51 protein-coding genes and 1 tRNA gene (2 of these 52 running past the window's edge) are annotated in these 57,671 nt (G+C 72.1%); 35 read left to right on the forward strand and 17 right to left on the reverse strand.

The window, feature by feature from the left end:
• The 3 genes in view from ACIPJY_RS09635 to ACIPJY_RS09645 are tightly spaced (each overlapping or abutting the next) and all read right to left on the reverse strand, a layout consistent with a single transcriptional unit that may run on beyond the window.
• Window positions 1-387 carry the start of a hypothetical protein gene (locus ACIPJY_RS09635; protein WP_400467231.1) on the reverse strand. The gene continues 1,218 nt to the left of window position 1, outside the view, so only the first 387 of its 1,605 coding nucleotides appear in the window; the start codon lies at window positions 385-387; its stop codon lies beyond the left edge, outside the window.
• Window positions 384-2,099 (reverse strand): DUF2142 domain-containing protein, encoded by a 1,716-nt coding sequence (locus tag ACIPJY_RS09640; RefSeq protein ID WP_400467228.1) that lies wholly within the window; start codon window positions 2,097-2,099, stop codon window positions 384-386. The genes ACIPJY_RS09635 and ACIPJY_RS09640 overlap by 4 nt, the downstream gene beginning before the upstream one ends.
• Window positions 2,089-3,030, reverse strand: coding sequence for a glycosyltransferase family 2 protein (locus tag ACIPJY_RS09645; protein ID WP_400467225.1), 942 nt, complete (start codon window positions 3,028-3,030; stop codon window positions 2,089-2,091). Before ACIPJY_RS09645 ends, ACIPJY_RS09640 begins: the two co-directional genes overlap by 11 nt.
• 154 nt (window positions 3,031-3,184) lie before the next feature.
• Between ACIPJY_RS09645 and ACIPJY_RS09650 the strand changes: the two genes are divergently transcribed.
• Genes ACIPJY_RS09650 through ACIPJY_RS09670 form a run of 5 tightly spaced genes read left to right on the forward strand, consistent with a single transcriptional unit; the run spans window position 3,185 to window position 9,235 of the window.
• Window positions 3,185-4,684: a glycosyltransferase family 39 protein gene (locus ACIPJY_RS09650; protein WP_400467222.1), complete on the forward strand. Its 1,500-nt coding sequence runs from the start codon at window positions 3,185-3,187 to the stop codon at window positions 4,682-4,684.
• A complete protein-coding gene (locus tag ACIPJY_RS09655) occupies window positions 4,681-5,772 on the forward strand; it encodes a glycosyltransferase (RefSeq protein ID WP_400467220.1) in 1,092 nt (363 codons plus the stop codon). Before ACIPJY_RS09650 ends, ACIPJY_RS09655 begins: the two co-directional genes overlap by 4 nt.
• A 28-nt stretch (window positions 5,773-5,800) precedes the next feature.
• Window positions 5,801-6,409, forward strand: coding sequence for a dTDP-4-dehydrorhamnose 3,5-epimerase family protein (locus tag ACIPJY_RS09660; protein ID WP_400467217.1), 609 nt, complete (start codon window positions 5,801-5,803; stop codon window positions 6,407-6,409).
• Between the two features lie 13 nt (window positions 6,410-6,422).
• Window positions 6,423-7,286, forward strand: coding sequence for a glucose-1-phosphate thymidylyltransferase RfbA (gene rfbA / locus ACIPJY_RS09665; RefSeq protein WP_400467214.1), 864 nt, complete (start codon window positions 6,423-6,425; stop codon window positions 7,284-7,286).
• Between the two features lie 2 nt (window positions 7,287-7,288).
• Entirely contained in the window at window positions 7,289-9,235 is a 1,947-nt protein-coding gene (locus ACIPJY_RS09670; protein ID WP_400467211.1) for a glycosyltransferase, read from the forward strand.
• 126 nt (window positions 9,236-9,361) lie between these two features.
• On the opposite strand, the gene ACIPJY_RS09675 is transcribed toward ACIPJY_RS09670, so the two are convergent.
• The 6 genes from ACIPJY_RS09675 to ACIPJY_RS09700 all read right to left on the reverse strand — a co-directional run bounded on the left by ACIPJY_RS09675 (window position 9,362) and on the right by ACIPJY_RS09700 (window position 17,338).
• Window positions 9,362-10,507, reverse strand: a complete 1,146-nt coding sequence (locus ACIPJY_RS09675) for a glycosyltransferase family 2 protein (protein WP_400467208.1) — start codon at window positions 10,505-10,507, stop codon at window positions 9,362-9,364.
• A 49-nt stretch (window positions 10,508-10,556) separates the two neighbouring features.
• On the reverse strand, window positions 10,557-11,417 hold the full coding sequence (locus ACIPJY_RS09680; RefSeq protein WP_400467205.1) for a glycosyltransferase family 2 protein: 861 nt from the start codon (window positions 11,415-11,417) through the stop codon (window positions 10,557-10,559).
• On the reverse strand, window positions 11,414-12,556 hold the full coding sequence (locus ACIPJY_RS09685) for a glycosyltransferase family 4 protein (protein WP_400467202.1): 1,143 nt from the start codon (window positions 12,554-12,556) through the stop codon (window positions 11,414-11,416). Before ACIPJY_RS09685 ends, ACIPJY_RS09680 begins: the two co-directional genes overlap by 4 nt.
• A 2-nt stretch (window positions 12,557-12,558) precedes the next feature.
• Window positions 12,559-13,800, reverse strand: a complete 1,242-nt coding sequence (locus tag ACIPJY_RS09690; protein WP_400467199.1) for an ABC transporter ATP-binding protein — start codon at window positions 13,798-13,800, stop codon at window positions 12,559-12,561.
• Window positions 13,801-13,804: 4 nt separating this feature from the next.
• Window positions 13,805-14,701 (reverse strand): ABC transporter permease, encoded by an 897-nt coding sequence (locus ACIPJY_RS09695; RefSeq protein ID WP_400467196.1) that lies wholly within the window; start codon window positions 14,699-14,701, stop codon window positions 13,805-13,807.
• 69 nt (window positions 14,702-14,770) lie between these two features.
• Window positions 14,771-17,338 (reverse strand): glycosyltransferase, encoded by a 2,568-nt coding sequence (locus ACIPJY_RS09700; protein WP_400467193.1) that lies wholly within the window; start codon window positions 17,336-17,338, stop codon window positions 14,771-14,773.
• A 98-nt stretch (window positions 17,339-17,436) separates the two neighbouring features.
• Here ACIPJY_RS09700 and ACIPJY_RS09705 point away from each other — a divergent pair, with 98 nt between their 5' ends.
• The 3 genes from ACIPJY_RS09705 to ACIPJY_RS09715 all read left to right on the forward strand — a co-directional run bounded on the left by ACIPJY_RS09705 (window position 17,437) and on the right by ACIPJY_RS09715 (window position 21,710).
• Window positions 17,437-18,468: a glycosyltransferase family 2 protein gene (locus ACIPJY_RS09705; RefSeq protein ID WP_400467191.1), complete on the forward strand. Its 1,032-nt coding sequence runs from the start codon at window positions 17,437-17,439 to the stop codon at window positions 18,466-18,468.
• Window positions 18,469-18,702: 234 nt separating this feature from the next.
• The gene (locus ACIPJY_RS09710; RefSeq protein WP_400467188.1) at window positions 18,703-20,778 is read left to right on the forward strand and encodes a hypothetical protein; all 2,076 of its coding nucleotides are present in this window, start codon (window positions 18,703-18,705) and stop codon (window positions 20,776-20,778) included.
• 149 nt (window positions 20,779-20,927) lie between these two features.
• Window positions 20,928-21,710, forward strand: a complete 783-nt coding sequence (locus tag ACIPJY_RS09715) for a polyprenol monophosphomannose synthase (RefSeq protein ID WP_400467185.1) — start codon at window positions 20,928-20,930, stop codon at window positions 21,708-21,710.
• Here the strand turns inward: ACIPJY_RS09715 and ACIPJY_RS09720 are convergent.
• Together ACIPJY_RS09720 and ACIPJY_RS09725 are read right to left on the reverse strand one after the other, a co-directional pair.
• Window positions 21,616-23,025, reverse strand: coding sequence for a hypothetical protein (locus tag ACIPJY_RS09720; RefSeq protein ID WP_400467182.1), 1,410 nt, complete (start codon window positions 23,023-23,025; stop codon window positions 21,616-21,618). The two genes, ACIPJY_RS09715 and ACIPJY_RS09720, sit on opposite strands and share 95 nt — an antisense overlap.
• A gap of 17 nt (window positions 23,026-23,042) precedes the next feature.
• Entirely contained in the window at window positions 23,043-24,356 is a 1,314-nt protein-coding gene (locus ACIPJY_RS09725) for an exopolysaccharide production protein (RefSeq protein WP_400467179.1), read from the reverse strand.
• A gap of 82 nt (window positions 24,357-24,438) precedes the next feature.
• Between ACIPJY_RS09725 and ACIPJY_RS09730 the strand changes: the two genes are divergently transcribed.
• The gene (locus ACIPJY_RS09730) at window positions 24,439-25,782 is read left to right on the forward strand and encodes a hypothetical protein (RefSeq protein ID WP_400467176.1); all 1,344 of its coding nucleotides are present in this window, start codon (window positions 24,439-24,441) and stop codon (window positions 25,780-25,782) included.
• On the opposite strand, the gene ACIPJY_RS09735 is transcribed toward ACIPJY_RS09730, so the two are convergent.
• Window positions 25,783-27,162, reverse strand: coding sequence for an O-antigen ligase family protein (locus ACIPJY_RS09735; RefSeq protein WP_400467173.1), 1,380 nt, complete (start codon window positions 27,160-27,162; stop codon window positions 25,783-25,785).
• A gap of 44 nt (window positions 27,163-27,206) precedes the next feature.
• Between ACIPJY_RS09735 and manA the strand changes: the two genes are divergently transcribed.
• From manA to ACIPJY_RS09760, 5 genes are all read left to right on the forward strand, one after another.
• Entirely contained in the window at window positions 27,207-28,445 is a 1,239-nt protein-coding gene (gene manA, locus ACIPJY_RS09740; RefSeq protein WP_400467170.1) for a mannose-6-phosphate isomerase, class I, read from the forward strand.
• Window positions 28,446-28,544: 99 nt separating this feature from the next.
• On the forward strand, window positions 28,545-29,507 hold the full coding sequence (gene galE / locus ACIPJY_RS09745; protein WP_400467167.1) for a UDP-glucose 4-epimerase GalE: 963 nt from the start codon (window positions 28,545-28,547) through the stop codon (window positions 29,505-29,507).
• A 191-nt stretch (window positions 29,508-29,698) separates the two neighbouring features.
• Window positions 29,699-30,031 carry a WhiB family transcriptional regulator gene (locus ACIPJY_RS09750; protein WP_400467165.1) on the forward strand — a complete coding sequence of 111 codons (333 nt, stop codon included), beginning with the start codon at window positions 29,699-29,701 and terminating at the stop codon, window positions 30,029-30,031.
• A 149-nt stretch (window positions 30,032-30,180) separates the two neighbouring features.
• Complete coding sequence (locus ACIPJY_RS09755; RefSeq protein ID WP_400467162.1) at window positions 30,181-33,033, forward strand: glycosyltransferase; 2,853 nt, start codon at window positions 30,181-30,183, stop codon at window positions 33,031-33,033.
• On the forward strand, window positions 33,030-34,424 hold the full coding sequence (locus tag ACIPJY_RS09760) for a DUF5719 family protein (protein WP_400467159.1): 1,395 nt from the start codon (window positions 33,030-33,032) through the stop codon (window positions 34,422-34,424). Before ACIPJY_RS09755 ends, ACIPJY_RS09760 begins: the two co-directional genes overlap by 4 nt.
• A gap of 169 nt (window positions 34,425-34,593) precedes the next feature.
• Here ACIPJY_RS09760 and ACIPJY_RS09765 read toward each other — a convergent pair whose 3' ends face one another.
• Complete coding sequence (locus ACIPJY_RS09765; protein WP_400467156.1) at window positions 34,594-35,034, reverse strand: metallopeptidase family protein; 441 nt, start codon at window positions 35,032-35,034, stop codon at window positions 34,594-34,596.
• A gap of 57 nt (window positions 35,035-35,091) precedes the next feature.
• On the opposite strand from ACIPJY_RS09765, the gene ACIPJY_RS09770 reads away from it, so the two are divergent.
• From ACIPJY_RS09770 to secA, 8 genes are all read left to right on the forward strand, one after another.
• On the forward strand, window positions 35,092-35,313 hold the full coding sequence (locus ACIPJY_RS09770) for a DUF3499 family protein (RefSeq protein ID WP_400467153.1): 222 nt from the start codon (window positions 35,092-35,094) through the stop codon (window positions 35,311-35,313).
• 252 nt (window positions 35,314-35,565) lie between these two features.
• Window positions 35,566-37,044: an adenosylhomocysteinase gene (gene ahcY, locus ACIPJY_RS09775; RefSeq protein ID WP_400467150.1), complete on the forward strand. Its 1,479-nt coding sequence runs from the start codon at window positions 35,566-35,568 to the stop codon at window positions 37,042-37,044.
• A gap of 102 nt (window positions 37,045-37,146) precedes the next feature.
• Window positions 37,147-37,821 carry an MtrAB system response regulator MtrA gene (mtrA, locus tag ACIPJY_RS09780; RefSeq protein ID WP_400467147.1) on the forward strand — a complete coding sequence of 225 codons (675 nt, stop codon included), beginning with the start codon at window positions 37,147-37,149 and terminating at the stop codon, window positions 37,819-37,821.
• A gap of 5 nt (window positions 37,822-37,826) precedes the next feature.
• Window positions 37,827-39,488, forward strand: a complete 1,662-nt coding sequence (gene mtrB, locus ACIPJY_RS09785; RefSeq protein ID WP_400467143.1) for an MtrAB system histidine kinase MtrB — start codon at window positions 37,827-37,829, stop codon at window positions 39,486-39,488.
• The gene (locus tag ACIPJY_RS09790; protein ID WP_400467140.1) at window positions 39,485-41,233 is read left to right on the forward strand and encodes an LpqB family beta-propeller domain-containing protein; all 1,749 of its coding nucleotides are present in this window, start codon (window positions 39,485-39,487) and stop codon (window positions 41,231-41,233) included. Before mtrB ends, ACIPJY_RS09790 begins: the two co-directional genes overlap by 4 nt.
• 106 nt (window positions 41,234-41,339) lie before the next feature.
• Window positions 41,340-41,987 carry a ComF family protein gene (locus ACIPJY_RS09795; protein ID WP_400467138.1) on the forward strand — a complete coding sequence of 216 codons (648 nt, stop codon included), beginning with the start codon at window positions 41,340-41,342 and terminating at the stop codon, window positions 41,985-41,987.
• Between the two features lie 221 nt (window positions 41,988-42,208).
• On the forward strand, window positions 42,209-42,907 hold the full coding sequence (hpf, locus tag ACIPJY_RS09800) for a ribosome hibernation-promoting factor, HPF/YfiA family (protein ID WP_400467135.1): 699 nt from the start codon (window positions 42,209-42,211) through the stop codon (window positions 42,905-42,907).
• A 159-nt stretch (window positions 42,908-43,066) separates the two neighbouring features.
• Window positions 43,067-45,847, forward strand: coding sequence for a preprotein translocase subunit SecA (gene secA, locus ACIPJY_RS09805; RefSeq protein WP_400467132.1), 2,781 nt, complete (start codon window positions 43,067-43,069; stop codon window positions 45,845-45,847).
• Between the two features lie 715 nt (window positions 45,848-46,562).
• On the opposite strand, the gene ACIPJY_RS09810 is transcribed toward secA, so the two are convergent.
• Window positions 46,563-47,138 (reverse strand): Rv3235 family protein, encoded by a 576-nt coding sequence (locus tag ACIPJY_RS09810; protein WP_400468172.1) that lies wholly within the window; start codon window positions 47,136-47,138, stop codon window positions 46,563-46,565.
• A 13-nt stretch (window positions 47,139-47,151) separates the two neighbouring features.
• Between ACIPJY_RS09810 and ACIPJY_RS09815 the strand changes: the two genes are divergently transcribed.
• The gene (locus ACIPJY_RS09815; protein WP_132050290.1) at window positions 47,152-48,651 is read left to right on the forward strand and encodes a sensor histidine kinase; all 1,500 of its coding nucleotides are present in this window, start codon (window positions 47,152-47,154) and stop codon (window positions 48,649-48,651) included.
• A 251-nt stretch (window positions 48,652-48,902) separates the two neighbouring features.
• Here ACIPJY_RS09815 and ACIPJY_RS09820 read toward each other — a convergent pair whose 3' ends face one another.
• Window positions 48,903-49,151: a WhiB family transcriptional regulator gene (locus tag ACIPJY_RS09820; RefSeq protein ID WP_017888820.1), complete on the reverse strand. Its 249-nt coding sequence runs from the start codon at window positions 49,149-49,151 to the stop codon at window positions 48,903-48,905.
• A gap of 265 nt (window positions 49,152-49,416) precedes the next feature.
• Between ACIPJY_RS09820 and ACIPJY_RS09825 the strand changes: the two genes are divergently transcribed.
• The gene (locus tag ACIPJY_RS09825; RefSeq protein ID WP_400467126.1) at window positions 49,417-49,839 is read left to right on the forward strand and encodes a hypothetical protein; all 423 of its coding nucleotides are present in this window, start codon (window positions 49,417-49,419) and stop codon (window positions 49,837-49,839) included.
• Window positions 49,840-49,857: 18 nt separating this feature from the next.
• Here the strand turns inward: ACIPJY_RS09825 and bcp are convergent, their stop codons facing one another.
• Complete coding sequence (gene bcp / locus ACIPJY_RS09830) at window positions 49,858-50,328, reverse strand: thioredoxin-dependent thiol peroxidase (RefSeq protein ID WP_400467123.1); 471 nt, start codon at window positions 50,326-50,328, stop codon at window positions 49,858-49,860.
• 113 nt (window positions 50,329-50,441) lie between these two features.
• Here bcp and ACIPJY_RS09835 point away from each other — a divergent pair.
• The 10 genes from ACIPJY_RS09835 (at window position 50,442) to ACIPJY_RS09880 (ending at window position 56,419) form a co-directional block, all read left to right on the forward strand.
• Window positions 50,442-50,517: transfer RNA gene (locus tag ACIPJY_RS09835), tRNA-Lys, on the forward strand.
• 58 nt (window positions 50,518-50,575) lie between these two features.
• A complete protein-coding gene (locus ACIPJY_RS09840; RefSeq protein WP_400467120.1) occupies window positions 50,576-51,016 on the forward strand; it encodes a hypothetical protein in 441 nt (146 codons plus the stop codon).
• Window positions 51,013-51,489, forward strand: coding sequence for an ImmA/IrrE family metallo-endopeptidase (locus ACIPJY_RS09845; RefSeq protein ID WP_400467118.1), 477 nt, complete (start codon window positions 51,013-51,015; stop codon window positions 51,487-51,489). Before ACIPJY_RS09840 ends, ACIPJY_RS09845 begins: the two co-directional genes overlap by 4 nt.
• Complete coding sequence (locus tag ACIPJY_RS09850) at window positions 51,486-52,418, forward strand: hypothetical protein (RefSeq protein ID WP_400467115.1); 933 nt, start codon at window positions 51,486-51,488, stop codon at window positions 52,416-52,418. Before ACIPJY_RS09845 ends, ACIPJY_RS09850 begins: the two co-directional genes overlap by 4 nt.
• Window positions 52,419-52,537: 119 nt before the next feature.
• A complete protein-coding gene (locus ACIPJY_RS09855; RefSeq protein ID WP_132050298.1) occupies window positions 52,538-52,750 on the forward strand; it encodes an SCO4848 family membrane protein in 213 nt (70 codons plus the stop codon).
• Window positions 52,751-52,800: 50 nt separating this feature from the next.
• Window positions 52,801-53,478 (forward strand): response regulator transcription factor, encoded by a 678-nt coding sequence (locus ACIPJY_RS09860; protein ID WP_400467112.1) that lies wholly within the window; start codon window positions 52,801-52,803, stop codon window positions 53,476-53,478.
• Window positions 53,471-54,844: a sensor histidine kinase gene (locus ACIPJY_RS09865; RefSeq protein WP_400467109.1), complete on the forward strand. Its 1,374-nt coding sequence runs from the start codon at window positions 53,471-53,473 to the stop codon at window positions 54,842-54,844. Before ACIPJY_RS09860 ends, ACIPJY_RS09865 begins: the two co-directional genes overlap by 8 nt.
• 48 nt (window positions 54,845-54,892) lie before the next feature.
• Complete coding sequence (locus tag ACIPJY_RS09870; protein ID WP_400467106.1) at window positions 54,893-55,504, forward strand: PepSY domain-containing protein; 612 nt, start codon at window positions 54,893-54,895, stop codon at window positions 55,502-55,504.
• Between the two features lie 77 nt (window positions 55,505-55,581).
• The gene (locus ACIPJY_RS09875) at window positions 55,582-56,136 is read left to right on the forward strand and encodes a VOC family protein (RefSeq protein WP_400467104.1); all 555 of its coding nucleotides are present in this window, start codon (window positions 55,582-55,584) and stop codon (window positions 56,134-56,136) included.
• Entirely contained in the window at window positions 56,081-56,419 is a 339-nt protein-coding gene (locus ACIPJY_RS09880; RefSeq protein ID WP_400467101.1) for a VOC family protein, read from the forward strand. The genes ACIPJY_RS09875 and ACIPJY_RS09880 overlap by 56 nt, the downstream gene beginning before the upstream one ends.
• Here the strand turns inward: ACIPJY_RS09880 and ACIPJY_RS09885 are convergent.
• The gene (locus ACIPJY_RS09885; protein ID WP_400467098.1) at window positions 56,416-56,991 is read right to left on the reverse strand and encodes a TetR/AcrR family transcriptional regulator; all 576 of its coding nucleotides are present in this window, start codon (window positions 56,989-56,991) and stop codon (window positions 56,416-56,418) included. The two genes, ACIPJY_RS09880 and ACIPJY_RS09885, sit on opposite strands and share 4 nt — an antisense overlap.
• A 73-nt stretch (window positions 56,992-57,064) precedes the next feature.
• Between ACIPJY_RS09885 and ACIPJY_RS09890 the strand changes: the two genes are divergently transcribed.
• On the forward strand, window positions 57,065-57,671 hold the 5' portion of the coding sequence (locus tag ACIPJY_RS09890; RefSeq protein ID WP_400467095.1) for an aldo/keto reductase. The gene runs 329 nt beyond the window's last position; 607 of the gene's 936 nt are visible here — the first part of the coding sequence; its start codon is at window positions 57,065-57,067; its stop codon lies off the right edge, out of view.

Raw genomic sequence — 57,671 nt, forward strand, 5'->3', positions numbered from 1 at the left:
GAAGTAGGTCGGCGGGTGCTGGGACATCGGGTTGACGAGGGCGTTCTCGCTGCCGTCGCCGACGATCGCCGCGAACGAACCGCGGTCCGCCGCCGGCGGCAGGTGCGCCGGGACGTTCTGGGCGAGCAGACCCTGGATGTAGTGCAGCTCGCCGGCGGCGGGCCACGACCCACCCATGGCGAGGTGCACCGCGGCGTCGACGTTGGCGAGTTCGTCCGGGCCGTGCAGCGCGGGGTTCACGTACGCCCAGGTGGCCAGGAGCAGCACGAACACGGCCGTCACGCCGATGACGGCGATCACCTCACCGCGGCCGACCGGAGGCCGCGCGGTTCCGACGTCAGCGCGGCTCCGGGCGCCGAGACGCGGGCGGGTGTCGGCGCGGGTCATGCGGGGAACGCTCCTCGATCGTGGGACAGCTCGGAGTGCGGTTCGGGCTCGGCGGTGCCGTCGAGCCGCGGGTCGGGCTCGGCCCCGCCGTCGGTCCGCGGGGCGGGCTCCGCCCCGCCGTCGCGCCGGGGTTCGTGCTCGTGCTCGTGCCCGTGCTCGGGTCCGGGGGCCGGCTCCGGGGCCGTCGTGACGACCGGGGCGGGCGCGGCACTGGGCACGCGGCGCGACAGGACGACGGCGACGGCGAGCAGGACGCACGCCACGACCCAGCCGGTCACGAGGGACCAGACCGGTGCCGGGGTCGAGCCGGCGAGGAGGTCGAGTCCGCGGGGGGTCACGCGGATGCGGGAGTGCTCGGCGATGCTGCCGTACGTGAAGAGCAGCGCGTACACGGCGAGGCCGGCCGCGAGCGCGGAGACCACGGTCGAGAACCGGCGGTGCCCCGCCATAGTCCCGAGCGCGCGGCGCCAGGCGATGGCGCTCAGCGCGATGAAGGCGAGCATCGCGGGGAAGTAGTAGCGCCCCTGCGTCGCGCCGATGAACGTGGTCGAGGTGTAGCTGCCCCAGGCGTTCGACGTCTGCATCACGAAGATCGTCAGCGGGAGCACGGCGAGCGTGATCGCGACCCGGAGCCCCGGCGCCCGCCGGAAGCCCCAGATCAGGACCGCACCGAGTGCCAGGACCGTCGCGGTCTCGAACACGACCGGCGACAGGATCCACTGCGCCCGCCCACCGAAGCTGCCCCAGAACGTCCGCGCGATCGTGCTCCACGAGACGTCGGCGAACGCCGCCGGGTCCGGGCCGGTGCCCGTCGGGAAGGGCTTCGGGGGCCGCAACGACGAGAAGCCGTTCGGCTGCAGGGTGTGGAAGACGAGCAGGTTGCGCAGCCACCACCAGGCGCCGATCACCGCGGCCACGACGAGCACCCACAGCGTGCGGAGCAAGCGTGGTCCCACCCCGGCCCGCGGGACGGCCCCGACGAGCAGCGCGACCGCGACGAACGGGATCAGCGGGAGGGCCGTCCCCTTCCAGAGGATCGCGACGCCGAGGGACACGGCCAGTGCGACGGCGGTCCTGGTCCGGGCGTCACCGGTGAGGACCCGCACCGCGAGCCAGACCGTCGTGGCGGCGAACAGGATCACCGGGGAGTCGTTGGAGACGCTCGCCCCGATCGAGGCGAGCTCCGGCACGGCCAGCACGGCGAACGCACCCACGACCCCGGCACGTGCGGAGCGGGTGACCCGACGCACGGTGGCCCAGGCGAGGAACGGCAGCGGCAGGACGAACAGCGCCCCGAGCAACCGGACGGCCAGGACCGCGGCGTCCGGCGTGAGGGACTCGAAGTGCACGGCGTGCAGCACCCCGGCGGCGACCAGGTAGTAGGTCGGCGGGTGCTGCGTCATCTGGTCGACGGTGTCCGTCTCGGCAGCGCCCGTCGACGCGAGCAGGTCGCCCATGGTGGGCAGTGCGTCGCGGTCGGTCGCGGCCGACGCGTCCTCCACGGCCTGCAGCGTCCGCAGATCGCCGGGGTCCGGCCACCCGTCGCCGATCGCGACGTGCACGGCGGCGTCGAAGTGCGCGCGCTCGTCCGGCGCCTGGAACGCCGGGACGAGGGCCGCCCAGAGGAGCAGGACGATCGCGAAGGCCGCCGTGACCGCGCCGACGACCACCCATTCGGTGGGTCGGGGGCGCGGCACGACCTCAGTCGCCATACCGGGCGAGCTTCTGCAGGTCGAGCTGTTCCTCGGCCAACGTCCGGTTCAACCGGGTCAGGTCGGCGACGACCCCGATCGTGATCGACAGCACCGCGGTGATGATGAGGATCAGGCCGAGGAGGAGCGACTGCAGGTGGTTGCCGCCGGAGTCCGCCCACATCAGCACCAGGTACCGGACGAACGGGATCAGCCCGCACACGGCGAGCACGGCGCTGACCGAGGCGAAGAGCGCCATCGGACGGTACATCAGGTAGACGCGGGCGATCGCGGAACCGGACTCGAACATGTGCTGCCAGATGTTGCTGAACAGCCGGGACTCGCGGGTCTTCGCGTTCGTGGTGATCGGGACGCTCGCGATCGCGATCCGCTTGTAGCCGGCCTGCACGATCGTCTCCATGCAGTAGCTGAACCGCGTGACGATGTTGAGCCGGATGAGCGAGTACTTCGAGTACGCGCGGAAGCCGCTCGCCGCGTCGGGCAGGTCGAGCCCGGCCGCACGGCTGGCGACCCACGAGCCGAAGCGCTGCATGAGCTTCTTGAAGCCGGAGAAGTGCTCGATCGTCCGGGTCTGGCGGTCGCCGATGACGATCTCGGCTTCCTTCCGGAGGATCGGCTGCACCAGGTCGGCGATCTGCGCCTGCGGGTACTGGTTGTCACCGTCGGTGTTGACCACGATGTCCGCGCCGTGCAGCAGCGCGTAGTCGACCCCGTCGCGGAAGGACCGGGCGAGGCCCATGTTCGTGGTGTGGCGGACGAAGTGGGTGACACCGTGTGCGCGGGCGACCTCGACGGTGCGATCGGTCGAGCCGTCGTCGATGACGAGGATCTCGATCTCGTCGATCCCCGGGATCGACGTCGGGATCGTCTCGAGGACGGAGGGGAGCGTCTGCTCCTCGTTGAGGCACGGGATCTGGATGAAGAGCTTCACTGCGTTCGGGCGTCTCGATCTGTCGGTGGCGCGCGCGACGTCGCTCGTCGTGCGCGGTGGCCCTGCCGAGCCGCGTTCACCCTATGCGAAAATCTCCGACCGGCGCGGAGCGGCCCGCCCCGGCGAGGGAGCGTCTGTGTGAGAATCTCACATCGTGCGCCGCTTCATCCCGTCCCTCCACACCGGTGTCGTCATCGCGGCGGCCTTCTTCGCGGTGGTCGCGTCCATCGCGATCGGCTTCAGTGCCCCGCCCTTCAACTCCGGGGACGAGGCAGCGCACTTCGACTACGCGGTGACCGTGTGGCACGGGCACCTGCCCGTCTTCGAGGACGGGCTCTCGATCAAGTCGCCCTTCGGCATCCTGCCGCCGGTGCAGTGGGTCTCGCAGCACCCGCCGCTGTTCTACGCGATCCTGGCACCGGTCGTCGGGCCGCTCTGGGACAGCGGGCAGCTGTACACCGCCGTGCTCGCCGGTCGTGCGATCAACGCGGTCCTCGCCGGGCTCACCGTGCTCGCGAGCTGGTGGGCCGCCCGCCGCGTCCTGCCGGGTCGTCCGGCTGCCGCGAGCGTCGCCGCGGTCGTCGTCTCGCTGACATCGATGTTCCTGCTCGTCGGCGGCGCGGTCTACAACGACCTGCCGAACGTCGCGTTCGGCGCCCTGGCCATCGGCGTCGGCGCATCGGCCATCCGCCGGGGGCTCTCCACCCGGCTCGTCGTGCTCGGCGCCCTGGTCACCGCCGGTGGCATGCTCAGCCGGCTGTCGTTCGTGGTCTTCGTCGCTGCGGTCCTGGTCGCGTTCGTCTTCGCACGCGGTGGCGGCTGGTGGAACCGCGCGGTCGGCAAGGTCGTCGCCGTCGTCATCGCCGGCGCGGCACCCGCACTCGCCGCCGGGTGGTTCTACCTGCGCAACCGGCAGCTCACCGGGAACGTCGCGGGCAGCCACCCCGAGTGGGCGGCCGAGCACCTGCACCGGCAGCACTTCGGGTTCGTGGAGACCGTGACGAGCGACGGCTTCTGGACCGGCGTCTTCTCGGTGTTCCGCGGCCACTTCCAGGGCGACTGGCAGTGGACCTGGCTGATCCTCCTCGTGCCGATGGCGCTCGCCGTGGTCGTGGCGGTCGTCCCCGGGCTCCGCCGCAGCGGCCTCGTGACCACCCCGGGCACCGACGACGCCGTCGGCTCCGTTCGTCGCCGTGACCGGGTCCGCCAGGACGGGTGGTTCACCAACGCACTCGTGGCCGCGATGCTCGTCGCGGTGTTCGCCCTCATCGTCTTCCTGCAGATCCGCTTCACCATGCAGGGCGGCGCTTCCCAGGCGCGCTACGGCCTGCCCGTGGTGCCGGTGCTCGCCATCGCGATGGCCTTCGGTCTCACCGGGTTCGGCCGGTTCGTCTCGCCCGTCCTGGTGACTGCGTGGGTCGCTGTGGCCGGCTGGGACTGGTTCGCCATCGTCGACCTGTCGAAGCCCGCGTTCACCTCGGCCGACACCCTGACGATCACCCGCATCGCCGTCGTGCTCGCCGTCCTCGCGCTCGTGGCCGTCGTGGTCGGGGTCTGGGCGGCTGCGTTCCGCCGGGTCACCCCGGTCGTCGCCGAGGACCGCTGGCGGGACACCCCGGAGGTCCCCGCGGAGACCTCCGCAGAGGCCTCGTGACCTCGCTGCGCTCCCGCGTCGGGCGGCTCCTGCACCGTCGACCCGACGAGTCCCCGGCCGCCGCGGCCCCGGAGCCACCACTCGTCGGCTTCGTCGTGCACGGCGCCGGCGGGGTGCACCCCGCGTCGGCGCACATCCGGGTGACCGGCCGGATGTCGGTGCTCGCCGCCTCGGGTGCCGCCCGGGTCGCCCAGGTGGACCCCGTCCGCTGGGCCGACGGCAGCGACACCGCGCACCTCGACGTCGTGCTCGTGCAGCGCGACGCGTTCCCGGTCGAGCACCTCGAGGCGGCGTTCGCCCGCGCGCACCGCGAGGGCACCCGCATCGTCGCCGAGGTCGACGACGACTTCTTCACCGCTGCCGCGCGGGAGCGCCTGGCCCGCGCCGAGTACGCCCCCGAGCGGCTCGCAGCGGTGCAGGCCCTGGTCCGCGGTGCCGACGCCGTGATCACCTCGACCGAGCCGCTCCGTGCGGTGCTCGCGGCCGAGGGCATCGACGCCGTGGTGGTGCCGAACGCGGTGCAGCCCGGACTCTGGGGGAGCGCACCGGTCGCACCGGACCCGGATGGGCCGCGTCGGGTCCTCTACATGGGGTCGGCGACGCACGGCGGCGACCTGGACCTGCTGCGCGCCGCGTTCGACGGGTTCACCGACGACGACGGCCGCGAGGTCCGGATCGAGGTCGTCGGGGTCACCGACACCGACGACGCCTGGTACGACCGACTCCCGCTGCCCGACGGCGGCACCCACTACCCGGACTTCGTGGCGTTCCTCCGGGCGAACGCGCACCGCTGGTCCGCCGGCGTCGCGCCCCTCACCGCGGATCCGTTCAACGACGCGAAGAGCGACCTCAAGTTCCTCGAGTACTCGATGCTCGGGCTGCCGTTCGTCGGCTCGGACCGGCCGTCGTACGCGGGCGTCGACGAGCACGGCGGTCTGCTGGTCCCCGACGACGCCGCGGCCTGGCGCGCGGCGCTCCTGACGGCGTTCCGCGAGGCGGACGACCGGGTCGCGCGCGCGCAGGCGCACGTCCTGGCCGAGCGGTCGATCACGGCCGACGGCGCGTGGACGGGCGCGCTCGGCCTGTGAAGCGGGGGCCTCTTGCTAGGCTGCTCCGGTGCAGATCCGCGAACTGAAGATCCCCGGCGCGTGGGAGTTCACGCCCGTCCAGCACGGCGACGCACGGGGAGCCTTCCTCGAGGCGTACCGTGCCGACGTGCTCGAGGAGACCATCGGCCACCCGCTCGACCTCCGTCAGGTGAACATGTCGATCTCGTCGCGCGGCGTCGCGCGCGGGATCCACTACGCCCTCGTCGCGCCCAGCCAGGCGAAGTACGTCACCGCCGTGCGCGGGTCGTTCATCGACTACATCATCGACATCCGCGTCGGCTCGCCGACGTTCGGCCAGTGGGACTCCGTCCTGATCGACGACGTCGACCGCCGGGCCGTCTACCTGTCCGAGGGCCTGGGCCACGCGATCGTCGCCCTGGAGGACCAGAGCACGGTGAACTACCTGGTCAGCGCCCACTACGACCCCGAGCGCGAGAAGGGGATCAGCATCCTCGACCCGACCGTCGGTCTGACGCTGCCCGAGGGCATCGGCGAGCCGGTGCTCTCCGAGAAGGACACCAGCGCCCCGACGCTCCTGCAGGCCGCCGAGCAGGGCCTCCTGCCGACCTACGACGAGTGCGTCGCGTACACCGAATCCCTCCGGACGAAGAAGTAAGGACCAGGACCCGATGAAGGGCATCATCCTCGCCGGTGGTTCCGGCACCCGCCTCTGGCCGATCACCAAGGGCATCAGCAAGCAGCTCATGCCGATCTACGACAAGCCGATGGTCTACTACCCGCTGTCGACCCTGATGATGGCCGGCATCCGCGAGGTGCTCGTCATCACCACCCCCGAGTACAACGACCAGTTCCGGGCACTGCTCGGCGACGGCTCGTCCCTCGGCATGGACATCCAGTACGCGGTCCAGCCGAGCCCCGACGGCCTCGCGCAGGCGTTCGTCATCGGTGAGGACTTCATCGGGGACGACAGCGTCGCGCTGGTCCTCGGCGACAACATCTTCCACGGCACCGGCCTCGGCACGAGCCTCACGAAGAACACCGAGGTGCAGGGCGCCACGATCTTCGCCTACCACGTGGCCGACCCGAAGGCGTACGGCGTCGTCGAGTTCGACGCGGACTTCACCGCCGTCTCCATCGAGGAGAAGCCGGCCGAGCCGAAGTCGAACTACGCCGTCCCCGGCCTGTACTTCTACGACAACGACGTGGTCGAGATCGCGAAGACCATCGAGCCGAGCGCGCGTGGCGAGCTCGAGATCTCGACGGTCAACGAGCGCTACCTCGAGGCGGGCACCCTCGGCGTCGAGGTCCTCGACCGCGGGACCGCCTGGCTCGACACCGGCACGTTCGAGTCGATGATGCAGGCGTCCGAGTACGTCAAGGTCATCGAGGACCGCCAGGGTCACAAGATCGGCTGCATCGAGGAGATCGCCTGGCGCAACGGCTGGATCGACGACGCCGCGCTGGCGGACCTCGCCGCACCGCTCGCGAAGAGCGGCTACGGGGTCTACCTGCAGAACCTCCTGCGCGGCTGACGATGGCCCGGACGGGCCTGCGGCGACTGCTCGGCGGGTCCGCGGCGCCGGAGCCGACCGCTCCGGGGCCGCAGGAGCCCGCCGGGGCCGAGCCGGGCCTCCCGGTCGACACGTCGCTCGTGACGGCGGCGCCGCACCCCGGCGACGACGGCTTCGACGTCGTCGTGACGGTGCGGGAGTCCGCCCTGCGGCAGGACGCGCACCTGGCGGCGGTCGCCGCCGCCCACGCGGCCGGCGCGCGGAGCGTCGTCGTCTCGGCGTACGACCCGCACGCCGGTCCGGCGAGCACGTACCCACCGGTCGTCGCCGGCGCCCACCACGTGGTCGCCAGGGCGACCGTCGCGGCCACCTGGGGCGGCGCGGTCGCCGCCGCACGGCCGCTCCTCACCAGCGTGGCCGTCGTCGTTCAGGACGCGTCGATCACCCTGCCGGAGACCGCGTACGGCGCGCTCGTCGGGGCACTCGGGCCGGAGGCCGGGGTCGCCCTGGCCGTCGTCCGCACCGGTGACGACGTGGTCGCGAGCGCCGGCGCCGCCCTGGTCCGCGGGACGGCTCCCGTCGCGTCGGTCCTGCGGGGGCACCCCGCGGAGGACGCGGACCTGCTGGCGGGCGCGCTGGTCTTCGCGGCGGACGAACCCTGCTTCGCGGCACGGACCGCGGACCTCGCGCTGCCCGTGCGCACCGTCGACACCCGCACGGCCGTCGCGCGCCTGACCCGCGACACGGCGGACGCCGGCGGTGGCGACTGCGTCGTCGTGCCGCTCGGACGCGTGTACCGCACCGGCGTGGTCCGCGAGCACCGCTACGACACCGACGCGGCCGACGCCCTCGCGGTGTGGCGCGACCGGCAGGACGACTCCGCCACGCGTGCGCTGGCGATGGCCGGGCTCGTCCCGGGGACGCCCGCCGCGGACGTCGTCGGCGCGCCCGTCGCACTCCGCGAACCGGTCCTGCGGGCGGAACGCGGGGCCGAGCGCCTCGCCCTGCGGGACCGCGGTGAACGGCTCCGGTGGTCGATCCGGATCGCGGCGCACCCGGGGCCCCGCGGCGACGACTGGGGCGACACGTTCTTCGCGCGCGACCTGGCGGCGGCGCTGCGCTCCCTCGGACAAGAGGTCGTGGTCGACCACCGCGAGTCGCACGTCCGCCCGCGCTCCGAGCACCTCGACGACGTCGCCCTGACGCTTCGCGGGCTCGACGACACCCCGGTGCACCCCGCGGCCACCAACGTGCTCTGGGTCATCTCGCACCCGGACCTCGTGACGGCGTCCGAGCTGGCCCGGTACGACCTCCGGTTCGCCGCCGGGCCCGTCTGGGCGTCCCGGGTGACCGCGGAGACCGGACTCGCGGTGTCGCCGCTCCTGCAGGCGACCGATCCGGGGCGCTTCCACCCCGAGGCCGGCGGGGATGCCGGGAGCGCCGGTGCTGCCGGTGCCGCTGGCGATGCCGGGGCCGCTGGGCTCGACACCGTGTTCGTCGGGAAGACCCGCGCCGTGTTCCGGCCCGTGGTCCGCGACGCGCTCGGCGCCGGGGCGGACCTGGCGGTCTGGGGCGAGGGCTGGGAGGGTCTGCTGCCCGACGGCGTGCACCGCGGCGTGTTCGTGCCGAACGACGAGCTGCCGGCGCTGTACCGGAGCGCACGGGTCGTCCTCAACGACCACTGGGCGGACATGGCCCGCGACGGGTTCTTCTCCAACCGGCTGTTCGACGCCGCCGCGTCCGGGGCGCTCGTCGTCACCGACCCGGTGCCGGGCGTCGAGGAACTGTTCCACGGTGCGGTCCGGACCTACGACTCGGTCGACACGCTCGGAGCCCTGGTGCGGCTGGGGGAGTCGGCGAGCGGAGCGGAGCGTGCGGCACGCGGCGAGCGGATCGGTGCCGAGCACTCGTTCGTGCGGCGGGCCGAGGTGCTGCTCGACGCGGTGCGGACGGCGCGCGCCGCGCGCTGACCGGGCCGGGCGCGCACGGGCGGGTCAGCGTGGGCCGAGCCGGACGGGCGCGCACGGGCGGGTCAGCGCAGGCTGAGCCGGACCGGCCGTGCCCGGGCGGGTCGGCCGGTCGCGGTCCCTGCCGCGTCAGCCGCGGATGCGCCGGGCGACCGCTCCGGCACGGTCCGCCAGGCGGACCACACGCCGAGCACGCATCGCCGCCAGCTCGGCATCGCGCGCTGCCGTCTCGCGGATCGCCGCCTCGGCACGGTCCCGCTCGAACTGCACCGTCGACCGGAGCGTGTTCGCCGTCTCGTCAGCGGCGCGGACCGCGTCCTCGAGGTCCTCGATCCGCCGGTCCCGCCAGGTGATCGCACGGCCGAGCGTCCGGAGCCGTTCGAGCTGCTCCGTCGGCACGACCGGGTCCGGAGCGCCGTCGCCGACGGCCGGCGACCCGCTGCGCCGGAGCACCTCGGCGACGCCGTCGTCGCGGGTGAACGGCCCGTCGGCGGCTTCCTCGTCGGTCACGAACCGGAGCGCGAAGGTCGACTCCAGCACGCCCTCGTGCAGGCGCCGGTAGTCCCGCATGCCGTGGTGGCGCGGGCTCGGGCTGAGGTCCGGGTTGGCGTCGTACGCGCGACCGCTGACGTCGACGCGGTGCTGGTACTGCTTCCAGGACCGCCACGGCAGGTGCAGGACCTCGAGTTCGAGCTCCGGCGGCACGGGTGCACCGTTCGCCACGCTGACCTGGTGGTTGCCCTGCACCACGGTGACCGTGGGGTCGCCGACGTGGATCGCGTTCGTGGTCGGCGGGCCGACGAGCCCGGCCGCACGGAGTTCGTCGACCGAGCGCTCGTCGCGCCAGTGCAGCCGCTCGACGCCGCCGCCGGACTCCGCCATCGCTCCCGTCAGGTTGACGACGGGGACGGTGAACGCGCCGACGACCGGGTCGAGCTGCTCGAACACCTGCCGGACGGTGCGCGACCGGTCCCTGGGGATGAGGAACTCGTCGGCGTCCGCGTTCACCACCCAGTCGGCGTGGTGCACGGTCGCGGCGTCCCTGGCCATGCCGGTGACGACGGTGCCCTGCTGCTTGCGGTGCACCGGGTCCTGACGGAGGTCGACGGTGACGTCGTCGCGCTCGGCGAACGCCGTCAGGAGCTCGGTCGTGCCGTCCACGGAGCCGTTGTCGGTGATGACGAAGACGTCGAAGCCCTGCGCGACGTGGAAGTCGAGCCAGGCGGGCAGCACGTCCGCTTCGTCGCGGACCATCAGCGTGACGGCGAGGATCATGTGCGGTGGCTTTCCGGTTTCGGGAGACGGGTCGGTCGACGGTACCGTCTCAGCGGGTGTGGGTCGCGCGGGCGCGCACGGCGAGTGCGGTCCGGAGCGCGACGCGCAGCGGCCAGAGCCACCAGGCCGCGTACTTGCGGGCCAGGAAGCGGTACGCACTCTCATGGTGGGCCCGCCGCATCCGCTCCGACGACCCCTGCGTCGCGGTGCCGCCGATGTGGGTCGCGACCGCCGCCGGCTCGTACACGTTGCGGAGCCCGGCGCGGCCGATGCGCCAGCCCAGGTCGACGTCCTCGAAGTACATGAAGTACCCCTCGTCGAACCCGCCGAGCCGGTCGAACACGTCGCGGCGGACGAGCACGCACGCGCCGGAGAGCCACCCCGCGTCGCGACGCCCGTCGTGCTCACCGTCCTGCCGGTAGCGCTTCGTCCAGGGGTTCCCCTTCCAGACGTTGGCGAAGACGGCGTGCCCGAGGCCGGTGCGGAGCGAGGGGACGAGCCGGGCGGAGGGGTAGACCTCGCCGGTGGGCTCGAGCAGGCGCGGACCGACGGCGCCGATCGTGGGGTCCTCCGACGCGGTGGCGATCATCCGGTCGAGCGCGAGCGGCTCGAGGACGACGTCCGGGTTCGAGACCAGGATCCAGCGGACGTCCGGGTCGAGCGTCGCGACGGCGCGGTTCACGGCGGTGCCGTACCCGCGGTTCTGCCCGACGGCGAAGAACCGGGCACCGGCGGTCTCGGTGATGGTCCGGAGCGTCGCGGCCTCGGCGGAGTCGTTGTCCGCGACGACGACCTCCACCCGGTGCGCGCTGGCAGCGGTCGTCGACGCGAGGAACGGGGGCAGAACGTCGACCGAGTCGTACGAGACGGTGACGATCGCGGCCCGGTCGGCGCTGTCCGCGGGGGTCACCGGTGCACCTCGAGCCGGTACACCTCGAGGTGCGCCCGTGCGCACGCGGTCCAGGTGAACCCGTCGGCCCGCGCACCGGCCCGCTCGATCCGGGCGGCCCGGACGGCGTCGCCGTCGCCGAGCAGCCGCTCGAGGGACGCGCGGATCGCGTCGGCGTCCGGCTCGGTGTACGTCACGGTGTCGCCGCCGATCTCCGGGATCGCGAGCCGGTCCGTCGTCAGCACGTCGGCGCGGGACGCCATCGCCTCGAGCACGGGCAGTCCGAAGCCCTCGGCGATGCTCGGGTACGCCACCACGCGGGAGCCGCCGAGGAAGGCGCGGAGCTCCTCGATCGGCAGGTACCCGAGGTACCGCACGGGTGCGCCGACGTGGTCGCCGGCGGCCTCGAGCTCGCGTTTGGCGTCGTCGTCCCAGCCCAGGCCGCCGGCGACCAGGAGCGCTGGCACGGTCCCACCGACGGCGGTGAGCGCACGGTGTGCGGCGATCAGCTCCGGCACGCGCTTCCGGGGCTCGACGGTGCCGAGGAACGCGATCCACTCGGTGTCGTCCGCGATGCCGTGCGCCGCTCGGAACGCCGCGACCTCGGCCGGCGTGGGCGCGTGGAACGTCCCGGCGTCGACCCCGAGGTGCGCGACAACGGTGGCGTGCCGGGCGCGCCCGGCGAGCCGGTCCAGTTCGCTGACGGTGGCGGCGCTCGGGGCGACGGTCGCGCGGGCCCAGCGGCGCGCCAGACGCGTCCAGGTCCGGAAGAACAGGACCTTGAGGCGCGAGTGCGCGGCCGGGTCGCTGAAGAAGGTCGCGTCGTGCAGGGTGACGACCGTCCTGGAGGCCGTGGTCACCGGGAACGTGTAGTGCGGGCTGTGCAGGGTGCTGGCTCCCACCCGCCGCAGCAGCGCCGGCAGGCCGACCTGCTCCCAGAGCAGGCGCAGGGGACGTGAGGCGGTCCAGCCCGGCGCCGCGTGGTACCGGTGGCTCGGCGCGAGGCTGCGGAACCACGCGAGGTCCCCGGCCTTCGCCACCACGTCGACGCGCAGGCCGAGGTCGGCGAGCCCGACGAGGAGCCCGGAGATGTACCGAGCCACCCCGCCGCGGTTCGGCGGGACCGACGTGGCGTCGACCAGGACCGGGAGTCCCTCCAACGTCAGCCCTCGACCTGGCGTTCGGTGGTCGCGGTCCAGGCGATGCCGGACTGCGTGTCCTCGTCGACGACGACGAAGCGGGCGGCTTCGCGCTCGATGACGATGTGCTCGCCGTTCGGCTTCGCGAGGAAGACGTGCACGAAGTACTGACCGCCGCCGAGCCGCAGGTCGTTCAGCCGCCACTCGACGGTCGCGGTCCCGCGCAGCGGGTCGTGCCGCGCCTGGGTCTGGCGGCTGTCGATCCCGAAGGCGGGGTGGCCGAGGTGGTTCTCGATCTTGATGCCGGCGCGCCACTCGGGCAGGACGTCCTTGTGCGAGAACGTCGCGCGGATCACGAGGTCGTCGCCGTGGTGGTGCTCGGCACCGGGAGCGCGGCCCGGGATCTCGAGCTCGACGTGCTCGACCTTGCCGGGGTTCGCGTCCGCTTCGGGGTGCGCGGCCTCGGCTTCGGCGATGCGTCGGCCCTCGAGGATCTCGCGGAAGTTCTTCACCGCGAGCCGGGCGGACCCCTGGAACTTCACCTCGCCGTGGTGCAGCACCACGGCGGAGTCGCAGAGTTCCTGGACCTGTCCGAGCGAGTGCGACACGAGGATGATCGTGCGGCCCTGCTCCTGGAACTCGCGGATCTTGTCGAGGCACTTCTTCTGGAACTGCTCGTCGCCGACCGCCAGGACCTCGTCGACGAGGAGCACGTCCGGGTCGGTGTTGATCGCGACCGCGAAGGCGAGTCGCACGTACATGCCGGACGAGTAGAACTTCACCTGCGTGTCGATGAAGTCGCCGATGCCGGAGAACTGCAGGATGTCCGCGAAGCGCTCCTCGGTCTCCTCCTGCGTCTGGCCGAGGATGGCGGCGTTCAGGTAGACGTTCTCGCGGCCGGTCAGGTCGGGGTGGAACCCGGCGCCGAGCTCGATGAGCGCGGCGAGACGGCCACGGCGCTCCACGGAGCCGGTGGTCGGCTCGAGGATGCCGCCGATGGTCTTCAGCAGCGTGGACTTGCCGGACCCGTTCGGGCCGAGCAGCCCGATCGTGGTGCCGGCCGGGATGTCCAGGCTGATGTCCTTGAGCGCCCAGAAGTCCTCGCTGTGGCGGCGACCGGCACGGCCGAGCGTGACGATGCGCTCCTTCAGCGAGTTGTCCTTGCGGATGGTGAACCGCTTGGAGACGTTCTTCACCGTGACGACCGCGGGGGCGTCGGAGAACGGCGACCGGGTCTCCTGCGTCAGGTTGTTGTCGATGCTCATCGGGTCAGATCTCCTGGGCGAAGTTGCCCTGCAGCTTGGCGAACACGCGCTGGCACAGCAGGAGTGCGATCAGTCCGACGACACCGGCGACCACGAGGCGGAGCAGCAGGTGCGACGGGTACTCGGAGTCGGCGCCGGCGGTCCAGAACGCGCGGTGGATGCCGAGGACCGCCAGGGTGATCGGGTTGGACGTGTAGATGTTCAGCAGCCACTCGGGCGCGCGGGTCGCGACCATCTGCCAGCTGTAGACGATGGGGGAGCCCCACATCAGCAGGAGCACGAGGACCTCGACGAGGTACTGCATGTCCCGCAGGTAGACGTTCGCGGCGGCGAGGAGCAGCGCGAACGCGGTGGCCCAGATCAGGATGACGATGGTGGCGGGGAAGAAGTACAGCAGGTCGAGCCGGATCCAGGCGAACCCGCTCTGCAGGATCGCGGCCGCGAGCAGGACGACGAGCTGGACACCGAAGTTGAACAGCGCCGCGCCGACGCTCGCCAGCGGATAGATCTCACGGGGCAGGTAGATCTTCTTGATCAACCCGGCGTTCCCGACGATCGACGCGGTCCCGGCGGCGACGATCTCGCTGAAGAGCCCGTAGAGGGTCAGTCCGGAGAACACGTAGATCGCGAACTCGGGGATGTTCCGGGACGCGCCGAGGATCTCGCCGAGCACGAAGTAGTAGATCGCGAGCTGGACGAGCGGACGGATCAGGGTCCAGGCGAAGCCGAGCGCGCTGTCCTTGTACCGCGACTTCAGGTCGCGACGGATCAGCAGGTCGAGCAGCTGCCGGTGCGCGAAGATCTCGCGGAGCGACCCGATGACGGCGGTGGCCGGGCGTCCGGCCGGCACCATCTGCTCATCCCGGAGACGCTCGAACCGCTCGGTGACGATGTTGCTCAAAGGGGGTCCTTACGTTCGACGCGGGCGACGGACAACTGTACATCGACGGCCGATGACGGCCGCCCGTCCTCAGCGCCCGTTCTTGCTCTCCCGCATGATGCGCACACGGTTCTGGACCTTGTCCCGGAGCCCCGTGACGCCGTTCTCGCGGAGGTACCACGTGGCGAGGCGGACGTCGCGGGAGATCCCGTGGCGGCTGTTCGCGATCTGGTGGAACTGCATCTCGCGCTGCCGTGCCGGGCTGAGCGCCACCCGCGGGCGACCAGCTGCGGACAGGGAACCCGCGGGGACGGCGGCGTCGTGCGCCCGGTCCGCCGCGACGTGCGGGTCCTTGCAGAAGTCGACGAGCGGGGCCAGGGCGCGCTCCCACGTGAAGTCCTCACGGACGCGGCTGACCGCGTCGCGAGCCGCCTGCGCTGCTTCGGGGTCGTACAGCATCGACTCGAGTGCGGCGGCGAGGGCGTCGACGTCGCGCTCCTTGACCGCGACGCCCATGCCCTCGGCGGCCACGAGGTCGCCGAAGCTGTCGCCGTCGGTCGTCACGATGGGCAGGTTCGCCCACATGTAGTCGAGGATGCGCGTCCGGAAGGAGAACGTGGTCTCGATGTGCGCGAAGTGCGTGCTGACGCCGGCGTCGGCCTCGAGCAGGTAGTTCTGGCGGTCGTCGAGAGCGACCCACTGCTCGTTGAAGAACACGTGCTTGTTCGTCAGGCCGAGGTGGTCGCTGATGCGGCGGGTCTCGGAGACGATGGCCATCTCCGGCACGTCCGGGTTCGGGTGCGCGACGCCCAGGAAGAACAGGCGGATGTCGTCGTGGGTCTCGGCGACCTTGGCGATCGCGCGGACCAGCGACGGGGTGTCGAACCAGTTGTAGATCCCGCCGCCCCAGATGACGACCTTGTCGTCCTCGCCGATGCCCGGCGTGACACCGCGGATCGCCTTGCGCTCGTGCTTCGGCGGCGTGGAGTCCATGCCGAACGGCGCGATGGCGATGAGCTTGTTGAGGTTGTCGTCGGCGAGGTAGTTGTCCGGGTTGACCCGACCGACCCCGGCGAGCTGCCCGAGCCAGAACAGCCGCTGCCGCTCGGACGCGCAGAGGAAGAAGTCGCCGCGCTCGAGCTGCCGGTTGATGACCTCGGTCGTCGAGGTGACCTGGTTGCGCCAGCCGACGTCGCCGTTGTCGCGGGCCTGCTCGAGCTGCTCGAGGTGCATCGGGTCGTAGAGGTCGACGACCATGATCTTGTTCGACTGCTGCAGCGTCGTGAAGTGGTGGAGCGCGTAGCCCTGGAAGAAGATGACGTCGGCCCACTCCTCGTGCTCCCGCATCGCACGCTCGTGCTGCAGCGGCACGCGGGACACCTCGAAGGAGGACGACTTGCGGTTCGCGACGTTCCAGGTCACCAGGCGGACGTCGTTGTGCTCGCTGAGCGCCTCGGCGATCTTCCACGCGCGCATGCCGGGGCCGGCCATCTTCTCGCCGAGGGCGTCGCCCGTGATGACGAGCACGCGGGTGCGGTGCATCGGCTGCTCGACGTCGAAGGCCTCGATGATGGCCTGGTAGCCCTCGAGGAAGTAGCCGTCCTCGAACAGCGGCTTGAACGCGTCGCCGAAGAGGCGGAAGACCTCTTTGTCGGTCTTGACGCGCTGCCCCTGGATGCGGCGACGGTCCTCGGACAAGCGGGGGAGGTCGGAGACGAACTGGTCGAGCGCGTAGAGGCCGGCGACGGCCTCCTTCGACATCGGGGTGGTCGGGTCGAACTCGTCCGGCGCGCCGGTGAAGCGACGGATGTCGAACTCCTCCGAGTCGCGACCGCTCTTCGCCACCGCACGGCGGGCGAGCAGGGCGAGCGCCGCGGGCAGGAAGGTGCCGAGGTTCTCGTCGGAGAGGTTCTTGTAGAGCAGGTGCAGGGCGTTCCGCTCGAGCAGGTACATCTCGCGGTGGTCGCCGAAGGACTTCATCGAGCCGTGGTGCTTGTGGTAGACGACCGAGCGCGGCGCGAACCGGACGCGGTAGCCGAGCAGGTTGAGGCGCCAGCCGAGGTCCACGTCGTCGTAGAACATGAACAGGCCCTCGTCGAAGCCACCGACCTCGAGGAACACGTCGCGGCGGACGAAGAGCGCGGAACCGGTGCCGAACAGCAGGTCCTGCGGCTCGTCGAAGCGGCCGTCGTCGAGTTCGGCGATGTGGTTCTTGTAGCCCATGCCGAACCAGCTGAGACCGGACTCGACGAAGTCGATCGTCTTGCCCTCCCAGTCGAGGACCTTGCTGGCGACGGCGGCGACGCGGGGGCTCGGGGCGAAGCCGGCGACGCCCTCCTTGACCCAGTTCACGTCGGGCTTGGCGTCGTTGTTGAGGAACGCGACGACGTCGCCGGTCGCCTCGCGTGCACCGAGGTTGCTGCCTCCGGTGAACCCGAGGTTCTCCTCGGAGACGATGATCCGCACGTTCTTGCGGTCGCCGAGCTCGGCGCGCAGCCGTGCTTCGCTGTCGTCGCCCGAGCCGTTCTCGACGACGACGATCTCGAGGCGGTCCGCCGGCCAGTCGACCTCGCTGAGGCGGGCGATGCACTCGAGCGTGTCGTCGGTCCCGCGGAAGTTGATGACGACGACGGACACGCGAGGCGCGAAAGTGGACACGGACGAACTCCATACGTCGGCTGGCGGTGGTGCCCCGGAAGGCGGCACCACTATACCGACGCGCCCTGCACGTGCCGGCGACCTGGGAGACTGACCCCGTGGACGTCTCCGTGGTCATCGTCGACTGGCACCAGCCCGAACTCACCCGCCGTGCCCTCGACTCGGTGCTCTCGCAACGCGTGGACGCCTCGGTCGAGGTCGTGCTCGTCGTGAACGAGGCCGACCGCGCCACCGTCGAGGCGTACCGCGCCGAGTACCCCGGCATCGTGCTGGTCGCGGAGCCGACGAACTCCGGGTTCGCCGGCGGCGTGGCGCGCGGCATCGCGGCCTCGTCCGGCGCGGTCGTCGCGTTCCTCAACAACGACGCGGTCGCCGACCACGGGTTCCTGGACCGCGGCCTCGCCGTCCTCGCCGCGGGCGGCCCACGCCTCGCGGCGGTCGCGGCCACCGCGGTGCTCGAGGGGCGCTTCGTGCCGGTCGACGGGGCCGACCCCCGGACCGAGGACGACCTCGTCGCCGCGGACGGCCGCCGCTGGCGCCGTGCCGAGACCGGCCAGACCCTGGTGAACGGCACCGGTGTCGTCCTCGACGCCTCCGGCAACGGCCGTGACCGCGACTGGCTGCGACCGATCGACGACGCGCCCGAGTCCGCACCCCTCTTCGGGTTCTCCGGGGGAGCGGCGTTCCTCCGACGGGCCCCGCTGGCCGAGGTCGGCGGGTTCGACCCCTTCCTCTTCATGTACTACGAGGACCTCGACGTGGCGTGGCGGCTCCGCCTCGCCGGCTACGAGATCGGGCACGCTCCCGACGCCGTCGTCGTGCACCGGCACGCGGCGTCCTCCGGGAGCGACGGACCGCTCGTCCGGTTCCAGAGCATGCGGAACCGCCTGGCGGTGGTCGCGCGGAACGGATCGGCCGCGCTGGTCCTCCTGGTCGCGTCGCGGACGCTCGGCCGGTTGGCCCAGGACCTCCTGCGGCCGGGATCGGCGCAGCTGGCGCCGTCCGCGTGGCGGCGACTCGTCCTGGAGGCCCCTGCCGTGCTCCGGCACGCCCGTCGCGCCCGGAGGGGCGACGGTCACCGGCCCGCGGCGCGCCGCGCGGTCGAAGCGCGCCTGCGGAACGGAGACTGAGCACCGGTACAGGTGCGGGGCGGAGCAGGCGACCCCGCTCGATCGCGACGCGCGCGCCGGAGCCGACCCGGCCCTCCCGTTCGGGGGAGTGCTTGGGGGCTGTGTGATCACTGTGATGGAGGTAGCCTGCTGAGACAGGTGTGCTTCGCCCGTACGTCAGGGGTCGGTCGAACGCAGCCCGCGCTCCGCGCACGCCACCGAACCCCGTCGCCGCCCAAGGGAAGGCCCCTCGACGTGAAAAAGGTCCTCGCCATCGCCGCGAGCGTGCTCGTGGCCGCGAGTGTGCTCGTCGGTTTCCAGATCACGAGTCCGTCCGCACAGGACAGCGCCTCGGCGCTCACCGGGTCCTCGTTCCAGCCCGGGAACATCATCTCCGACGCGAACTTCTACGACGGCGACTCGATGTCCGAGTCCGCCATCCAGTCCTTCCTGAACGCCCAGATCGGGACCTGTGCGTCGAGCTCCTGCCTGAACGTCGGGCGGTACTCGATGAACAGCCGGGGCGCTGACGCGATGTGCAGCGCGCTGAGCGGTGGGACCTCGCTCTCCGCCGCGACGATCATCGCCCGGGTCGGCGCCGCCTGCGGCATCAGCCCGAAGGTGATCATCGTCACGCTCCAGAAGGAGCAGGCGCTCATCAACGGCGGCACGGCGCGGAACCCGTCGTCGGGCATCCTCGCCCGCGCCATGGGCTACGCCTGCCCGGACAGCGCCAACGGCGGCTGCGACCCCGCGTACTCGGGTGTGGGCAACCAGGTCTACTGGGCGGCGTGGCAGTGGAAGCGCTACGGCAACCCCGCTGGTACGAGCAACTACTTCACGTGGTTCGCTCCCGGCGGCAACCGCGCGATCCAGTACAACCCGAGCACGTCGTGCGGCACGAAGACCGTCGCCGTCTCGAACAAGGCCACCGCGGCGCTCTACTACTACACGCCGTACACGCCGAACGCGGCAGCCCTGAACAACCTCTACGGCACCGGTGACTCCTGCTCCGCGTACGGCAACCGGAACTTCTGGCGTCTCTACAACGACTGGTTCGGGTCGCCGACCGAGACCGCGAAGCCGAAGGGCAGCCTGGACTCCGTCACCGGTGGCGGCGAGGTCGTCCACGTCCGTGGTTGGGCCCTCGACACGACCACGACCGCCGCGACGAAGGTGCACGTCTACGTCGACTCCGCCGTGAAGCAGATCATGGCGAACACCACCCGCACCGACGTCGGCAAGGCGTACCCGAAGTACGGCAACTCGCACGGCTTCGACGCCGATGTCGCGGCGACGCCCGGGACGCACAAGGTGTGCGTCTACGCGGTGAGCGTCGACGGCGCGCGGAACTCGACCCTCGGGTGCAAGACGGTCTCCGTCGCCAAGGCCGCACCCGCCGGCGCGGTCGAGGTCGTCCAGGCCGTCCCGGGCGGCATCAAGGTCCGCGGTTGGACGATCGACCCGAACGCGCAGACCACCGCGCTGACCGTCCAGGTCGCCGTCGACGGCAAGGTCACGAAGCTCACGGCGAACGCCTCGCGCAGCGACGTGGCCCGGGCGTACCCGGCAGCGGGCGCGAAGCACGGGTACGAGGCGATCGTCCCCGCGGCGACCGGGACGCACTCCGTGTGCATCACGGCCGTGAACGTGGGGCCGGGGGCGGACAAGCTCCTCAAGGCCTGTTCCTCGGTCCGCGCGGTCGGGTCGGTGCCGGACGGCCGGGTCGACAGCGTCACGACGACCCCGAACTCGATCGCGGTCCGCGGCTGGGCGATCGACGGTGACACGACGTCGCCGATCAAGGTCGACGTCTACGTCGACGGAGCCGCCCGACGGCTCACGGCCAACGTGACCCGCACCGACGTCGGCGCCGTCTACCCGGGCTTCGGCTCGGCGCACGGGTACCAGGCGACGATCTCCGCGACGCCGGGCCCGCACCAGGTGTGCGTGTACGCGATCAACACCGGCGCCGGCTCCGGCAACCCGACGTTGAAGTGCGTCACCGCGCAGGTCGGCAGCGCACCGGTCGGCGCGCTCGACTCCGTGACCCCCGTCAGCGGTGGCGTGAAGGTCAGCGGCTGGGCCTGGGACGCGGACACCACCGCGCCGACCGCGGTGCACGTGTTCGTCGACACCGCCGTGAAGCAGCTCGTCGCGAACGGGACCCGCACGGACGTCGGCCGCGTGCACCCGGCGGCCGGCAACAACCGCGGCTACAGCGCGACCCTCGGCGCGACGAAGGGCAGCCACAAGGTGTGCGCGTACGCCCTCGACGCGAACGGCGGGCCGACCACGACGCTCGGGTGCAAGACGGTCACCGTCAGCTGACCTCCTGACCGCGCCGGACCCCGTACGATTGCGTCGGGTCCGGCGCGGTCCGTCCGGGGCGGGTCCCCGGTCCGACGAGGTCGACCCGGGGACGACGAGTCCCGTCGCGGAGATCCGTCCGCACGCGCGCCCACCCCGCAGAGAGAACCATGGCAGACCCTCACGCCCCCCGACCGCTCGTGATCGTGCCGACGTACGACGAGGCCGAGAACGTCCACGACATCGTCGGACGGGTCCTCACCGTGGTGCCCACCGCGCACGTGCTGGTCGTGGACGACGGCAGCCCGGACGGCACCGGGGACCTGGTGGCGGCGATCGCCGCGGACGACGACCGGGTCCACCTGCTCCGTCGGCCGGGCAAGCTCGGGCTGGGCACCGCGTACGTCGCCGGGTTCCGCTGGGGGCTCGAGCGCGGGTACGACCTGCTCATCGAGATGGACGCGGACGGGTCGCACCCGGCTGACCGCCTGCCCGCCATGATCGACGCCGTGCACGGTGCGCCGGCGGACGCCGAGGTGATGCTCGCGATCGGGTCGCGCTGGACCGCCGGGGGATCGGTGGTCGACTGGCCGGCGCACCGCGAGCTGCTGAGCCGCGGGGGGAACGCCTACGCGCGCATGGTGCTGGGGCTCGACGTGCGGGACATCACCGCCGGCTTCCGCGTCTACCGTGCCGACGCGATCGCCCGGATGGACCTCGGGTCGATCGACTCGAAGGGCTACTGCTTCCAGGTCGACATGACGCTGCGCGTGCACGACCTCGGCGGCCGGATCGTCGAGGTCCCGATCCGGTTCCGGGACCGGGTGCACGGCGTCTCGAAGATGAACCAGGCGATCGTCATCGAGGCGATGCTGCGGACGACGCGGTGGGCGCTGGAGCGTCGGTTCGGTCGGGCGCGTCGGGCCGGGTGGGCTGGTCGCTCCAGGGCGTGACGGCGTCTGGCCGTGTGGTGTCGCGGCGCCGCGCGGTGTCGTCGGGCCGTGTGGTGTCGTCGGTCCGTGACGTGACGACCTCCGTCCGGAAGAACAGGACCACGAAGGCCACGAGCAGCGCCGCTCGGCCCCAGATCCCCACCGTCATGGCCTGGTACGCCCACGTCTGGCTGCCCGCACCGAGCGCTCCGTAGTAGCTGTTCCGGAAGAACCCGACGACGGCGCACACGTCCGCGACCAGGTACGCCGTGATCCACCAGCCACCGATCCGCAGCACGACCAGGAACGGCAGCAACCACAGCACGTACTGCGGCGAGGCGACCTTGTTGCACACCATGTACACCGCCAGGAGCGCCGCGGCCGACTGCACCCACGGCGTCGTCCCGCGCCGGAGGGCGAGCACCACCGTCACCGCCAGCACCGCGAGGATGCCGACCGCGGTGGCCGCCGTCGACAGCACGCTCATCGTGTGCTGGAACGGGCCGTCGAGGTCGCTCGACCACGGCAGCAGGCCGTAGTACCAGATCGACAGGGTGGAGGCCCCGATCGGCCGGTCGGCCTGGAACCGGATGACGGATGCCCACCCGGGGAAGTTGATCAGCATGAACGGCACGTTCGCGGCGAGGAGCACACCGACCCCGGCGCCGAGTGCGGCCGCCGTGCGGCGGACACGGGCACCGAGGGCTGCGTCCTGGTCGAGCAGCGCGGCGATCGCCAGCGGCGCGAGGAACATCAACGGGTACAGCTTGAACGCGCCGCCGAGACCGAACGCCGCGCCCGCGACCGCGGAGCGGAGGAGCGGTGACCACGACGGCGGCGCCCGGAGCGCCACCACGACGCCGACGACCGTGCAGACCACCGCGAGGATGTCCCAGTTGTAGACGGCGTAGAGCGCGAGCGGGGGCGTCGCGGCCCAGATCCAGGCGCGCCGTCCGGCGACCCGGACGAGCAGCAGGGTGACGACCACCGCGAGGACCGCTGCGACCAGGGCGGTGACGACCAGGAACCCCCGGGCCGAGCCCACCGGCAACCCGGTCAGCCAGACCCACACGCCGGTCATGGTCGGGTACTCGACGGTCCCGTTGCCCAGCTCGGAGCCCGTGACGTACGGGAACACGTGTCCGACGAGCTGGCGGTTGTTCCACAGCGCCGCGACGTCGGACCAGCAGCCGTACTGCGACACGAACGCGCCGCGGGGCACGTCGGCCGGCCCGGGGACCGAGCACGGGAGCTTCATGAGCAGGTTGAGTGCCGTGAACAGGGCCGCCACCACGCACATGGCGGTCCGTTCGAGCAGTCGTGGTCGTGGGTGCACCCGGCCACGGTAGCGGCTCAGGAGAGGTGTTCGGAGCGCGGGAGGTGTCGTCGCCAGGAACGCCGCCGTGCCGCGACGACCAGGACCGTGGTGAAGACCATGAGACCGGCTCCGTGCAGCAGGTAGCTCTCCGCGGCACTGGTCACGCCGAGGAGCACCAGCACCGCTGCCGGCCAGACGTACGCGACCCCGGGGAACGTCGTCGCGGTGACCCAGGCGCGACCGAACGCGAGGAGCGCCGTGACGAGCAGGATGAGCGCACCGGCGAGGCCGATCTGCAGCCACGCGTCGACGAAGGCGTTCAGGCCGGACGTGAACCGGGCGCCGTCCGGGTCGACGAGCGCGACGAACGGGAAGACCGGCTCGTGCGGCCACGTGCCGACCCACCCCCAGCCCTGCATCGGGTACTGCTCGGTGAGCAACCGGATCTGGGACCACAGGCCGAGGCGGGTCGCCGTCCCCCCGGCGGCACCGATCTCGGCGAGCACCCGGTGCCGGAAGAGCACCGCGACGACGAACATCAGCACCACGGCGCCCCCGAGCACCCCGTTCACGACCGGGCGGGTCGAGGGGCGGGCGTGCCGGAGCGACCAGAGCGCGAGCGCGGTGACGGCGAGGGCGATCATCGCCAGCCCGGAGATGGGGGACTGGGCGAGCATCAGGGCGATCACCGCGAGGGCCGTCGACCCGAGCGCCCGCCACGTCGTCACGGATCGGGTGAGGAACTCGACGACGAAGGTGACCAGGGCCATCGCCGCGACGAACGCCATGAAGTTGCGGGTGCCGCCGATGCCCTGGATCGGGCCGCCGTACGCGATGTCGCCGCGGATGCCGAAGGCCGGGATGGGGACGTCGAGCACCAGACCGGAGAGGACCTCGAGCCCGAGGGCGACCACGAGCAGGATCCGGAACGCGTCGCCGGACGCCCGGATCACCTGGACCAGGTCGCGGCCGAGCGCCAGGTACAGGCCGAGGCCGACGAAGCACGCCGTGGCCACGAACCCGCGGAGCGCCACCCACGAGTACTGGCTCCACAGCACACTCAGCGCGCAGTAGCCGACGAACGCCATCAGGGAGAGCGGGAGCACGCCGTGCCACTCGATCCGGTAGCGCTGCCCGAGCAGGCTCAGGCCGGCGAGGACGACCAGCGTGACGGTGATCGCCCACGTGCCGGCGGTGCCGACGAGGGTCTGCACGGTGGGCTGACCGAACGCGAAGAGCAGGATCACGGTCGCGAGGGCCTGACTGAAGCGCCCGCCCGCGGAGAAGCCGATCCAGGCGGACAGGTACCGGCGTGCGAGCGCTCGCCGCGTCACTCTGCCGTCCGTCACCGGTCCATCCTCTCGCACCCCCGGTGTGTATCGCGCCCCGCCATATCGCGTGCTGCGATATCTCGGGTAACGTCGATCCGCGATGGAGCGCGCTCGGAGGACCCTGCCCACGGCGCTCGCCGCGGTCGTCCTCGCCGTCGTCGCCACCGCGCTCGCCTGGTACCGCCTCGGCCCGACGACCCGGGGGACGGTGTGGGCCGAGGACGGCGGTGTCTTCCTCCGCGAGCGCCTCACGTACGGCGAGGCCGGATCGCTCCTCCGCCCGTACGCCGGGTACGTGCAGCTGCTGCCCCGCCTCGTCGTCGACCTGGGGTTCCGACGTCCGATCGAGGACTACGCGGTGACGGTCGCCGGCGCGTCCTGCCTCGTCGTCGGCGTGGTCGCCGCCGCCGTGTTCGTCCTGGCGCGCGACGTCGTGCCCGCCTGGCCCCTGCGCGTGGTGCTCGCGGCCGTCCCCGTCGTGCTGCCGATCGCGCCGTACGAGATCAGCGGGAACGCCGCGAACCTGCACTGGTACGTGCTGCTGCTGGCGCCGTGGCTGTTCGCCCACCGGGCGCGGACGTGGTGGGGCAGCGGCGTCGTCGCGGCGATCGCGCTCGGCGCCGTGCTCACCGAACCCCAGACGCTCGTCTTCACACCACTGCTCGTCCTCGCGTGGTGGCACGCTCGTGGACGGCTGCTCGCGCTCCCCGTGACGGTCGTCACGGCGCTGGCCGGGGCCGCACAGGTCACGGCAGCCCTGACGAACACGCGACTCTCCCGTCCCGGCGACCCCACGATCGCGGACGTCGTTCGCGGGTACCTCCTGCAGCCGCTCGCCGGCGCGTGGACGCGCGACCTCGGCGCAGTCGCCACCGCCGTGACCCGCCACGGATGGATCGTCCTGGTCGTCCCGCTCGTGGTGGTCGGCGCGGTGCTCGTGGGCGCCGTCGTGCTCGCCCCGTGGCGCACTCGCGTGCTGGTGGCCGCGCTCGCCGGTGGATCGGTGGTCGTGTGGACGGCGGCACTCGTGGCGAACGCCTCGGCCGACCAGCACTGGGGTGTGCTGCCGGTCACCGCCTTCACCGCGGCCGCACCCCTCCGCTACTCGGCAGCGGCGGCGATGCTCCTCGTGTCCGCGGTCGTCGTGGCGGCGTCGGTGCTCGTCGACCGTCGGTGCTGGTCCGTCCGGGGACGGGGAACGGCCCGCGGCATCGCGCCCGCCGTCGCCGCGGTGGTCGGATGGGCGGCGATCGCGGTGGTCGTCGCGGCAGCGGTCGGGTCGGCGGCACCCGGTGCCACGCAGCGCGACGACGGCCCGCTCTGGCGCCCGCAGATCACCGGACAGCTCGACGCGTGTCGCGCCGACCCGAGCGGGTCCGTCGCGGTGACGACCGCGCCGTGGGGTGCGACCCTGCCGTGCAGCGTGCTGCTCGACCGGCGCTGATCAGCGCGTCGCGGCCCAGCGGAACTCGCGCTTGGCCGGGGGCGTGCGCGGGCCGTCGCCGACCGACACCGGTTCCTCGCCGACGAGCACGATGCGGGACTTGATCGCGATGAGCGCGAAGAGGATCCAGTTGCCCTGGTAGAGCAGCCGTGACTCGGCGGCCGACTGCACGAGCAGCGCGACGACGACCAGCAGGGGGAGCAGCGACACGGGGTCGAACGGCCGCGGTCGGAGCCCGGCGTCGAACCCGACCCTGGTCGCGCACGCCCACGAGCGGTACAGCGTCGTGACGACGTAGATCGCGAAGAGGAGCAGCCCGATCAGCCCGGTCTGCATCCACACGTCGAGGTAGGCGTCGTGGGCCTGCAGGTAGGTCACGCCCTTCCGGTGCGCCAGGTCGGCGAGCGTCGGGATGTCCGGCCACCAGTAGCCTATCCAGCCCCACCCGACCACCGGGTGCGCGTCGATCAGCCCGAGGACCTTCGTCCAGATCTCGCCGCGGCCGGTGAAGTCCGAGCTCTTGCCGAGCACACCGGCGATCGCACCGCGACCGAGCACCCCGGCGACGACGATCACCACGGCGACGGCGGTCACCAGCAGGTACCGCGGGGTGCGCCGCTCGGTCGGCACCCGGCGGATCCACACCGCCAGCAGGAACACCACGGCGACGACGGCCGCCGCGACGATCACCGTCGACGAGCGCGTCAGCAGGAACACCGCGGCCGCGACGACGAGCCACCCGATCGACCGGTTGCGCCGCATCCGCCCCTCGGCGAGCTGGATCGCGACCGCGATCGCGGCGAGGAGCGCCACCATCGCGAGCAGGTTCGCGTTGCCGGGCAGGCCCTGGATGCGGCCGCCCGTGAACAGCTCAGCGCGCGAGAAGTAGAAGGCGTCCGGGATGTCCCGGTCGCCGTAGTCCGTCCAGATCGGCGCGATCGGGTGCCGGACGAACACCGCGACGACGGCCTCGAACAGCAGCGAGAGCAGCAGCACCCACCGCATCGCCAGGCTCACCGCGTCGAGGATCCGACGCCACGTCAGCGTGGAGGCGATCACGAACGCGACGAGCGCGCAGAGCAGCTGCGCGGCCATGCTGGCCAGCGTCGCCGCCCACCAGTGCGACCAGAACACGGAGACCAGGCACCAGCCGAGGAAGATCCAGAGCGCGCGCGGGGTCCGCGCGATCGTCGGCTTCGCGCGGACGACGATGGTGATGCCCCACACCGCGGCCATGGCCCACAGCGCGGCAGCGCCGAACCAGGTGAGCGTGTTCGGGACGGCGTCACCGGCGAACACGACGAGGAGGACGGTGGCGCCGAAGGCGAAGGCCTCGCGCTCGGGCACGGCTCCGCGGGCCAGGGGCCAGGTGTTCGTCACGGGGTCCAGGCTAACGCGGTGGGCCCGGCCGATACGCTCTGCACATGTTCCTCGGCATCACCAACACCCCGCGTGACTACGCCTGGGGCTCCGTCACCGCGATCCCCGAGCTCCTCGGACGCACCGTCACGGGCGCCCCGCAGGCCGAACTCTGGCTCGGTGCCCACCCGGGCAGCCCGAGCGTCGTCGTCAACCCGGCGATGGTCGGAGGCGCCGACACCGTGCTCGACTGGATCGCCGCGGAGCCGCAGACCGCCCTCGGTCCGGACCGCACCGGGCTGCCCTTCCTGCTGAAGGTCCTCGCGGCCGCCGCACCCCTCTCGCTGCAGGCGCACCCCACCCCCGAGCAGGCCCGCGAGGGCTTCGACCGCGAAGAGGCGGCCGGTGTCCCGATCGACGACCCGTCGCGGAACTACAAGGACCCGTTCCCGAAGCCGGAGCTCGTGGTGGCGCTGAGCGACCGGTTCGAGGCACTGAGCGGCTTCCGCCCGGTCGCCGAGACCATCGCGGACGTCGAGGCACTCGACGCCGGCAGCGGCCGGCTCGGCCCCCTCACCGCGCACCTGCAGCAGGGCCTCGAGGACACCGTGCGCTGGCTCGAGACCGCTGACCCCTCCGCGCTGGCGATCGTCGACGCCGTGAGCCACCTCGCGCAGGACGCGGCCGAGCACTCCGCGAACACCGCCACCGCCGCCGCGCTCGCCGAGTCGTACCCGGGCGACCCCGGGATCGTCGTGTCGCTGCTCATGCACCGCGTGACCCTGCGCCACGGCGAGGCGATGTACCTGCCCGCCGGGAACATCCACGCCTACCTCGACGGTCTCGGCATCGAGCTGATGGCGCCGTCGGACAACGTGCTCCGCGGCGGTCTCACGCCGAAGCACGTCGACGTGCCGGAACTCCTCCGCGTGCTCGACTTCACCGCGTACCCGGCCCCGGTGCTCGAGCCGGACCAGCTCGCGGTCGGTGTCGACCGGTTCGCCCCACAGGGCGTCGGCTTCGCGCTCCTCCGGGTGACCGGCGACGGACGACCGGCCGGCCTGAGCGCCGGTGGGGTCGCCCCGCTCTCCGGGCCGTCGATCGCGATCTGCACCGAGGGCGTCGTGACCCTCGTCGGGGCGCAGTCCGCCACCCTGCTGCGCCAGGGCGAGTCCTGCTTCATCACCCCGGACGAGGGCGACGTCACCGTCGAGGCGGACTCGACGACCGGACTCACCTCGACCGTCTTCATCGCCACGGGCGCGGAGCCAGCCACGGGCGCGGAGCCAGCCACGGGCGCGTAGCCAGCCACGGGCGCGGAGCCAGCCACGGGCGCGGAGCCAGCCACGGGCGCGGAGCCAGCCACGGGCGCGGAGCCACGGCGGTCCGCTAGCGTGGCGGACATGAGTTGGCTGGTCACCGGCGGTGCCGGGTACATCGGATCCCACGTCGTCCGGGCACTGCGCTCGGCCGGCATCGACACGGTCGCGTTCGACGACCTCTCCAGTGGCTTCAGGGCGTTCGTGCCCGACGACGTGCCCTTCGTCGAGGGCACGATCCTGGACGGCGACCTCCTCGCGAGCACGATCCGTGAGCACGGCGTCACGGGTGTGGTGCACGTCGCCGGGTACAAGTACGCCGGCGTCTCGGTCGAGCGACCGCTGCACACCTACGAGCAGAACGTCACCGGGATGGCGACGCTCCTCCGCGCGATGGCCGACGCCGATGTCGACAAGGTCGTGTTCTCCTCGAGCGCCGCGGTGTACGGCACGCCGGACGTCGAGACCGTCGTCGAGTCCACTCCGAAGAACCCGGAGTCGCCCTACGGGGAGTCGAAGCTGATCGGCGAGTGGCTCCTCAGGGACATGGAGGTCGCGCGCGGCTTCACCACCACGTCGCTCCGCTACTTCAACGTCGTCGGGTCGGGAGAGCCGGACCTCTACGACGCCAGCCCGCACAACCTCTTCCCGCTCGTGTTCGACGCCCTGCTCGCCGGTCGCACGCCGCGGATCAACGGCACCGACTACCCGACGCCCGACGGCACCTGCGTCCGCGACTACGTGCACGTCGCGGACCTGGCGCACTCGCATGCGGTCGCGGCGGCGAAGCTCGAGGCGGGGGAGCCCCTCGAGCGCGCATACAACCTCGGCAGCGGCGACGGCGTCAGCGTCCGCCAGATCATGGACGCCATGGCCCGCGGCACCGGCATCGCCTTCGAGCCCGAGGTCGCCCCGCGCCGCCCCGGCGACCCGGCGCGCATCGTCGCCACCGGCGAGGCAGCGGCCCGCGACCTCGAGTGGTCGATGCGCCACACGCTCGACGAGATGGTCACCAGCGCCTGGGAGGCCCGCCGCCGCGTCGGCTGACCGCGGGGTGTTGTCCCCCGACGTGCCGACAGAACCGGCGCGACACGCCCGAACGGGGGACATGACACGCCGGAACGGTCAGTGCCTTCTATGATCCGCGACTTGACTCCGAGGAATCACACCGCTGTAATTACAGGCAACGACATCACGGCAGGGTCCCGAGATGACGACCGAGCGAGACGAACCAAGGGGTGATCAGGGTGAGCGGTTCCGACTTCCACGCCGGAGTTCCGGAAGACTGGCACGTCGACCCCGTGGCGCTCGGCGTCCCCGGCGTCCGACGTCCGGAGACCGACGACGAGGAGAACCCGCTCGCCTGGCAGGCGGACTCCCTCTGCGCACAGACCGACCCAGAGGCGTTCTTCCCCGAGAAGGGCGGCTCCACCCGCGAGGCGAAGAAGATCTGCACCTCGTGCGAGGTCCGGTCGCAGTGCCTCGAGTACGCGCTGGAGAACGACGAGCGCTTCGGCATCTGGGGCGGCCTCTCCGAGCGCGAGCGTCGCAAGCTGCGCAAGCGCGCGTAGCGGCCTCCGAGCGCGCGGAGCGCGCAGACCCGACCAGGAGGCCCGGTGCACGTCGGACGTGCACCGCGCGTTGATCCCGGCCACAGGTTCACGGCACGCCGACCCGTCGGACTGCTGCCGAGCCTCCAGACCGTAGAGTGACGCCCGTCATGCAGCCCAGTTCCGCTCAGCCCCGTGTCACCGCGATCCTCGTCGCCGCGAACGGGGCGGACCACCTCGACCGGACGCTGGCCGCCCTCGCGAACCAGACCCGCCACCCCGAGAACCTGGTCGTCGTCGACGTCGGTTCCACCGACGGGTCGACCGCCCAGCTGGAGTTCGGGGGATCCGCCCAGCTCACCCGCATCCCGGCCGGCCGCTCGTTCGGCGACGCCGTCGCCGTGGGGGAGAAGGCCGCGCCGCACCCCGAACCCGACGAGGCCGTGGACGAGTGGCTCTGGCTCGTCGGCCACGACAACGCCCCGGCCCCGACCGCGCTCGCCGAGATGCTCGCCGCGGTGGAGATCGCCCCGTCCGTCGCGGTCGCCGGTCCGAAGCTCGTCTCCGACACCGATCCCGGCCGGATCCGCGCGTTCGGCGAGAGCATGACCCGGTTCGGTCGGTCACTGACCCTCGTGCAGGACGAGCTCGACCAGGGCCAGCACGACCGCTACACCGACGTCCTGGCGGTCGCCGCGGGCGGCATGCTCGTCCGCCGGTCGGTCTGGGTCGCCCTCGGCGGGTTCGACCAGGCGCTGCCGGACGTCGACGCGGCGCTGGACTTCTGCGTGCGCGTCCGCCTCGCCGGCCACCGTGTCGCCGTCGTGCCGGACGCCCGTGCGACGAGTGCCGGCCCGATCGAGGAGTTCGGGCGCAAGCGCGTCTCCGAGGGACGTCGTGTCCGCCTCCACCGTCAGGCCCAGCTGCACCGCCGGATGACCTACGCGCCGGCCGGCGTGCTCTGGATCCACTGGCTGACGCTCGTCCCGTTCGCCGTCGGCCGCGCGATCGGCCACCTCGTCGCGAAGCACCCGGCTGCCGTGTCCGGCGAGCTCGCGGCCGCGTTCGCCGTGGCCTTCGGCGGGGGCGCCGGCCGCTCCCGCAAGTCCCTGGCGCGCACGAAGCAGCTCGGGTGGGCCGCCATCGAGCCGCTGCGTGTCACTTGGCGACGGGTCCACGAGCGCCGGACGACCTCTCGCGACGTCGAGCTCGCACGCGTCGAGGACGCCCCGGTCGCCCGCGCGTCGTTCCTCGGCGACGGCGGCATCTGGGTCGTGCTCGCCGCGGCGCTGCTCAGCGTCGTCACGCTCTTCCCGCTGCTCGGCTCACCGGCGCTGACCGGCGGTGGGCTGCTGCCCCTGTCGACGACCGTGTCGCAGCTCTGGCAGAACGTCGGGTACGGCTGGCACACGCTCGGCACCGGGTTCACCGGCCCGAGCGACCCGTTCGCGGCGGTGCTCGCCGTCCTCGGGTCGATCACGTTCTGGTCGCCGTCGACGTCCGTCGTCCTGGTGATGCTCCTGTCGTTCCCGGTCTCGGCGCTCGGCGCGTGGTTCGTCGTGCGGAAGCTGACGACCCGCACGTGGGTCCCGGTGATCGGCGCCGCGCTGTACACGATCGCCCCGGCGCTCGTCGGCGGCGTGACCACGGGACACCTCGGTGCCGTCATCGCCCACCTGCTCCTGCCGTGGCTGTTCCTCACCGTGCTCGAGGCGCACCGTTCGTGGGCGTCGGCCTCCGGCGCGTCCCTGCTCTTCGCCGGCGTCGCCGCGTCGGCGCCGTCGCTCCTGCCCGTGCTCCTGGTCGGGTGGCTCGTCGCGCTCGGCGTGGGCTGGCGACACGCGCACCGACGGGTGTTCATCCCGGTGCCCGCGGCCGTCCTGTTCGTGCCGCTCGTGCTCGCGCAGGTGGCCAGAGGCAACCCCCTCGCGGTCTTCGCCGACCCCGGTGTGCCCTCCGCCACCCGTGCGCCGTCCGCCCTGCAGCTCGCGATCGGGCAGCCCCTGCCCGACTGGAACGGCTGGCTCCCGGTCAGCTCGCCGCTCGCCGTCGTGGTCGCCGCGCTCCCGATCGCACTCGCCGTCTTGGCGCTGCCGATCGCCGCGACCGCGATCGGGTCGATGCTCGGGCACCGCTGGTCGGTCGCCGGGTACGCCCTGGTCGCCGCGCTGCTCGGGTTCGCCACGGCGTTCGGCGCGACGCACCTGACGGTCACCGGCGTCGGCGCCACCACCACCATCGTCTGGCCCGGCAGCGGACTCAGCGTCTACTGGTTCGCGATCGTCGTGGCCGCGTGCATCGGGATCGACACCGTGCCGCGCCAGGCGCCCGTCGTCGGACTCGTCGCGACCGTGTTCGCCGGGGTCGCGGTCGCACCCGCGTTCGCCGCGTTCTACCTCGGCAACGCGGTCATCCAGCCGACCACGGGCCGGGTGCTCAGCGCGTACGTGAACGCCGAGGCACAGGCGAACCCGGACGTCGGCACGCTCGTCGTCGACCCGCAGACCGACGGCTCCCTCGCGGTGTCGCTCGAGCGCGGGCAGGGCTCCACCCTCGACGACCAGTCGACGCTCGACGCCACCGCGCTGTCCCTCAGCGAGTCCGGGTCCCGCCTGGCGACCCTCGCGGGCAACCTCGCGAGCCGCAGCGGGTACGACCCGAAGCCGGCGCTGCAGGAGCTCGGGATCAGCTTCGTGCTGCTCGACGACGCACCGGACGACGACCTCGCCCGGCAGGTGCACGACCGCGCTGCCGGCGCCATCGGCCAGAACGCGCTCTTCACGAGCATCGGCGAGACCACCAGCGGGTCGCTGTTCCACTACGAGGGCGACGTCGACCGCACCGGCACCGGCTCGGCCGCCGCGAAGGCCACCCACGCGCTCTACCTCGTCGTCCTCGGCGTGGTGTTCGGCGCCGCCGCGCTCCTGGCCGTCCCGACCGCCCCGCGCCGCCGCCGCGCGACCTCGAACGTGCTCGAGGCCGACGAACCGGCGACCACCTTCGACGAGGAGCGCGACGAATGACCACCCCCGCTCGCCGCTGGATCCTGCGCGGCACCGCGACCGCGATCGCCGTGGTCGTCGCCGCCGGCACGATCGCCGCGGCCAACGCCATCGGCACGACCGAGGCCCCGGGTCAGCCCGCCGGCCGGACCGTGACGCCCGTCCCGGCCGACGCCGAGCGCGTCTGCGCGGGCAGCGCCCTGCGGCTCAGCGACGACGCCGGCAACGACGCGACGACCGCCAGCACGGTCGGGACCGCCACGGTCGCGACCGCGACGACCGGCCGCACCGTCGAGCGCTCCGACCTCGCCGCCTCGTCGACCGGCAGCAGCGACCCGACCCTCCTCACCGCGCCGGCCGGGGACACCACCCCGCAGGTGGCCGGTTCCAGTTACCAGAGCGTCTCGAGCGGTGACCTGGTGGGCGTCGCCGCGGCCTCCTGCGACGACCCGTCCCAGTCGACGTGGCTCGTGGGCGGCTCGACCGAGACCGGGCGGACGAGCCTCATCACGCTCGCGAACCCGACCGACGTCAACGCGACCGTCGACCTGGCGATCTACGACGGCACCGGCACGGTCAGCGCACCCGGTACGACGGGCATCGTCGTCGCGCCGAACTCGCAGAAGGTCGTCCCGCTCTCCGGGTTCGTCTCCGACCAGGGCTCGACCGTCGTGCACGTGTCGTCCTCCGGCGGACAGATCGTGGCGCACATGCAGGAGACCGTGGTCCGGACGCTGACCCCCGGCGGGTTCGACATCGTCTCGGGCGGCGCCGCGCCGTCACGCAGCCAGGTCATCCCCGGCGTGGTGCTCCGAGGTGCCGAAGAAGCCCAGCGCGGCGACGACACCGAGGACGCCGCCCCGATCGTGCGGTTGTTCGTCCCGGGGACCAAGGCAGCCCGGGTGACCCTCGGCATCACCACCGCGGACGGCGGGGGCACCACGGTGAACACCACCGCCGAGCCCGGCGTCGTCACGGACGTCGCACTCGACGACTTCCCGGACGGCCGGTACTCGTTCACGGTCAGCTCGACGGTGCCGGTCGTCGCCGGGGCGCGCACGACGACGACCACCGACGGCGACCAGACCGACCTCGGCTGGTTCGCCTCGGCGGAGCCGCTCGGCCGCACCACGACCACCGCGGTCGCTCCCGGGGACGTCCCGCGCCTGAACGTCGTGAACCCGACCACGCACGACGCCACCGTCGTGATCGCGTCCGGGGACGAGCGCCAGACGCTCGAGGTGAGTGCCGGTTCCACCGCGACGACGACGGTCGCCACCGCCAAGCAGCTGACGATCACCGGGGCGCGGGGCCTCGTCGCGGGGGTCACCTACGCGAGCGGTGCCGGCGTCGCCGGGTTCCCGGTCCGCGCTGCGACCGAGGTGTCGACGCCGGTCCGCGTCTACCCCTGACGGCGCGCCGCGCTCGCCGCGCTTGCCGCGCTTGCCGAGGCGCCGTTCTCCCGCAGAGACGCCGTTCTCTCCCCGGGACGCCCCCGGATCCAGCGGTGTCTCGCGTGCACTGCGGCGTTCCGGGAACGCAACGGTGCCGCGCAACCCGGCAGCCGGCAAGCGGTCCGGCTCACCAGTGCCGGTAGCGGTCCGGTGCCAGGTCCCACGGGTCCTTGTCGATGAGCTCGGCCACCGCACGGAAGACCGCGGTCTCCACGATGACCCGGCGGTCGGTGTCGTTCTTCTCCGGGGAGCGCGTGACGCGCTCGACGGGGATCCGGAACACGGTCACCCGGCGGGCGTCGTGCTCGACCCGCCAGCGCGGCATCCGGTCCGGGGGAGTCGGGTCCGTCGGCATGTCCGCGACCTGGAAGACGACGCCCTGCAGTTCCTCGGGCCAGAGGCCGAGCAGGTAGTGCGCGGTGTCGCCGACGATGCGGTCGAACGCCTCGGCACGGGTGATGATCGGGGCGAGCTCCGGCCCGGTGACGCTCGAGCGGTAGCCGCGGCCGTGCCGGGAACGTCCCCGGCCGCGGTCGACCGGGGTGACGAGTCGGGGCTTGCGGCGCATCCCCACATCGTACGCGGCAGGTCGGGCACGGACGGGTTCGGTAGGGTCGACGTCGGTATGGACGTGCGGATCTGCAGCAAGGTCGCCTGTGGGGCGAGCGCCTCGGCGACGCTGACGTACGACTACGGCGACTCGATGGTGGTCGTCGGACCGCTCTCGACGCGGGTCGAGCCGCACGGGTACGACCTCTGCGCGCGGCACGCGGCGCGCCTGCGCGTCCCGCAGGGCTGGCACGTCATCCGCCGCGAGCCGCTCCGCGAGGACCGCACGACCGACTGACCGGCGCCCCGAGGCGACCACACACCGGACCGGAGGCGCGGGACGGAGCCGACCCGGGCCTCCCGGCCGACACGCCCCCATCTGCTCGAAGCGGCCGCACCTGCTCGAAGCGCCCCGATCGGCTCGAGACGCCGCCGGATCCCACGGCGTCTCGAGCGCGGAGCGGCGCCTCGGCGGATCGCGCCGGCCCCGGACGGGAGGCCGTGCCCGCGCCCGTGACGCCGCTCACGATCACCGTGGGAGACTGGACCCATGCCCACCGAAACCCAGGCCGCAGCAGCATTCCGCGTGGCCGACCTCGGCCTCGCCGAGGCCGGTCGTCACCAGATCCGCCTCGCCGAGAACGAGATGCCGGGCCTCATGTCCCTGCGCGAGGAGTTCGGCGCGTCGCAGCCCCTCGCCGGTGCGCGCATCGCCGGTTCGCTGCACATGACGGTGCAGACCGCCGTCCTCATCGAGACGCTCACGGCCCTCGGTGCGCAGGTCCGATGGGCCAGCTGCAACATCTTCTCCACCCAGGACGAAGCCGCCGCCGCCATCGCCGTCGGCCCCACCGGCACCCCGGACGCCCCCGCCGGCGTCCCGGTGTTCGCGTGGAAGGGCGAGACGCTCGAGGACTACTGGTGGTGCACCAACCGGATCTTCGACTGGAGCGCCGAAGCAGCCGAAGCCGGCGCCGAGTGGATCGGGCCGAACCTGATCCTCGACGACGGCGGCGACGCCACGATGCTCGTGCACACCGGCGCCGACGCCGAGGCAGCGGGGCGCGTGCCGGACGCCGGAGCGGACGCCAGTGCCGAGTACCGGATCGTGCTCGACACGATCGCGGCCTCGCTGCAGGAGTCCTCCGACCGCTGGACCCGCATCGCCCAGGACATCCAGGGCGTGACCGAGGAGACCACCACGGGCGTCCACCGCCTGTACGAGCTCGCCCGCACCGGCGAGCTGAAGTTCCCGGCGATCAACGTCAACGACTCCGTCACGAAGTCGAAGTTCGACAACAAGTACGGCATCCGGCACTCGCTGCCCGACGGCCTGAACCGCGCGACCGACGTCCTCATCGGCGGCAAGGTCGTGTTCGTCGTCGGCTACGGCGACGTCGGCAAGGGCGCTGCCGAGGCACTCCGCGGCCAGGGCGCCCGCGTCATCGTGAGCGAGGTCGACCCGATCTGCGCGCTGCAGGCGTCGATGGACGGCTACCAGGTGGCACGGCTCTCGGACGTCGTCGACCAGGTCGACATCGTCGTGACGTGCACCGGCAACCTCGGCGTCGTCGGCGTCGACGACATGCTCGCGCTCAAGCACCTGGGGATCGTCGCGAACGTCGGGCACTTCGACAACGAGATCGACATGGCCGGCCTCGAGTCCCTGCCCGGCGCCGAGAAGATCGAGATCAAGCCGCAGGTGCACGAGTGGCGCCTGCCCACCGGCCGCTCGATCCTGGTGCTCAGCGAGGGCCGCCTGATGAACCTCGGCAACGCCACGGGCCACCCGTCGTTCGTGATGAGCAACTCCTTCACGAACCAGGTCCTCGCGCAGATCGAGCTCTGGACCCGGCACGACGCCTACCCGACCGGCGTGTACGTGCTGCCGAAGCACCTCGACGAGAAGGTCGCGCGCCTGCACCTCGATGCGCTCGGCGTGCAGCTCACCACGCTCCGCCCGGAACAGGCGGCGTACATCGGCGTGCCGGTCGAGGGCCCGTTCAAGCCGGACCACTACCGCTACTGACGCACTCCCGCGCGGGCGCGCGGTGTTCGGGCAGGCCCTCGGCTACTGTGAACGAGAGGTGCCTGCCCGGCACCACCGCACGCCACCCGGAGTCCACATCACATGACACCGCGCATCCTCGTCGTCGACGACGACCAGGCCCTCGCCGAGATGATCGGCATCGTCCTCCGCGCTGAGGGGTACGAGCCGGAGTTCAGCGGCGACGGCAACGACGCCGTCGACGCGTTCCACTCGACCAAGCCCGACCTGGTGCTCCTCGACGTCATGCTGCCCGGCATCGACGGCATCGAGGTGTGCCGCCGGATCCGCGCCGAGAGCGGCACGCCGATCATCATGCTCACCGCGAAGGGCGACACCTCCGACGTCGTCGCGGGCCTGGAGAACGGCGCGGACGACTACGTCGTGAAGCCCTTCAACCCGAAGGAGCTCGTCGCGCGCATCCGCACCCGGCTCCGGCCCACCGCCTCCGACGCGGCCGTGCTGCACGTCGGTGACCTCACCGTCGACGTCCCCGGGCACGAGGTCCGCCGTGACGAGGCCGTCATCGCGTTGACGCCGCTCGAGTTCGACCTGCTGCGCGCCCTCGCGGAGAAGCCGAACCAGGTCTTCACCCGCGAGATGCTGCTCGAGCAGGTCTGGGGCTACCACTACAAGGCGGACACCCGTCTGGTGAACGTGCACGTCCAGCGGCTCCGCGCGAAGATCGAGCACGACCCGGACAACCCGCGGATCGTGACCACCGTCCGCGGCGTCGGCTACCGCGCCGGGGGAGCCTGAGCACCGTGCCCGCTTCGTCCGGCCTGACGTCCTTCGGTCGGGCACGCCGGCGGCTGCGGTCATGGGCCCGGCGGGGCTGGCGCGGGATCGCGTACCTGTGGCGCCGGTCGCTGATGTTCCGGTCGGTGGCCATCACCGTCACCACGACCGGGCTCGCGGTCGCCATCATCGGCACCGCCGTGATGCTGAGCATCTCGAGCAACGTGTACGCCCAGCGCCGTGACCAGATCGAGGCGGAGTCGGCGCGGGCGACCAACGTCGCCCAGGGGATCTTCGACGCGGCCACCGCTGCGGAGGACAACAACCAGTCCGAGCTGGAGACCCTGCAGAACGAGGCGCAACAGGCGATCCTGTCGAACACGACGAGCCCCGGCGGCACCAAGATCGCCATCGAGCGGTCGCCGAACCAGTCGACGGCGCAGACGCTGCAGAACGTCGCGAGCCAGTACTTCCCGGACGAGGTGATCACCGACGCCCTCCGGAAAGAGGTGGGCAAGAACACCGGCAACCTCAGCCTGCAGGCGGTCCGGCTCGAGGACGAGGGGCGGAGCGAACCGGGCCTCGCCGTCGGTTCGACGCTGCAGATCCCGAGCGCCGGCCAGTACGAGCTCTACCTGGTCTACGACCTCGCGGACGCGCAGCAGACCCTCGACTTCGTCTCCCAGACGCTCTCCATCGGCGGTGTCGCGCTCATCGTGCTCATCGCGCTCGTCACCTCCCTGGTGGTGCGGCTCGTCGTCGTGCCGATCCGCGGTGCTGCCGAGACCAGCCGGAAGATCGCCGCCGGGCGCCTCGACGAGCGCATCCCCGTGAAGGGGCAGGACGACGTCGCCACGCTGGCGCGGAGCTTCAACGGCATGGCGGACGCGGTCAGCCGGCAGATCACCCAGCTCGCCGAGCTCTCCCGCGTGCAGCAGCGGTTCGTCTCCGACGTCTCGCACGAGCTCCGCACGCCGCTCACCACCATCCGGCTCGCCGGTGACGTCCTCTACGACGCCCGGCACGCCTTCGAACCCGCCGTCGGCCGCTCCGCCGAGCTCCTGCACGACCAGATCGACCGGTTCGAGCTGCTCCTCGCGGACCTGCTGGAGATCTCCCGGTACGACGCACAGGCGGTCGAGCTGGAGACCGAGCCGGTGCAGCCGGCGTCCCTGACCGCGGACATCGTCGACGAGTTCCGGCCACTCGCCGAACGCCTCGGCGTGGACCTGCGGCTCGCGACCCCCGGCGGCCACACGACCATGCAGCTCGACGCCCGACGGATCCGGCGCATCCTGCGGAACCTGGTCGGCAACGCCATCGAGCACGGTGACGCCAAGCCGGTGCACGTCGTCGTGGACAGCGACGCCAGGACCGTGGCGATCGCCGTCCGGGACCACGGGGTCGGGATGCCGCCGGAGGACGCTGCGCGCGTGTTCGACCGCTTCTGGCGGGCGGACCCGAGCCGCAAGCGCACGATCGGCGGGACCGGGCTGGGGCTCGCGATCAGCCTCGGCGACGCGAACCTGCACGGTGGGCGCATCGACGTGTGGTCCCGGCCGGGGGAGGGCTCGGCGTTCGTGCTGACCGTGCCGCGCAAGGGGCAGGAGACCACCGCGACGTCGGCGATCCCGCTGCCGGAGCTCGACGAACCGTACGACGGACCCCGGGAAGGCGGCCCCCGATGAACCACACACGGCCCCTGCCGACCCGCACCCGGCCCCTGCCGGCCCGCAGGCCTTCCTCGACCAGGGCCGGGTTCCGGCGGTCGCTCGCCGCCGCGGTCGCCGTCCTGGCGGTCGCGGTGCTCGCCGGCTGCGCCGCCATCCCCACCGGCGGCCCCGTCCGAGACGGCCAGAGCCTCAAGGGCGACTCCGTCTCCGGCGTCGACTTCCGCCCGAGCGGCCCCGAGCCCGGCTCCGACCAGGCGACCATCGTCGACAAGTTCATCGACGCGGCGACGGGCGCCCAGGACAACTACGCCATCGCCCGGGAGTTCCTCAGCGACTCCTTCGCGCAGAAGTGGAACCCGCGCCAGAGCGTGACCGTGCGCCAGGGCGACGGTGAGGTCGAGCGAGTCGGGACGCGCGAGCTGACCTACACGCTGTCCGCCAGTGCGACCGTCGACGCCGAGGGCGAGTACACCCAGGCGGTCCGTCCGACGTCCTCGACCCTGACCTTCCAGTTCGTCAAGGAAGACGGCGAGTGGCGGATCAGCTACGCGCCGGACGGGATCATCCTCTCGCCCGTCAGCTTCGAGCAGGTGTTCCAGGCGCACGCGCTCTACTTCTACGACCCGACGTACCGCTACCTCGTGCCCGACGAGCGCTGGTTCCTCGCGCGGTCGTCGACGAGCACCCGCATCGCCAGCGCGCTCCTGTCTGGTCCGGCGGACTGGCTGAAGGGCGCCGTCGTGTCCTCGTTCCCCGAGGGCACGCAGCTCTCCCTGAACGCCGTCACGGTCGACAACGGCAGCGCCCAGGTCGACCTGTCGAGTGACGCGCTCCGGGCGACCACCGTCGACAAGGTCCGGATGCGGGAGCAGCTCGCGCGGTCGCTGGCCTCCGTCGCGACGATCTCGTCGGTCGAGCTCACCATCGAGGGCGCCAGCTTCTCCGTGCCGGACTCCAGCGGCACCAGTGCCGTGGTCAACCCCGACGTCGACCCGCGTCCGCTCGTCGAGCACGCCGGCGCCGTCGGCTTCGCCGCACCGGGCACCGGCGACGTCGCCAAGCTCGGCAGCGGTCTCGGTGACGCGATCGCGAAGCTCGAGCCCACGTCGATCGCGCTGACGGCGTCCGGTGCCGACGCGGCCGTCGGGGACACCGACGGCGTGTTCGTGGTCCGCAGTGGCAAGAAGCCCCTCCGGATCGACGCGCGGGACGACCTCATCGCACCGACGATCGACGACCAGGGCTTCGTCTGGACGGCGCAGTCGACGAACACCCGCGCGATCACGGCGTACGGCCTCGGCGGGGACCCGCACCAGGTGACCTCGACCCTGCCCGACGGCGACCTCGTGTCGTTCCAGGTGTCCCGCGACTCCACGCGGGCACTCGCGCTCATCGACACCGACGACGGCCCCGCCCTCTACGTGATGGCGATCACCCGCGACTCCGACCGCACCCCGACGGCGCTCGGGTCCCCGGTCCGGCTGCAGGCCGCGTCCGGCACCGCGGTGGGGGCGACCTGGGTGAGCGACCTCGACGTCGCGTCGCTCGGGCAGACCTCGAGCGGTCCGAGCATCGTCCGCTCGACCATCGGCGGGCAGTCCGCGGTGCTCCAGCGCCCGGACGGACGGGCCACGGCGATCGCCGGCGGCAGCGGGGGCACGCTGCTCCTGCGGACGTCGGATGGGCAGGTCCTGCAGTCCACCGGTGGTGGCTGGGACCGCACGGGCGTCACGGCGACGGTGCTGGGCACCCAGCGCTGAGACGACGGCCGCGGCCCGCCCCTCCACAGGTTCGCCGGCCTGGAGGCTCGTCCACCGTTCCGCAGGATCCGCCCGGTCGGGTGCCTCCCGCGGCGAGGATCGCCCCATGACATCGGCTGCACACCCCTGGCGCGACGCGTTCCTCGCCGTCCTCGCCCTGTTCCTGCCCGTTTCGTGCCTCGGCTGCGGGGCGGTCGACCGTGCCCTGTGCGACTCCTGTCGCGCCGAGCTCGCGGACCGGCCCGGTCGCGTCCGGCTCGTCGGCGGCGTCCGGCTCGACGCGGCCTTCGAGTACGAGGGACTGGTCCGCACCCTCGTGCTCGAACTCAAGCTCCGCGGGCGGCTGGACGTCGCGGCACCGCTCGGCCGACCGACCGGTGCGCTCGTGCGGGCAGCACTGGCGGACGCCCCACCGGGCACCCTCGTGCTCCGGGTCCCGCCGTCACCGCGCGGACGACGCCGGCGTGGGTTCGACACCGTCGTGGTGCTGCTCGCCCGCGGTGGTGTCCGCCGGACCGGGCGGCTGCGACGCCTGCCGGGGTCGCGCGGCGCCGGCCAGAAGGAACGCACGGCGCTGGAGCGCGTCGACGCCACCGTCGGCACCCTGCGCGCGGTCGGGGTCGCCGGCCGCAGCGTCGTCCTCGTGGACGACGTCGTCACCACCGGGGTGACCATGGCGGAAGCGGTCCGGGCGGTCCGCGCCGCCGGCGGTCGGGTCGTGCGGTGCATCGCGACGGCGAGCGTCGAGTCGTGACCGCGTCGGTGGTGCCCACGTGCCACGTACCAGTTCCAGCGACGACGCGCCCGGGGTGCACCGTGCGTGAACACCCGGTGTCCTCTGTGCATCCGGTGGGTGTCCGACCCGACCCACCGCGAACCGGTGACGCGAGTGCTCCAGCGGGTCTAGCGTCGCTGGGACAAGGCGTTGACGATCGCCGGATGGAGGCGACGCGCCGAGTCTGGATGGGAGCCGCCATGGACGTGACGATCACGGGCCGGAACGTCGGGATCACCGACCGATTCCGCACCTACGTCGAACAGAAGTCCGACAAGATCGACGTGCTCGCCGACCGCGCCCTCGCGTTCGAGGTGCGCATCAGCCGCCACAACGAGAAGAGCGGCAGCAATCAGGGCGAGGACCGGGTCGAGCTGACGTTGATCGGCCCCGGGCCGCTCGTCCGAGCCGAGTCCGCGGCGTCGGACAAGTACGCGGCGTTCGATCTGGCGTTCGCCCGGATCATGGAGCGACTGCGCCGAGCGCGCGATCGCAGGAAGGTCCACCGTGGGCGTCACCGCCCGACCTCGGTGTCGGAAGCCTCGGGGGCGGCCTTCGACGGCATGGGGGTCACCCCGGCCGACGGCAAGCTGATCGACGACGTCGTCACCGGCGCCGTCACCGTCGTCGACGAGGAACCCCACGAGGAAGAGGACGAGGTCTACTCGCCCGTCGTCATCAGGGAGAAGGTGTTCGAGGCAGCGCCGATGACCGTCGACGACGCGCTCTACTTCATGGAGCTCGTCGGACACGACTTCTACCTGTTCGTCGACGCCGAGACCCACCGCCCGAGCGTCGTCTACCGACGGAAGGGCTGGGACTACGGCGTCATCGGGCTCGACGGCACCGCTGCCGCCGACGCTCAGGTCGGTTCGGAACCGGCCGCGGCGCTCGCCTGAGCGTCGTCACCACCCGAACTGCGGGGTGCGCGGTCCGTTCGCGGGCCGCGCACACCCGTGTCCGGGGTCGCTGTTCACAGCCCACCGTTCGACCGGGTTGCTAGCATGACTGGCTGATCGGACGCGCCGACCGCGCGCGACGACCTGTAAGGAGTTCACGTGGCAAACGTGCTGGAGAAGGTCCTCCGCATCGGCGAAGGACGCACCCTCCGTCGGCTGAAGGCGTACGCCTCGGCGATCAACGACCTCGAGGACGACTTCTCGACCCTCACCGACGAGGAACTCCAGGACGAGACGAAGGAGCTCCGCGAGCGGTACGCCAACGGCGAGACCCTCGACGACCTCCTGCCCGAGGCGTTCGCCGCCGTGCGCGAGGCAGCGAAGCGGACGCTCGGCATGCGGCACTTCGACGTGCAGCTCATGGGTGGCGCCGCACTCCACCTCGGCAACATCGCCGAGATGAAGACCGGTGAAGGAAAGACCCTCGTCGCCACGACGGCCGCGTACCTCAACGCCATCCCGTCCCGCGGCGTCCACGTCATCACCGTCAACGACTTCCTGGCGTCGTACCAGTCCGAGCTCATGGGCCGCGTGTTCCGTGCGCTCGGCATGACCACCGGCTGCATCGTCGCGAACCAGTCCCCGGCCGAGCGCCGCGAGCAGTACGCCGCCGACATCACCTACGGCACGAACAACGAGTTCGGATTCGACTACCTGCGCGACAACATGGCGTGGCAGGCAGCCGACATGGTGCAGCGCGGCCACTTCTTCGCGATCGTCGACGAGGTCGACTCGATCCTCATCGACGAGGCCCGCACGCCGCTCATCATCTCCGGCCCCTCCTCGGGAGAGGCCAACCGCTGGTTCACCGAGTTCGCCTCCATCGCGAAGCGCCTCACCGCGGGGGAGGACTTCGAGGTCGACGAGAAGAAGCGCACCGTCGGCGTGCTCGAGCCCGGCATCGAGAAGGTCGAGGACTACCTCGGCATCGACAACCTCTACGAGTCGGCGAACACCCCGCTGATCTCCTTCCTCAACAACGCGATCAAGGCCGACGCCCTGTTCAAGCGCGACAAGGACTACGTCGTGATGAACGGCGAGGTGCTCATCGTCGACGAGCACACCGGACGCATCCTGATGGGTCGTCGCTACAACGAGGGCATCCACCAGGCGATCGAGGCGAAGGAAGGCGTCGAGGTCAAGGCCGAGAACCAGACCCTCGCGACCGTCACGCTGCAGAACTACTTCCGCCTGTACCAGAAGCTCTCCGGCATGACCGGTACCGCTGAGACCGAAGCGGCCGAGTTCATGTCGACGTACAAGCTCGGCGTGGTCCCGATCCCGACGAACCGCCCGATGCAGCGCATCGACCAGACCGACCTCGTCTACAAGAACGAGAAGGCGAAGTTCGAGCAGGTCGCGAACGACATCGAGGAGCGCCACGAGAAGGGCCAGCCCGTCCTCGTCGGCACCACGAGCGTCGAGAAGTCCGAGTACCTCTCGAAGCTCCTCGCGAAGAAGGGCGTCAAGCACGAGGTCCTGAACGCGAAGAACCACGCCCGTGAAGCCGCGATCGTCGCACAGGCCGGTCGCCTCGGCGCCGTGACCGTCGCGACGAACATGGCCGGCCGTGGTACCGACATCATGCTCGGCGGCAACGCGGAGTTCCTCGCCGTGCAGGAGATGCACGCGAAGGGCCTCTCGCCGACCGAGACCCCGGAGGAGTACGAAGCCGCCTGGGACGAGGTCTTCGCCAGCCAGAAGGCCGTCGTCGAGGAAGAGGGCGACAAGGTCCGCGAGGCCGGCGGTCTCTACGTCCTCGGCACCGAGCGTCACGAGTCCCGCCGCATCGACAACCAGCTCCGTGGTCGTTCCGGCCGTCAGGGCGACCCGGGCGAGAGCCGGTTCTACCTGTCGCTCACCGACGACCTGATGCGCCTGTTCAACTCCGGTGCCGCCGAGAGCCTGATGGGCCGCTCGAACGTCCCGGACGACCTGGCGATCGAGAACAAGCTCGTCGGCCGTGCGATCCGTTCGGCCCAGTCGCAGGTCGAGGGCCGCAACGCCGAGATCCGCAAGAACGTCCTCAAGTACGACGACGTCCTGAACCGCCAGCGCGAAGCGATCTACAGCGACCGCCGGCACATCCTCGAGGGCGACGACCTGCACGAGCGCACGCAGTCGTTCCTCAAGAGCGTCATCGACGACGTGATCGACACCCACACCGGTGAGGGCTCCCCGGACGACTGGGACCTCGACGCGATGTGGACCGAGCTCGGCACGCTGTACCCGATCTCGATCACCATCGACGAGGTCATCACGGAAGCGGGGTCGAAGGGCAAGGCGACGCGGGAGTTCCTCGGCCGCGAGATCCTCTCCGACGCCAAGCTGGCGTACACGCAGCGCGAGGAGACCCTCGGCGAAGAGGCCATGCGCGAGCTCGAGCGTCGCGTCGTGCTCTCCGTGGTGGACCGCCGCTGGCGCGACCACCTCTACGAGATGGACTACCTCAAGGACGGCATCGGCCTCCGTGCGATGGCCCAGCGCGACCCGCTCGTCGAGTACCAGCGCGAGGGCTACGCCCTGTTCCAGAACATGATGGGGCAGATCCGCGAGGAGTCCGTCGGCTTCCTGTTCAACCTCGAGGTGCAGGTCCAGTCGGACGGCGAGAACGCGGTCATCGAGGCGAAGGGCCTCGCCGAGGAAGAGGTCGCCGGCCTCGAGTTCTCGGCTCCGTCCATCGACGGCGAGGTCGAGGTCCGTGACGAGCGCGGCCGCCTCGAGCAGGCCGCCACGGCACTCGCGCAGCGCGCCCAGGCCGAGGAAGAAGCGGCCGCGGTCCCCGAGAAGGGTTCCGCGTTCGGCTCGGCCGCCACGGCGACCGGCCAGGCCGCCGCGACCAACCGCGCCGACCGTCGTCAGGCCGCCAAGAAGGGCTGACGCCACCACGCTCCGGACGGGAGGCCCGGTGCCAGCTGGCACCGGGCCTCCCGTCCGTTTGGCGCCCGCGTCCGGCCGCGGCGCCGCTCCCGCGCCGAGACGCCGCCGATTCCGGCGGCGCCTCGCCCGCCTGGCGGCGCTTCGCGCCCCTCGCCGGCGTCAGTGCGCCTCGCACCTGCCGAGGCGCCACTTCGGCGCCGAGGCGCCGCCCTCGGGCCGAGACGCCGCCGATTCCGGCAGCGTCTCGGCCGCCGAGCGGCGCCTCGGGCGCCTGGCGGCGCTTCGCGCCCCTCGCCCGCGTCAGCGCGCCTCGATTCTGCCGAGGCGCCGCCCTCGGGCCGAGACACCGCCGATTCCGGCGGCGCCTCGCCCGCTGTGCGGCGTCTCGGGCGCCTGGCGGCGCTTCGCGCCCCCGCCGGCGTCAGCGCGCCTCGCACCTGCCGAGGCGCCACTTCGGCGCCGAGGCGCCGCCCTCGGGCCGAGACGCCGCCGAATCCGGCGGCGTTTCGGCCGCCTGGCGGCGCCTCGGGCGCCGAGAGGCGCTTCGCGCCCGCGGCCCGTGCCGCGGCGCCCGCTTCCGGCCGTGGCGCCTCCTCCGCGCCGAGGCGCCGCCCTCGGGCCGAGACGCCGCCGAATCCGGCGGCGTTTCGGCCGCTCGGCGGCGCCTCGCCCGCCTGGCGGCGCCTCGGCCGCCTGGCGGCGCCTCGCGGCCGCGTCAGAGCACGCCGATGGCGGTCGCACGCCAGCGGCCGGAGCGCTCCTCCAGCCGGATCGCCACCGCCCGGGCGTGCGACCGCGTGTGCACGACGACGCTCGCCTCCGCCACGCCCTCCCGGGGCCGGCAGACCAGCACGCTCCCGACCCGGATCGAGGGCCGCCGGCGCCGACGCCGAGACACCGAACGCGCCCGGGCCGCGAACGCCGCACGCTGCTGCAGGTGCCGCTGCACGTCCTCGGTGATCCAGCGGGCGATGCTGTCGACCTCGCGGGCGCCGGAGAGGATCTCCGCCACGCACAACGCCAGCGCCCGAGCGGTCTCCTCCGGATCTGGGACCACCGCCGAGTCCCCGGCGCGAACCACTGCGGTACCGACCGCGGGGTCCTCACGTGGTCGGTCCCCGCCCGGTGGATCCAGCCGGTCCGGCTCGTTCGCATCGTCCTCGATCCGCTGTGCTTCCCGCGCCACCCCGGCCCCTTTCGTTGGTGGGCTGAGCGTAGGACGTATGCAACATGTGAAATTCAAACCCGCCGGACCTGTGGATGGAGTCGATTTGTCCACAGCCCGGCGCACCTAGACTGGGCCGGTGTCGACCCTCAGTGATCTCGTCCTCGCACAAGGCCGATCCTCCGAAGCGGACGTGGAGTGGCTCCACCTGCTCGTCGGGGACTGGCAGCTCCTCTCCGACCTGTCCTTCGCGGACATGGTCCTGTGGGTCCCCACCGCCGAGGACGGCTCGTTCGTAGCCGTCGCGCACGCCCGCCCGTCGTCCGCAGCGACGCTGTTCTACCGCGACATCGTCGGCCAGGAGATCCGCGAGGAGTGGCGCGAACAGGTCACCGAGAGCTTCGCCGGCGCGAAGGTCGTCGACTCCGCGGAACCGGACTGGTACGAGGACACCCCGACCCGCGTCCGCGCGATCCCGGTCCTGCGGCGCCTGAGCCCGAAGAGCAAGCAGACGACGGACCGCCCGATCGCGGTCGTCACGCGGCACTCGAACCAGGACGAGATGCGCACCCCGAGCCGTCAGGAGCTCAACTTCACCGCGAGCGCGAACGACCTGTTCGGCATGATCGCGACGGGTGACTTCCCGGACCTCGGCGCACCGGCCGGACCGCGTCGTGGGGCTCCGCGCGCGAGCGACGGGCTGCTCCGTCTCGACACGAACGGCATCGTCACCTTCGCGAGCCCGAACGGCCTCAGCGCGTTCAACCGGATGGGCTTCGAGGGCGAGCTCGAGCGGAAGTCCCTCGCCGAGGTGACGACCGAGCTCCTCGGCCAACAGCTCGACGTCGACGAGTCCCTGCCCCTCGTGGTCACCGGTCGTGCCCCGTGGCGTGCCGACATCGAGTCGAAGGGCGTCACCGTCACGCTCCGTTCGATCCCGCTGCGCGACCACGGTGAGCGCATCGGCGCGGTGGTGCTCTGCCGTGACGTCACCGAGATGCGGCACCAGGAGCGGGAGCTCATCACCAAGGACGCCACCATCCGGGAGATCCACCACCGGGTGAAGAACAACCTGCAGACCGTGGCCTCCCTGCTGCGCATCCAGGCGCGTCGGACCCACTCCGACGAGGCCAGGACGTCACTGCAGAACGCGATGCGCCGCGTCGCCGCGATCGCCGTCGTGCACGACACCCTGTCGACCGGCCTCAGCCAGAACGTCGACTTCGACGAGGTGTTCGACTCCGTGCTGAAGCTCGTCACCGAGGTCGCGGCCTCGCACAACACCACGGTCCACCCGAAGAAGACGGGGGAGTTCGGGGTGCTCCCATCGGAGGCCGCGACGCCGCTCGCACTCGGGCTCACCGAGCTCGTGACGAACGCGGTGGAGCACGGGCTCGACGGTCGCGACGGCGAGGTCGAGATCGTCGCCCGCCGCTCCGACGACCACCTGTCGATCCAGGTCCGTGACAACGGTGTCGGGCTGCCCGAGGGCAAGGTCGGCTCGGGGCTCGGCACGCAGATCGTCCGCACGCTCATCCAGGGCGAGCTCGGCGGCACGATCGACTGGCACACGCTGACCGGCAGCGGCACCGAGGTCACCATCTCGATCCCGTTCCGGTGGGAGACCGCTGCCGCGTAGCGGCACCGTCGCACAACCAGAAGCAGTCCGCACCACGCGATCGCGTGGTGCGGACTGCGTTTGGTTGTGCGAGTCCGGTTGGGGGGGGGGGGGGATGCGACGCGAGCGCCTGGAGGCCCGGCGCGCGTCCGGCGGACCGGCACCCGGCCTCCAGGCGGTCGCCGTGACGGCCGTCCGGACGTCTGCGGTGCGCGCACGACGACGCCCGCCGCGCCCCGGAGGGCGCGACGGGCGTCGTCAGGACTGCTGCGTCAGGAGGCGCGGCGAGCGCGGGCGGCGCGGCGCTTGAGCGCGCGACGCTCGTCCTCGCTGAGACCACCCCAGACGCCCGAGTCCTGGTTGTTCTCGAGGGCGTACTGCAGGCACATCTCGGTCACGGTGCAACGCGCGCACACCGACTTCGCCTTCTCGATCTGGTCCACGGCCGGCCCGGTGTTCCCGACGGGGAAGAAGAGCTCGGGGTCCGCGGTGAGGCAGGCAGCCTTGTCACGCCAATCCATGTGGTGGTGCTCCTTGATGTCGATGCTCGAACGGCAGGCCGGGGCCGTGGTTCGGGGCTCGAGGACTCTGCACATGCTCATGTGACGTACGGGAGGATCCTGTGGGGAGGAGAAACCGTGCGGGGAGAGTCCGACGCCCGCGAACGCTCGGGGGAGGAGCGTCGAACCACGGGAGACGCACACCACATCGTGCCGTCCAAACGACCTCGAACATCGTTCCATACTGGTATGGCCAAATCAAGGGTTGCAATCCTGGAGGATCACTGTGTCTGAGCCCACCTCGAACTCACCCGAGGCCACCGAACCGAGGTCGCGGGCGATGATCGTGCTGCTCGTGGTCCTCGCGCTGGAGTTCCTCGCGCTCGTCGTCACGACGGTCGCGCTCCTCGTGGAGCTGCTCGTGTCGCCGGCGTCGAGCGTCGCCTCCGGGATCGCCCTCGTGGTCCTCACCGCGATCGCGGCACTGTGGCTCGGGTCGATGCTCGTCGGCCTCTGGCGCGGACGCTCGTGGGTCCGCAGCGGGATCATCGTCTGGCAGGTGCTGCAGGGCGCGCTGGCGATCGGTGCGTTCCAGGGCGTCTTCCGTGTGCCGGCCGTCGGGTGGGCGCTGCTCCTGCCGGCGCTCGTCGCCATCACGCTCGTGCTCTCGAAGTCGGTGACGGCCGCCCTGGCGCGTCGCGTCGAGTAGACGCGCCAGGGGCTCGGCTCAGACCAGCCCGAGCTTCTTGCGCAGGCTCGCCACGTGCCCGGTGGCCTTGACGTTGTAGAGCGGGAGCTGGACGGTGCCGTCCTCGGCGACGACGATCGTCGACCGGATCGTGCCGGTGACGATCTTGCCGTAGTTGTTCTTCTCGCCCCAGGCGCCGTACGCCTCGTGCACGGCGAGGTCCGGGTCGCTCAGCAGCGGGAAGGTCAGGGCCTGCTCGTGGCGGAAGCGCTGCAGCGCGGGCAGCTCGTCCTTCGACACGCCGAGGACCTCGTACCCGGCGGCCTGGAGCGAGGACATGTTGTCCCGGAAGTCGCACGCCTCGGTGGTGCAGCCCGGCGTCGACGCGGCGGGGTAGAAGTACACGATGACCTTGCGTCCCCGCAGGGATCCGAGGGTGTGCTCCACCCCGTCCTGGTCCTGCAGGGTGAAGTCGGGGGCGGTGTCGCCGGCGGCGAGACGGTCGGTCATGGTGCTCCTGTTCGGTCGATGCCCGGCGGTGGTCACGGGCACGCAAAACCCATGCTATTGTTGATTCCCGTTGCGGCACACAAGCCAAGACGAGCGGTGGGAGACCAGCGCATGCACCTCTAGCTCAATTGGCAGAGCAACTGACTCTTAATCAGTGGGTTCTCGGTTCAAGTCCGAGGGGGTGCACCACGATCCGAACCCCTGCTCCGGCAGGGGTTCTCGTGTATCCGGAGGGGGTCGGGGAACGATGATCACCAGGGAGCCCAAGGGTGGGGCACTCGACGCTGCCGAGCTCGCTCGCCGTCTGAACCTCCTGCTCGACTTCGAGGAGTCCCAGCGCGGCGCGCCGGTGCCCTTCTCCGCGATCGAGGAGTACGTCGACGCCCGCGGGGGATCGTTGTCCCGCGCGAAGTGGACCTACATGATCTCCGGCGCCGGCCGTCGCAACCGCGACACCGCGCTGCTGCAGCTGCTGGCCGGCTTCTTCGAGGTCGACGAACGCTTCCTGCTCGAGGACAGCGACGTCCCCGAGCGCATCGGCGCGCAGCTCGCGCTCGTCCGCTCGCTCCGGTCGGCTCGCGTCAGCGGGTTCGCCGCGCGGACGTTCCCGGGGGAGCTCTCACCGGAGGCGCTCCGGCGGATCGCCGCGGTGATCGAAGAGGAATCGCAGCGCGGGATCGTCCCGTGAGCTCGCGGGTGGGCGGTACCGGGCAGCTCGACGCCTTCTGGGAGCGCGGTCACGCCGAGGGCTGGGCGGACGTCGACCGTGCCGTCACCGCGGCCGCCGAGATCGTCGGCAAGCCGATCGTCGTCCGCGAAGAGGCGTTCCTGGCGTCCGAGCCGGTGTGCGGCTTCGTCGCGACGCTCGAGCACCAGCACCTCATCATGATCTCGCCGACCTCGTCCGGCACCTTCCGCTCGTTCGTGATCGGGCACGAGCTCGGCCACGTCCTGCACGCCCACCACGAGGCGTCGGCGCAGTCCGCGTACATCCGCGACGTGATCCCGGACCTGCCCGAGTACAAGGTCGAGCGGGCGATGGCACGGGGGCTCTTCGAGAACGCCTACGAACGCGAGGCCGAGCTCTTCGCCGACCGGCTCGCGCAGCTCATCCGCGGCCACCGCGACCGGCCGAGCGCCTTCCGCGGGGTGTTCGGGTGACGGCGGTGCTCGCCGTCGCGCAGGCCGTCCTGCTCGTCGCGGGCGCCGTGACGCTGTTCGTGCTGCAGCGCGGGCAGGACCGGACCCTCGCGGTCACTTTCCTGCTCTTCTGCGCGACGATCGTCACGAACGTGGACCCGCTGTACCGGTGGCTCGACCCGCTGTTCGGCGGGTTCAACGTCGTCACCGTGATCAGCGACTGCCTGATGATCGCGGGCACCAGCACGCTGCTGTGGGGCGTCGCGAAGGCCGTCGGGGCCGCGGGACCGTGGCTCCGGAACGCGATCGTCGTGTCCTGCGCGGTCGTCGGTGTGGTGATCGTCACCGCGTTCGTCGTGCTCGACAAGCCGGCCACCACGACGACGTTCATGCTCGTGGCGGGGGACCACGCCGCCGCCGCGGTCTACTCGATCGCGCAGACGCTGTACCTGGGCGTCGCACTCGGGGCCACCGGCGTGATCTGCGTCCTGCGCGTCCGCGAGGCCCGGACCCGCACCGACCTGGTCGGCCTCTGGGTCCTGGTCGTCGGCGGGCTGTTCGGTGTCGTCCGGATGGTCGTCGTCGTGGTGATGGACCTGGCGCACGTGGGCGGCGACATCGCCGTCACCCGCGCCCTGTCGACGCCGTACGACGTCACCACGCCCGGCGCGGTGATCTGCGTCGCGTCGGGGATGCTGCTCCTGGTGATCGGACACCGGGTCGCGCGTGCTCGTCGAGCGAACGCCGTCGAGTCCGCGATCCGGACGCTCGAGCCGATGCACGCGCGGCTCGGCACCGACAACGAGTACCCGGCCTCCGACGACCCCGCGACCCGCTTGAGCCGGCTCATCGTGGAGATCAACGACGGCGTCCGCAGTTCGCGGGCAGCCCTCAGCGACCGCGAGCGTGCGGTGCTCGCCCGGGCCGAAGCGGCGCTGGACCTCGCGTAGCACCCTCCGGCCGTGTAGGGTCTGTAGCAATTGCTACGTTCTGCCGTGGTGATCGCCGGTGGGACTCGGCCGCGTTGGGGGCGGCCGAGCACCACCGATCTCCTCGGTAGGCTGCTGGGGTGTTCGTCTTCGCCGCAGTCGTCCTGTTCGTCGGTGCCCTGTTCAACCTGATCGCCTGGCCGCGCTTCTTCCAGCGGGTCGCGAAGGACTCCAGGGCCCGTGACGCCGCCGGCCGCCCGACCACGTTCTACACGGTGCACCTCGTGCTGCTGCTCGTCGCGCTGGCGATCACCGCGGCGTCGATCGTCGCCGGGATCCTGCTCCTGGTCTGAGCGGACCGCGCTTCAGGAGTGCTTCAGCGCCGCCCGGGACAATACGGACCATGCGCGTGCTGGTGGTCGACGACGAGGTCCGCCTCGCTGACGGCATCCGCCGTGGGCTCGAGGCCGAAGGGTGGGCGGTCGACGTCGCCCACGACGGCGTCGACGGGCTCTGGCACGCACGGGAGTTCACGTACGACGCGGTCGTGCTCGACCTGATGATGCCCGGCATGAGCGGCTGGGCGGTGTGCGAGCAGCTCCGCGCCGAGGAGAACTGGACGCCGGTCCTCATGCTGACCGCCAAGGACGGGGAGTGGGACCAGGTCGAGGCGCTCGACGCCGGTGCCGACGACTACGTCACGAAGCCCTTCTCGCACCCCGTCCTGGTCGCCCGGCTCCGCGCGCTGGTCCGGCGAGGCGCCCGTGCCCGCCCGAGCGTCCTGACCGTGGGGGACCTGCGGCTCGACCCCGCTGCCCGGACGGCGTCGCGCGGTGGTGCCCCGCTCGACCTGACGAGCCGGGAGTTCGCGGTGCTCGAGTTCCTGGTCCGCCGCGCCGGCGAGGTGTGCTCGAAGCGCCAGGTGATCGAGAACGTCTGGGACGTCGACTTCGACGGCGACCCGAACATCGTCGAGGTGTACGTCGGGCACCTGCGGCGCAAGGTCGACCGGCCCTTCGGACGGGCGAGCATCGAGACGGTCCGGGGTGCCGGGTACCGGCTGGCGGCCGAGGATGCCTGAACGCCGTGCCAGCCGTCCCCGGACCGGCCGTCCCCGTGCGGGCCGTCCCCTGGCTGGCCGTCGGCCCCGGAGCGTCCGCGCCCGGACCACCCTCGCCGCGGTCGTCCTCGTCTCCGCCGCGCTCGTCCTGGGCTCCGTCGCGTTCGTGACGGTGCTGCGGCTGGTGCTCGTCGACGGTGTCCGATCGAGCGCCGAGAGCGGTCTGGAGCAGGCGTCCGCCCGGGTCGAGGCCGACGGCGCCTCCGCGGTCGACGGGTACGACGAGGTGCTCGTGCAGGTCGTCGGCGAGGACGGCCGGGTCATCGCGCACGGCGACGACGCCGACCCGCCGGCCCTCCCGACCGCGGACGAGTCCCGGTACTCCCACGACGGCGAGCGGTGGCTGCTCGTCGCGGACGACGTCGACCTGCCGGGCGGGTCCGAGGCGACCGTGGTCTTCGGGGCGTCGCTCGACGCTGCGGACACCGCGACGACGGCGGTGACGGCCCTGCTGGCGGTCGGTGTCCCGGTGCTCGTCACGCTCATGGGCATCGGGACGTGGATCGTCGTCGGCCGGTCGCTCCGGCCCGTCGAACGGATCCGCACCGAGGTCGCGGGCGTCGGCGGCGCGTCCCGGAGCGCGCGTGTGGCCGTCCCGGACACCGGGGACGAGGTCGCTCGCCTCGCGCACACCATGAACGAGATGCTCGAGCGCCTGGAGCGGTCCGCTGCGGTGCAACGGCGGTTCGTCTCGGACGCCTCGCACGAACTCCGGTCCCCGATCGCATCGGTGCGCCAGCACGCCTCCGTCGCACGGGCGCACCCGGACCGGATCGCGATGACGGAGCTGGCCGACGTCGTCCTGGCGGAGAACGACCGGCTCGCGGCGCTGGTGGACGGCCTGCTCGAGCTCTCCCGTCTCGACGAGCGGGGCATCGGGGACCGGCGTCCGGTGGACCTCGACGACATCGCGCTCGCCGAGGTCAGCCGGATCCGCTCCGCGGGGGCCGTCCGCGTGGACGGCTCGGGCATCGGAGCGGCGCGGGTGCTCGGTGACGAACGGGTGCTCGCGCGCGTCGTGCGCAATCTCGTCGACAACGCCGCCCGGCACGCGTCGACGGGCATCGCCATCGGGGTCCGTTCGATCGGCGGCACGGCCGAGCTGGTCGTGGACGACGACGGCGCCGGGGTCCCGGAGGCCGACCGGGAGCGCGTGTTCGACCGGTTCGTCCGCCTCGACGAGGCGCGCGCCCGCGACGACGGCGGTTCCGGACTCGGGCTCGCGATCGTGCGGGACGCGGTGGTCGCGCACGGCGGGACGGTGACGGTCGAGGACGCCCCGACGGCAGGCGCGCGGTTCGTCGTCCGCATCGCACTCGGGGGCTGAACAGGCGGCTTCAGGTCCGCTTCAGCACCGCCACGGCACGCTCGACCCATGACCACCACCGACATGCCCCGCCTCCGCCGCACCGCCGTCTCCGCAGCAGTCCTGATCGCCGGCGCCCTCGCCGTCACCGGCTGCGCCGGCGCTTCCGACACCGCATCGGACTCCCGCTCCGCGTCGTCCACCTCGGGTGCTGCGAGCAGCGGCGCGACGACGACCGCCGCGTCGAACGACGCCCTCACGGCCGCCGCCGCGACCGCGCTGGACACCGTCGGGTCCGGCACCGTCATCTCGATCGAACAGGAGCAGAACGGCACCGCCTGGGAGGTCCTCGTGGTGACGGCGGACCGCGCCGAACACGAGGTCCACACCGACGCCAGCGGCGAGGAGACCACGGGGACGCCCCGCGTGGACGACTCCGACGCCGAGGACCGTGCCGAGAACCAGCGCTTCGTGGACGCCGCGGAGATCGACGTGGTGGACGCCGCCGGCCGGCTGCAGGACACCGTCGCCGGGACCGTCACCGAACTCGGACTCGACGACCACGCCGGCACGATCGTCTGGGAGGGCGACGTCCGGGACTCCTCCGGCACGAAGCACAGCATCCGCATCGACGCCGGCTCCGGCGACGTCGTGACGAACACCGTCGACACCGACGACTGACCCGTCGCGGCGACCGGCCGGTGTCGGCGAGGCGGTGTAGACCGGGGCGCACCACCCGGACGTGATCGGAGCCGATGATGACCGACGCAACACCGCGCAGCTACCCGCAGGGCGTCCCGAGCTGGGTCGAGGCACGGCACCCCGACCCGAACGCGGCGGCCGTCTTCTACGGCGAGCTCTTCGGCTGGGACCTCGAGGAACGGATGCCGCCCGGTGCGCCCGGGTCCTACCGGATCGCCACCGTCGGCGGCCGCGACGTCGGCGCGATCACCACGAGCGAGGACCCGGCGGCGTGGACCACGTACATCGCGGTCGACGACGCCGACGCGACCGCGGCCCGGGTCGTCGACCTCGGCGGCAGCACGGGGACGGCGACCGATGCCGGTCCCGGGGGCAGCGCCGGGCGCGGTGTGGACTGCATCGATCCCCGCGGCGCGGCGTTCTCGTTGTGGCAGGCCCGGGAGCGGCTGCGGATCGCAGCACGTCAACGCACCCGGTGGATGGGTCTTCAGCGACCTGCGCTCCCGCGAGCCCGAGGCGGCGTTCGCGTTCTACGAGGCGCTGTTCGGCTGGCAGGTGTCCGGGATGGACGAGGGACCGAGCGTGATGATCCGGCTCCCCGGGTACGGTGACCACCTCGCGGCGACCTCCGACCCGGAGATCCGGCAGCGGCAGTTCGGCGCGCCCGACGGCTTCGCGGACGTCGTCGGCGCACTGGCCCGGATCGACGACGGGCACGACGACTGGCACGTGTCCTTCAGCGTCGCCGACCGCGACGTGGCGGCCGACCGGGTGGTGGAGCTCGGTGGTCGGCTCCTCGGCACCTGGGAGGGCCACTGGACGCGGGCCGCGGAACTCGTGGACCCGCAGGGTGCGACCTTCCGCGTGACGCAGTTCGCCCCGGACGCCGCCTAGGCCCGGAGGCCGCCCACGACGATGTCGAGCAGCCGACCGGTCTGCTCGGGGTCCGTGGTGTCCCTGGTGGAGAGCAGCACCCCGATGAGTGCGGCGGTGACGTCGTCCGCGACGACGTCGTCCCGGAGGGTGCCGTCCGACGCCCCCGCGTCGAGGAACCGCTGCACCGCCGCGTTCACCCGGTCCCGGGTGTGCACGGTCTCGGCGGCCCCGCGCAGCGCCCCCACCCGGACCGTCTCCGCCATGCCCCGCTTGGCGGCGACGAAGCGGGCGTACCGGTCCGCGAACGCCCGGAGCGCCCGGTCGGCCGGTGCGCTGGCGACCAGGGCGTCGACGGTCGCGAGCACCGCGTCGAGCTCGGCGCCGTAGACCGCCGCGACCAGGTCCTCCCGCGTCGGGAAGTTCCGGTACAGCGTCCCGATGCCGACCCCGGCGGCACGCGCGACGGCCTCGAGGGACGCGTCCTCGCCCGCCGTGGTGAACGCGGTGCGTGCGGCGTCGACGAGCGCGGCGCGGTTCCGGGCGGCGTCCGCGCGGGGGCGACGTGTCGCCGACGGACCGGGGCTGGACAAAGTGGAGGCTCCTCCGGTTATGCTGAGGTCAAGCGGAGGTTCCTCCGCTTCCGACAGAATAGCGGAGGCAGACATGCAGCAGGACACCCGAGACCCACGGCCGGGCGGGACGTACCGGCTCGGCGCGCACGACGTCGCCCGGATCGGCTACGGCGCGATGGCGCTCGAACGCCTCGCCGAGGACCCGGACGCCGGTGTGGCGCTGCTGCACCGTGCGGCCGAGCTCGGCGTCGACCACGTCGACACCGCGGACTTCTACGGCGACAGCGTGGCGAACGACCTGATCCGCCGGGCGTTCGGGACCGGCGACGCCGTGACGATCGTCAGCAAGGTCGGGGCGGTCCGTGTCGACGCCCCCGTGCCGCTCGCCCTCGCGCAGCGGCCGGCCGAACTCCGCGCCCAGGTCGAGGCGAACCTCCGGACGCTCGGCCGCGACCGCATCGACGTCGTGAACCTCCGCCGTGCGGAGCTCGGCCCCGGGCTGATCGCCGAGGGGGAGCAGCTCGTCGACCTCGACGACCAGCTCGCCGAGATGACGGCGATGCGGGACGAGGGGCTCATCGGCGCGATCGGGATCAGCGCGGTCTCTGCCGACACCGTCCGCCGGGCGCTGCCCGCCGGCATCGTGTGCGTCCAGAACGCGTACTCGATGGTGGCCCGCGGATCGGAGGAGCTGCTCG

Source organism: Curtobacterium sp. NPDC090223, assembly GCF_044746585.1.
Lineage (GTDB): Bacteria > Actinomycetota > Actinomycetes > Actinomycetales > Microbacteriaceae > Curtobacterium.

What these genes read in the sequence shown, in the direction of transcription:
- ACIPJY_RS09640 (WP_400467228.1), bottom strand. Translation starts at nt 2,099, where the DNA reads ATGGCGACTGAGGTCGTGCCGCGCCCCCGACCCACCGAATGGGTGGTC.
- rfbA (WP_400467214.1), top strand. Translation starts at nt 6,423, where the DNA reads ATGAAGGGCATCATCCTCGCCGGTGGTTCCGGCACCCGCCTCTGGCCG.
- ACIPJY_RS09670 (WP_400467211.1), top strand. Translation starts at nt 7,289, where the DNA reads ATGGCCCGGACGGGCCTGCGGCGACTGCTCGGCGGGTCCGCGGCGCCG.
- ACIPJY_RS09675 (WP_400467208.1), bottom strand. Translation starts at nt 10,507, where the DNA reads ATGATCCTCGCCGTCACGCTGATGGTCCGCGACGAAGCGGACGTGCTG.
- ACIPJY_RS09690 (WP_400467199.1), bottom strand. Translation starts at nt 13,800, where the DNA reads ATGAGCATCGACAACAACCTGACGCAGGAGACCCGGTCGCCGTTCTCC.
- ACIPJY_RS09715 (WP_400467185.1), top strand. Translation starts at nt 20,928, where the DNA reads ATGGCAGACCCTCACGCCCCCCGACCGCTCGTGATCGTGCCGACGTAC.
- ACIPJY_RS09730 (WP_400467176.1), top strand. Translation starts at nt 24,439, where the DNA reads ATGGAGCGCGCTCGGAGGACCCTGCCCACGGCGCTCGCCGCGGTCGTC.
- manA (WP_400467170.1), top strand. Translation starts at nt 27,207, where the DNA reads ATGTTCCTCGGCATCACCAACACCCCGCGTGACTACGCCTGGGGCTCC.
- galE (WP_400467167.1), top strand. Translation starts at nt 28,545, where the DNA reads ATGAGTTGGCTGGTCACCGGCGGTGCCGGGTACATCGGATCCCACGTC.
- ACIPJY_RS09755 (WP_400467162.1), top strand. Translation starts at nt 30,181, where the DNA reads ATGCAGCCCAGTTCCGCTCAGCCCCGTGTCACCGCGATCCTCGTCGCC.
- ACIPJY_RS09760 (WP_400467159.1), top strand. Translation starts at nt 33,030, where the DNA reads ATGACCACCCCCGCTCGCCGCTGGATCCTGCGCGGCACCGCGACCGCG.
- ACIPJY_RS09765 (WP_400467156.1), bottom strand. Translation starts at nt 35,034, where the DNA reads ATGCGCCGCAAGCCCCGACTCGTCACCCCGGTCGACCGCGGCCGGGGA.
- ACIPJY_RS09770 (WP_400467153.1), top strand. Translation starts at nt 35,092, where the DNA reads ATGGACGTGCGGATCTGCAGCAAGGTCGCCTGTGGGGCGAGCGCCTCG.
- ahcY (WP_400467150.1), top strand. Translation starts at nt 35,566, where the DNA reads ATGCCCACCGAAACCCAGGCCGCAGCAGCATTCCGCGTGGCCGACCTC.
- mtrA (WP_400467147.1), top strand. Translation starts at nt 37,147, where the DNA reads ATGACACCGCGCATCCTCGTCGTCGACGACGACCAGGCCCTCGCCGAG.
- ACIPJY_RS09790 (WP_400467140.1), top strand. Translation starts at nt 39,485, where the DNA reads ATGAACCACACACGGCCCCTGCCGACCCGCACCCGGCCCCTGCCGGCC.
- ACIPJY_RS09795 (WP_400467138.1), top strand. Translation starts at nt 41,340, where the DNA reads ATGACATCGGCTGCACACCCCTGGCGCGACGCGTTCCTCGCCGTCCTC.
- hpf (WP_400467135.1), top strand. Translation starts at nt 42,209, where the DNA reads ATGGACGTGACGATCACGGGCCGGAACGTCGGGATCACCGACCGATTC.
- ACIPJY_RS09820 (WP_017888820.1), bottom strand. Translation starts at nt 49,151, where the DNA reads ATGGATTGGCGTGACAAGGCTGCCTGCCTCACCGCGGACCCCGAGCTC.
- bcp (WP_400467123.1), bottom strand. Translation starts at nt 50,328, where the DNA reads ATGACCGACCGTCTCGCCGCCGGCGACACCGCCCCCGACTTCACCCTG.
- ACIPJY_RS09840 (WP_400467120.1), top strand. Translation starts at nt 50,576, where the DNA reads ATGATCACCAGGGAGCCCAAGGGTGGGGCACTCGACGCTGCCGAGCTC.
- ACIPJY_RS09860 (WP_400467112.1), top strand. Translation starts at nt 52,801, where the DNA reads ATGCGCGTGCTGGTGGTCGACGACGAGGTCCGCCTCGCTGACGGCATC.
- ACIPJY_RS09865 (WP_400467109.1), top strand. Translation starts at nt 53,471, where the DNA reads ATGCCTGAACGCCGTGCCAGCCGTCCCCGGACCGGCCGTCCCCGTGCG.
- ACIPJY_RS09870 (WP_400467106.1), top strand. Translation starts at nt 54,893, where the DNA reads ATGACCACCACCGACATGCCCCGCCTCCGCCGCACCGCCGTCTCCGCA.
- ACIPJY_RS09875 (WP_400467104.1), top strand. Translation starts at nt 55,582, where the DNA reads ATGACCGACGCAACACCGCGCAGCTACCCGCAGGGCGTCCCGAGCTGG.